At 54.5% G+C, this 57671-nt stretch carries 44 protein-coding genes (1 of these 44 running past the window's edge); 10 read left to right on the top strand and 34 right to left on the bottom strand.

Annotated features, from left to right (window positions below):
• The 9 genes from metG to speD all read right to left on the bottom strand — a co-directional run.
• Positions 1-1803 carry the 5' portion of a methionine--tRNA ligase gene (gene metG / locus X474_RS25175; protein WP_044352915.1) on the bottom strand. 156 nt of this gene lie to the left of the window's left edge, so 1803 of the gene's 1959 nt are visible here — the first part of the coding sequence; it begins with the start codon at positions 1801-1803; its stop codon lies beyond the left edge, outside the window.
• The gene (locus X474_RS25895) at positions 1800-3173 is read right to left on the bottom strand and encodes a PSP1 domain-containing protein (RefSeq protein WP_044352914.1); all 1374 of its coding nucleotides are present in this window, start codon (positions 3171-3173) and stop codon (positions 1800-1802) included. Before X474_RS25895 ends, metG begins: the two co-directional genes overlap by 4 nt.
• Positions 3174-3453: 280 nt before the next feature.
• A complete protein-coding gene (gene holB / locus X474_RS25165) occupies positions 3454-4446 on the bottom strand; it encodes a DNA polymerase III subunit delta' (protein ID WP_052515641.1) in 993 nt (330 codons plus the stop codon).
• Entirely contained in the window at positions 4436-5104 is a 669-nt protein-coding gene (gene tmk / locus X474_RS25160; protein WP_044352913.1) for a dTMP kinase, read from the bottom strand. The genes holB and tmk overlap by 11 nt, the downstream gene beginning before the upstream one ends.
• On the bottom strand, positions 5101-6144 hold the full coding sequence (locus tag X474_RS25155; RefSeq protein ID WP_052515640.1) for a 3'-5' exoribonuclease YhaM family protein: 1044 nt from the start codon (positions 6142-6144) through the stop codon (positions 5101-5103). The genes tmk and X474_RS25155 overlap by 4 nt, the downstream gene beginning before the upstream one ends.
• Complete coding sequence (locus X474_RS25150; protein ID WP_044352911.1) at positions 6141-6980, bottom strand: phosphoribosylformylglycinamidine synthase subunit PurQ; 840 nt, start codon at positions 6978-6980, stop codon at positions 6141-6143. The genes X474_RS25155 and X474_RS25150 overlap by 4 nt, the downstream gene beginning before the upstream one ends.
• Entirely contained in the window at positions 6977-9982 is a 3006-nt protein-coding gene (locus X474_RS25145) for a phosphoribosylformylglycinamidine synthase subunit PurS (RefSeq protein WP_044352910.1), read from the bottom strand. The genes X474_RS25150 and X474_RS25145 overlap by 4 nt, the downstream gene beginning before the upstream one ends.
• Before the next feature lie 452 nt (positions 9983-10434).
• Positions 10435-11358, bottom strand: a complete 924-nt coding sequence (gene speE / locus X474_RS25140) for a polyamine aminopropyltransferase (RefSeq protein ID WP_052515639.1) — start codon at positions 11356-11358, stop codon at positions 10435-10437.
• The gene (speD, locus tag X474_RS25135) at positions 11358-11777 is read right to left on the bottom strand and encodes an adenosylmethionine decarboxylase (protein ID WP_044352908.1); all 420 of its coding nucleotides are present in this window, start codon (positions 11775-11777) and stop codon (positions 11358-11360) included. The genes speE and speD overlap by 1 nt, the downstream gene beginning before the upstream one ends.
• Positions 11778-12459: 682 nt before the next feature.
• On the opposite strand from speD, the gene X474_RS25125 reads away from it, so the two are divergent.
• Positions 12460-12828, top strand: coding sequence for an integration host factor subunit alpha (locus X474_RS25125; RefSeq protein WP_156360936.1), 369 nt, complete (start codon positions 12460-12462; stop codon positions 12826-12828).
• A 285-nt stretch (positions 12829-13113) separates the two neighbouring features.
• Here the strand turns inward: X474_RS25125 and X474_RS25120 are convergent, their stop codons facing one another.
• Positions 13114-13662 carry a hypothetical protein gene (locus X474_RS25120; protein WP_044352906.1) on the bottom strand — a complete coding sequence of 183 codons (549 nt, stop codon included), beginning with the start codon at positions 13660-13662 and terminating at the stop codon, positions 13114-13116.
• On the bottom strand, positions 13662-14810 hold the full coding sequence (locus X474_RS25115; RefSeq protein ID WP_052515638.1) for a sugar phosphate isomerase/epimerase family protein: 1149 nt from the start codon (positions 14808-14810) through the stop codon (positions 13662-13664). Before X474_RS25115 ends, X474_RS25120 begins: the two co-directional genes overlap by 1 nt.
• 325 nt (positions 14811-15135) lie before the next feature.
• Here X474_RS25115 and X474_RS25110 point away from each other — a divergent pair, with 325 nt between their 5' ends.
• On the top strand, positions 15136-15651 hold the full coding sequence (locus tag X474_RS25110; protein WP_156360935.1) for a hypothetical protein: 516 nt from the start codon (positions 15136-15138) through the stop codon (positions 15649-15651).
• 69 nt (positions 15652-15720) lie between these two features.
• Here X474_RS25110 and glgP read toward each other — a convergent pair whose 3' ends face one another.
• Positions 15721-18273, bottom strand: a complete 2553-nt coding sequence (gene glgP / locus X474_RS25105; RefSeq protein WP_044352902.1) for an alpha-glucan family phosphorylase — start codon at positions 18271-18273, stop codon at positions 15721-15723.
• A 454-nt stretch (positions 18274-18727) separates the two neighbouring features.
• Between glgP and X474_RS25100 the strand changes: the two genes are divergently transcribed.
• Both X474_RS25100 and X474_RS25095 read left to right on the top strand, forming a co-directional pair.
• Positions 18728-19486 carry an NYN domain-containing protein gene (locus tag X474_RS25100; protein WP_044352969.1) on the top strand — a complete coding sequence of 253 codons (759 nt, stop codon included), beginning with the start codon at positions 18728-18730 and terminating at the stop codon, positions 19484-19486.
• Between the two features lie 778 nt (positions 19487-20264).
• Positions 20265-22208 (top strand): chemotaxis protein CheW, encoded by a 1944-nt coding sequence (locus X474_RS25095; protein WP_044352901.1) that lies wholly within the window; start codon positions 20265-20267, stop codon positions 22206-22208.
• Here X474_RS25095 and pgsW read toward each other — a convergent pair whose 3' ends face one another.
• The 11 genes from pgsW to X474_RS25040 form a co-directional block, all read right to left on the bottom strand.
• Complete coding sequence (gene pgsW / locus X474_RS25090; protein WP_052515637.1) at positions 22209-23309, bottom strand: poly-gamma-glutamate system protein; 1101 nt, start codon at positions 23307-23309, stop codon at positions 22209-22211.
• Entirely contained in the window at positions 23306-23746 is a 441-nt protein-coding gene (locus X474_RS25085; protein WP_044352900.1) for a poly-gamma-glutamate biosynthesis protein PgsC/CapC, read from the bottom strand. Before X474_RS25085 ends, pgsW begins: the two co-directional genes overlap by 4 nt.
• A 75-nt stretch (positions 23747-23821) precedes the next feature.
• Entirely contained in the window at positions 23822-25519 is a 1698-nt protein-coding gene (gene ggt, locus X474_RS25080; protein WP_052515636.1) for a gamma-glutamyltransferase, read from the bottom strand.
• 52 nt (positions 25520-25571) lie between these two features.
• Positions 25572-26588, bottom strand: coding sequence for a hypothetical protein (locus X474_RS25075; RefSeq protein ID WP_082464634.1), 1017 nt, complete (start codon positions 26586-26588; stop codon positions 25572-25574).
• Between the two features lie 3 nt (positions 26589-26591).
• Entirely contained in the window at positions 26592-27758 is a 1167-nt protein-coding gene (locus tag X474_RS25070) for a succinylglutamate desuccinylase/aspartoacylase family protein (RefSeq protein WP_044352898.1), read from the bottom strand.
• Entirely contained in the window at positions 27755-27898 is a 144-nt protein-coding gene (locus X474_RS26690; RefSeq protein WP_197282272.1) for a hypothetical protein, read from the bottom strand. The genes X474_RS25070 and X474_RS26690 overlap by 4 nt, the downstream gene beginning before the upstream one ends.
• Positions 27899-27957: 59 nt before the next feature.
• A complete protein-coding gene (locus X474_RS25060) occupies positions 27958-29259 on the bottom strand; it encodes an SLC13 family permease (protein WP_044352894.1) in 1302 nt (433 codons plus the stop codon).
• 82 nt (positions 29260-29341) lie between these two features.
• Positions 29342-30505 carry a M14 family metallopeptidase gene (locus X474_RS25055; protein WP_052515635.1) on the bottom strand — a complete coding sequence of 388 codons (1164 nt, stop codon included), beginning with the start codon at positions 30503-30505 and terminating at the stop codon, positions 29342-29344.
• Positions 30506-30613: 108 nt separating this feature from the next.
• On the bottom strand, positions 30614-32386 hold the full coding sequence (ggt, locus tag X474_RS25050) for a gamma-glutamyltransferase (RefSeq protein WP_044352893.1): 1773 nt from the start codon (positions 32384-32386) through the stop codon (positions 30614-30616).
• Positions 32387-32532: 146 nt separating this feature from the next.
• A complete protein-coding gene (locus X474_RS25045; RefSeq protein ID WP_052515634.1) occupies positions 32533-33087 on the bottom strand; it encodes a DUF6305 family protein in 555 nt (184 codons plus the stop codon).
• Positions 33088-33185: 98 nt separating this feature from the next.
• Positions 33186-34079 (bottom strand): MurR/RpiR family transcriptional regulator, encoded by an 894-nt coding sequence (locus tag X474_RS25040; RefSeq protein ID WP_044352892.1) that lies wholly within the window; start codon positions 34077-34079, stop codon positions 33186-33188.
• 886 nt (positions 34080-34965) lie between these two features.
• On the opposite strand from X474_RS25040, the gene X474_RS25030 reads away from it, so the two are divergent.
• The 3 genes from X474_RS25030 to typA all read left to right on the top strand — a co-directional run bounded on the left by X474_RS25030 (position 34966) and on the right by typA (position 41497).
• On the top strand, positions 34966-36039 hold the full coding sequence (locus X474_RS25030) for an efflux RND transporter periplasmic adaptor subunit (protein WP_044352888.1): 1074 nt from the start codon (positions 34966-34968) through the stop codon (positions 36037-36039).
• Entirely contained in the window at positions 36032-39322 is a 3291-nt protein-coding gene (locus tag X474_RS25025) for an efflux RND transporter permease subunit (protein ID WP_044352887.1), read from the top strand. Before X474_RS25030 ends, X474_RS25025 begins: the two co-directional genes overlap by 8 nt.
• A gap of 363 nt (positions 39323-39685) precedes the next feature.
• Complete coding sequence (gene typA, locus X474_RS25020) at positions 39686-41497, top strand: translational GTPase TypA (RefSeq protein WP_044352961.1); 1812 nt, start codon at positions 39686-39688, stop codon at positions 41495-41497.
• A 79-nt stretch (positions 41498-41576) separates the two neighbouring features.
• On the opposite strand, the gene X474_RS25015 is transcribed toward typA, so the two are convergent.
• From X474_RS25015 to X474_RS24970, 10 genes are all read right to left on the bottom strand, one after another.
• On the bottom strand, positions 41577-42242 hold the full coding sequence (locus tag X474_RS25015) for an AAA family ATPase (RefSeq protein ID WP_052515633.1): 666 nt from the start codon (positions 42240-42242) through the stop codon (positions 41577-41579).
• A gap of 281 nt (positions 42243-42523) precedes the next feature.
• Entirely contained in the window at positions 42524-42865 is a 342-nt protein-coding gene (locus X474_RS25010) for a polymer-forming cytoskeletal protein (protein ID WP_044352886.1), read from the bottom strand.
• A 530-nt stretch (positions 42866-43395) separates the two neighbouring features.
• A complete protein-coding gene (locus tag X474_RS25005) occupies positions 43396-43701 on the bottom strand; it encodes a hypothetical protein (RefSeq protein WP_044352885.1) in 306 nt (101 codons plus the stop codon).
• A 231-nt stretch (positions 43702-43932) separates the two neighbouring features.
• Positions 43933-44568 (bottom strand): cytidylate kinase-like family protein, encoded by a 636-nt coding sequence (locus tag X474_RS25000; RefSeq protein ID WP_156360934.1) that lies wholly within the window; start codon positions 44566-44568, stop codon positions 43933-43935.
• Between the two features lie 113 nt (positions 44569-44681).
• Entirely contained in the window at positions 44682-45656 is a 975-nt protein-coding gene (locus X474_RS24995; RefSeq protein ID WP_044352883.1) for an ABC transporter ATP-binding protein, read from the bottom strand.
• A 6-nt stretch (positions 45657-45662) separates the two neighbouring features.
• Positions 45663-46631 carry an ABC transporter ATP-binding protein gene (locus X474_RS24990; RefSeq protein ID WP_044352882.1) on the bottom strand — a complete coding sequence of 323 codons (969 nt, stop codon included), beginning with the start codon at positions 46629-46631 and terminating at the stop codon, positions 45663-45665.
• Complete coding sequence (locus X474_RS24985; RefSeq protein WP_044352880.1) at positions 46628-47467, bottom strand: ABC transporter permease; 840 nt, start codon at positions 47465-47467, stop codon at positions 46628-46630. The genes X474_RS24990 and X474_RS24985 overlap by 4 nt, the downstream gene beginning before the upstream one ends.
• On the bottom strand, positions 47460-48470 hold the full coding sequence (locus X474_RS24980; RefSeq protein ID WP_044352879.1) for an ABC transporter permease: 1011 nt from the start codon (positions 48468-48470) through the stop codon (positions 47460-47462). Before X474_RS24980 ends, X474_RS24985 begins: the two co-directional genes overlap by 8 nt.
• 16 nt (positions 48471-48486) lie before the next feature.
• Positions 48487-50043, bottom strand: coding sequence for an ABC transporter substrate-binding protein (locus X474_RS24975; RefSeq protein WP_044352877.1), 1557 nt, complete (start codon positions 50041-50043; stop codon positions 48487-48489).
• A 69-nt stretch (positions 50044-50112) separates the two neighbouring features.
• Positions 50113-53544, bottom strand: a complete 3432-nt coding sequence (locus tag X474_RS24970) for a M14 family metallopeptidase (protein ID WP_044352876.1) — start codon at positions 53542-53544, stop codon at positions 50113-50115.
• 916 nt (positions 53545-54460) lie between these two features.
• On the opposite strand from X474_RS24970, the gene X474_RS24960 reads away from it, so the two are divergent.
• The 3 genes from X474_RS24960 (at position 54461) to X474_RS27585 (ending at position 57480) form a co-directional block, all read left to right on the top strand.
• Positions 54461-55885, top strand: a complete 1425-nt coding sequence (locus X474_RS24960) for a DUF1254 domain-containing protein (RefSeq protein ID WP_052515632.1) — start codon at positions 54461-54463, stop codon at positions 55883-55885.
• A gap of 116 nt (positions 55886-56001) precedes the next feature.
• A complete protein-coding gene (locus X474_RS24955; protein ID WP_197282271.1) occupies positions 56002-57168 on the top strand; it encodes a DUF1254 domain-containing protein in 1167 nt (388 codons plus the stop codon).
• A gap of 12 nt (positions 57169-57180) precedes the next feature.
• Positions 57181-57480, top strand: a complete 300-nt coding sequence (locus X474_RS27585; RefSeq protein WP_197282277.1) for a DUF1214 domain-containing protein — start codon at positions 57181-57183, stop codon at positions 57478-57480.
• Between the two features lie 9 nt (positions 57481-57489).
• On the opposite strand, the gene X474_RS26990 is transcribed toward X474_RS27585, so the two are convergent.
• Positions 57490-57671 (bottom strand): hypothetical protein (locus X474_RS26990; protein ID WP_231688381.1); only part of this gene is annotated, 182 nt, incomplete at its 5' end.

Below are 57671 nucleotides of genomic sequence, written 5' to 3'. Positions count from 1 at the left end.
GTCTTCGGGCTTGTAATGCAGGGCGATTCCGGCCACCACCTGGCGGGGCGTCTCCTCGCCCAAGTCTATTTGAAGCTTCAGGATGCGGTCCGCGCCTTTGATATTCTCAGCCTCAAGCACCTTGCCCAACTTGAGGTCCAGGCGGGCGAACTCATCTATGGTGACCTCGGGAGCCGGGCCTTGCGGGGCTTTTTTCTTTTTGGGCTTGGCCGGTTTCTTTTCCTGGGTCTTAGCCGCCGCCTTGGCCGCCTTGGCCTTTACCTTGGCTGTATCCACCCTGGGGAAGAGGGCCTTGGGCTTGGTGGTCTGGGCTCCTTGGGGCACCAGGCCAAGCAGGTCTTCAGGCTTGGTCAAAAGGCCGGACCCCGGTGGATCCATACCCAGAATCTCGCTGAGCTTCTCCGAGGTGGAGGGCATAACAGGCCAGATCATCACCGTAACCGCACCCAAAATCTGCACCAGGTTGTAAAGCACCTCGTCCAGCCTGGCCTGGTTGGCCGGATCTTTGGCCAGCTCCCAGGGCTCACTCTGCACCACATAGCGGTTGGCCTCCTTGACCAGGGACCAAACCTCGGAAAGCGCCTTGTGGAAGCCCAGGGTTTTCATCTCCTCGGCATAGACCCTGGCGGTCTCAGTGATGAGCTTCTCAATGCGCCCGCCTTCCTGGCCGCCTCCGGCTGGAGCCTCGGGAACAACGCCCTTTTCATAACGGGACATCATGTTCAGCACCCGGCTGGTCAGGTTGCCCAGGTCATTAGCCAGATCCGCGTTGTAGCGGTCAACCATAAGCCCTTCGCTGAAGTTGGCGTCCAGTCCGTAGTTCATCTCCCTCATCAGGAAATAACGAAAGGCGTCCACACCGTACACCTGGGCCAGATCCAGGGGCTTGATAACGTTGCCCAAGGACTTGCTCATCTTGCTGGAATCCACGTTCCAGTAACCATGTACATTCAGGTTTTTATAAAGGGGAATGCCTGCGGCCATGAGCATGGTGGGCCAGTAAATGCCATGGGGCTTTAAAATGTCCTTGGCAATCAGATGCTGAGTGCCCCGCCACATGGTCTTGTAATTCTCACCGTCCGGCCAGTCCAGTCCGGTCAGGTAGTTGATCAGGGCGTCGAACCACACATAGGTCACAAAACGGTCATCAAAAGGCAGGGTGATGCCCCACTCAAGCCTGGTTTTGGGACGGCTGATGCAAAGATCCTCCAGGGGCTCCGAAAGGAAGCTCAAGACTTCGTTGCGGTAGCGGGCCGGGCGGATGAAATCGGGATTTTTTTCGATATGCTCCCGCAAGGCATCCTGGTATTTGGACATACGGAAGAAGTAGTTTTCTTCTTCGATATAGATCGGCACGGTCTGATGATCCGGGCACTTGCCGTCCACCAGCTCCCGGTCCGTATAAAAGCGCTCACACCCCACGCAGTAGTTGCCGCCGTATTTGGCAAAATAGATGTCACCCGCATCATAGACCTTTTGCAGGATGGTCTGCACTGTTTCAATGTGCTTCTGATCCGTGGTGCGGATAAAATTGTCAAACTCGATATCCAAAGGCGGCCAGGCGGCCTGGAACATGCCGCTGATGCGATCGGCGAATTGCTTTGGCTTTATGTTTTCCTTTTCCGCAGCCTCGGCTATCTTGTCGCCGTGTTCATCGGTTCCGGTCTGAAAACGAACCTGGTTGCCGACCAGCCGGTTAAACCTGGCCCAGGTGTCCGCCACTATGGTGGTGTAGGCGTGGCCCAGATGGGGCTCAGCATTTACGTAATATATTGGTGTAGTTATATAAATAGGGTCTTTCATTGGTTACTGGGTCCCTTCTTTGGTCTTCTGCGTCTACCCTTGGGTCTGGGCTTATTGGGCTGTGTCTTTTCCTGACCGACGTCCCTGGCCTTGTCCCTGCTTCTGTTGGCCGGTTCCGTCTGGGGCTTGGGTTTTCGGCCCGGGGAAGCCTTGCGGGAAGATCCCCCCCCTTGTCTGGCTTGTTTTTTGGAGCCTTGCCCCTTGCCGCCGGTATTTTGTCTGGCCTCGCCCTTGGGCCTGGATTCCCGCCGGGATTTTTTATCTTTCTCCGGCCTTGACCCTTCCCTCTTGGATCCGGCCTCGTCCTGCCTGCCCTTTTCCGGCTTGGCGGATTCAGACTTCTGAGACTTGGGCGGGCCCTGGCGCGGCGCCTCTCTGGGTCCGGCCTGTTCCACCGGTTGGGGGGTGAGTTTACCGGGCTGGTAAGGTTGGGGAGAAGAATCGGCCTCGGCCTTTACCAGATCCTCCGGGGTTCCGGTAAGCTCCCTGCCGTCAGGCAGGATGACCGTAACCTGACGCTTCAGCACGTTCTGCCGGATAACCTTGCCGGATATATTCTCCTCTTCATTGACCGTAAACCTCTTGCCCAGTTTAGGCATCCCCTTTTTCAGGGACTTGTATGCCTCAAACTCATAGGTCAGGCAGCACATCAAACGGCCGCAAAGCCCGCTTATCTTGGTGGGATTCAAGGAAAGATTCTGTTCCTTGGCCATCTTGACGCTGACCGGCTCAAAATCCCTTAAAAAGGTGGCGCAACACAGCTCCCGGCCACAGGACCCCAATCCCCCAAGCAGTTTGGCCTCATGCCGAACCCCTATCTGACGCATCTCGATGCGGGTTCTGAATCTTCCCACCAGGTCGCGGACCAGCTCGCGAAAATCCAGCCTGCCGTCGGCGGTGAAAAAAAAGATGATCTTGGAACGGTCAAAATAGCTCTCCACCTTGACCAGATTCATCTCCATCTTCCGCACCGCCACCCGCTCCAGGCAGAACTTGTAGGCGTCCTCCTCCAACTTGGAGTTGGATTCAAGCTGGGCCAGGTCGGCTTCGGTGGCCAGGCGGTATACTTTTTTCAGGATGAAGCCGGTGGCGGGGTCGGTCTCAGGGGCCTCCCCGTCCGTCTCGTCCTGAAAATCGGGCTCATTGGAATCACCCTGGGGAACTTGGTTCTCCCCGGTCGACTCCTGCTCCCGGACCTGTTCCTCTTCCACCGGGAGTTTTGCCTCGGCCAGGCGGACCACCGTACCCAGGGCCAGGCCCTGCTCCGTCTCCACAATGACCCTATCCCCCAGGGACAATACAAAGTGGCCGGCATCAAAGTCATAGACCTTGCCGCCACGTTGAAATTTTACTCCGACTATCTTGCCCATAATTGGCCAAGCTTCCTCTCTGCGGCTTATTTGAATTCCTATCTGGCTAATTGCCTGTCAGGCCTTGTTTACCCCAGCTCCTGCCGCCGAACCATAGCCGGCCTAAAAAATGCTGAGCTTAAGCGGGATATCCTTTGACAGATATTAATTCCTCCCGCACGTCCCCACTAAATATATGAAGATGAATTTTCTCTTTTATAACCAAAAGGCCCGGGCCAAAGCATGATCAAATAATGGGCCGTAAAGGCATTCTGCCCTTTTACTTGGCGCTGGTCAATCTTCACCTTGCCGCATCCCTTAGTTTGCCCAATAAAACCACCAGGGTGAGCTCCGGCGCGGCATTGGCTAAAATACTCTGTTGCGCTTCTCTGACCAGTGTAAAACCTCGCACCGCCCGGCTCGGGTCCAGTCCCCCCAAAAACTCGGGCGGTAAAACCGTCATTTCCGGTTTACCTGTTGATATCACAGCCTGATCCCGAAAATACTGGCCCCACAAATCCAGGACCGCGGCCAATCCTTGACGATCAATATGTCCACTGCCCTTATAGGACCCGACAGTCTCTTCGGCATAGGACCAGTCCTTAAGGGGATCGCTCTGTTCCTTTAAATGAAAGACAAAACGCCTAAGATCGGAGAAAAGTTTTTCCTGATCCAGGGTCAGGGCCTGGCCCAAAGAGCCGCTGCTCATGGCGGCCCTTAAACCGGCTTCCACCGGATCCTGGCCCCGCCTGATCAGTTCCTCAATTATAATTCCCTGGTCAAGGGGCTTGAAGTTAACCCGGCGGCAACGGCTTACCAAAGTAGGCAAAATAGCGGCAGGGTCCTGTACGGTCAGGACGAGGATATTACCCTTGGGCGGTTCTTCCAAGGTCTTGAGCAGGGCCCCCGATCCGGCCGGGTTCAAATTCTCGGCCCGCCTTATGAGAACTACACGCCAACCCTTGCCAAAAGGGGCAAAGGAAAGGGTGCGTATGATCTCCCTTACCTGCTCCACTTTTATTTGAGCCGAAACAGAATCCGAGGCGGGGGCAACCTCTAAAAAATCTTCATGATTCCCCGCCAAAAAGCGAAGGCAGGAGGGGCAGCGGCCGCAAGGGTGTTCCCCTTCCTTTTCCCGGCAGTTGATCGCCTGGAAAAGGGCCTTGGCCGCCACGCCGCGGCCGGTTCCCATGGGGCCGACAAAAAGATAGGCATGGGCCAGTCGGTTCGCCGCCATTTCAGCCTCAAGCTGGGCGGTCACCCGTTTTTGGCCCAAAAGGCCTTTAAGCCTCACTGTTTTTCCATTTTTGCAAGACCGGCTTGACCAAAGTCCAGATGCGCTCGGCCACTTCCTCGGCCTTGCCTTGAGCCGGCACTATTTTTATGCGGCTTGCATCAGCGGCGGCCTGTTCCACAAATCCCTTACGCACGGCCTGGTGAAAGGTCACGCCTTCCTGTTCCAGACGGTCCAGCCCCAGCCAACCCTGTCTCTGGCTGGCCCTGGTCAGGCCTTCACCCGGGTCCATATCTAAAAACAGGGTGAGGTCAGGCCATACATCGCCGCAGACCCACTTGTTCAGCTCCCGCACCTTTTCCGCGCCCAGGCCCCTGGCCCTGCCCTGGTAAACCTCGCTGGAATCGGCAAAACGGTCGCAAAGCACCAGCTTGCCCTTTTTAAGGGCCGGACGTATGACTTTGCGCACATGCTCGGCCCGATCGGCCAGGTAAAGCAGCAGTTCCGCCTCCGGGCAGGGGGATTCATCCTTTACTTCACTGACCATGCGCCTTATCTCGGTGCCCAAAAGGGTGTCACCTGGCTCGCGGGTGATAAAGACCTCAAACCCCGCAGCCTTGATACGGCGCTCCAGCATGCGCATCTGGGTGGTCTTTCCCACCCCTTCGCCGCCTTCCATAGTTATGAAAAGCGGTCTTTTGCAATCTTTGGCGCTCATGACCCCACTCCCTCGCCCTTGGCTGAAACGGTGTTGAAAAGCCCCAGGGAAAGGGTTGAATCTTCACTAAAATCCGGCTCGGAGGGTGATTGCAACGGAGAAGGTCCGGTATAAAGGAAACGCTCCAGAAGGCGGTTATAACCACTCCAATGGTTGCCGGGGTCCGTATTTTCCGAGATGACATTGCGGTACATGGCCATTTTGGCGTCCATATCATCCAGAAAGCTAAGCATCATGGCTTCTGCGGTGAGAGGTTTCACCGGGCTGCCGAACTCCAGGCAGCCGTGGTGGCTCAGGATCAAATGGCGCAGGTGTTGAGCCAGCTCGCAGGGAAAATCCTTTAGCATGTTTATGCGCTGGTCAAGCATAGCCGCGCCAATGGCGATATGCCCCTCCAGCCTGCCCTGGTCAGTATAATCTATGGGCGGTCCCAAAGTCAGCTCTTTGGTCTTGCCAACATCATGTAAAAGCGCGGCCGTGACCAAAAGATCCCTTTCCAGCTCCGGATACTGATCCCCCATTTTACGGGCCATCTCAGCCACTGAGACTGAATGCTCCAACAGGCCGTGTAAATAGGCGTGATGGGCTCCCTTGGCCGCAGGCGCCTGTTCATAGGTCTTTTTGAATTCCGGTTCACTGAAAAAAGCGCTGAGCAGGTTTTTCAATTTCCGGTCCTTGACCGAATTCCTGACCCTGTTGAACCTATTTTGCAGCTTGGGGAAAGGCACCGGGCTTTTGGCCATGAAAAGCGCCGGGTCCGCATTGGGCTCTTCCGCAAGCTCATTCACTATTACCTGGAGCTTGCCTGCATAAAGTTGCGCCTTTCCCTGCACCTTGACAGCCATGCCCTTTTTAAGGGGGGTCAGCAGCTCTTCGGCCCTGTCCCACAACCTGGCTTCCACCTGGGCTGAGGGGTCCTGCAGTTTCAAGGAACCGTAGGGCTTGCCGGTTTTGGTCGTGAGCAGCTGCTTATGACTCAACAGGTAAACACCGCTCACCAAGTCGGCGTCATTCAGGGCCGCAAGCTCGGGCTGGCTCATTTTGCCTTCTCCTGCTTCACAGCCTCCACCGCGTTTTGGAAGAACTTCAACCCGGCGGCCGGAGCCATGGAGTCAAAAGGCTCTCCCTTTCTGGTCTTTTCCTCACGCAACCTGGTCCAGAGAGGATGCTGGCTCTGACGGTAAAAGCCCTCCGGATGGGGCATGAGCCCGAAGATTCGGCCTGTCTGGTCACAGATTCCGGCTATGTCGTTTTTACTGCCGTTGGGGTTTTGGGGAAACTCCCCGTTTGCCCTGTCTCCACGGCCGTCACCATAGCGCAAGGCCACCAGGCCGTTCTCCTCCAGGCGCGCCAGGGTTTCGTCTGTGGCCACAAACTTGCCTTCGCCGTGACGGATCGGCAGATCAAAACGGCTGAGCCCCCTGGTGAAAACACAAGGGCTTTTGGGCTCTGCCAGCATCTCCACCCATCTGTCCTGGAAATTACCGCAATTATTTGCGATCAAGGCCACAGAACGCTCGGTCTGGCCCTTTAATCCAGGTAAAAGCCCCAGGTTGACCAGCACCTGGAAGCCGTTGCAGATGCCTATGGCCAGGCCGCCCTGGTCCACGAACTCCCGCACCTGATCACCCAAGTGATTGGCCAGCCTGGCGGCCAGAACCACCCCGCCGCCATGGTCGTCACCCCAACTGAAGCCGCCCACAAAGGCCAGGATATCGTATTGATCAAGGGTCTTGACCGGTTTATGCCCTTTGTATCCGGTGAGGTCGTTTACATGAACCACCTCTGCCTCTGCTCCGGCCAGCAAAAGGGCGTGATTTGTCTCCACATCACAGTTCAGGCCGTATCCGGCCAGAACCAGGGCGCGCACAGTCATACCAGGCCCCCGAAACGCTTGTTAAAGGATTGACGCATACCGGCGGCATCAAGCTCCACCAGATTCCTGCCCAGGCCCTTTATCAGAAGTCGGTCGTGGCCAGCCACCCTGCCGACCTCGGCCCAGGCTACGTCTTTTAATAATGCTTCAAATTCCGCCTTTTTGGCCGGATCCACGGTCACAATCATGCGGCCGGTGGATTCGGAGAAAAGCCTGCCTAAGCCGCTTAAATTTTCCTCTGCGTCAAGCAGGTCCAGATCCAGATCCAGGCCCATCCCGGCCGCCATGACCATGCGGGCAAAGCCATAGGCCAGCCCGCCTTTGGATACAACGCAGGTCGAAGCCGCCAGGTTGGCCTCCAGGGCCCGGGAAAGAGCCCGGCATAAGGCCTTGGAAGCGTCAAAATCCGTTTCAGGCACCTTCAGCCCGGTCAAGTTCATGAGCCCGTAAAGCGCCGAGCCGCCAAGTTCATCCTTGGTCCGGCCCAGTACATAGACCAGGTCTCCGGCAGCCTTGGGCTCCAGGGTCTGGGCCCTGTGCAGGCCGGGCACCGGCGCTGTGGCGGTGAACATCATGGTCGGCGGGCCGCTGACCCTTTGGGTCAGGCCCTTTTCGCTTTTAAGGGTTCCGTCCACATACATGGAATCCTTGCCCGACAAAAGCGGTATGCCCAGGGCGAGGCAGGCGTCCTTCAAGCCCCAGCAGGCCCGCACCAACTGGGCGGCCTTGTATTGGCCGTCCGGATTGGTCTTGGGATCGTAGATGATCGAGGGCCAACAGAAGTTATCCACGCCACCGACCTGTTCCGGGTCTCCGCCCACGGCGGTCATGCGCCTTAAGCCTTCTTCCACGCTGGCGGTGATCATGTGATAGGTGTCTATATCCCCGTACTCGGTCAGAAGCACGCTGGCCATGGCCAGGCCGGTGTCACTCTCCAAAACCGGCAGGATCACCCCGGCCTCACTGGGAATGTCGGCCTTGACGCCCACAAAAGGTTTAATGACGCTGGTGCCCTGGACCTCGTGGTCGAACTGGCGGTTGATCCACTCCCTGGAACACAAATTGGGGCTCTCCAAGAGATCCAGAACCAGTGAGTTCATCTCCTCGGGATCGCCCAAAACCGGCTCGACAAGCCCCCTGGCCGCGGGAGGAAGCCAGGCCGCCTCGAACTGCCACTGGGGAAAACCCTTTTCCAGGAAGGCCACATCCACATAACAGCAGACCTTGTCGCCATAGGTCAGCTTCAGCATTCCGTCGCCGGTGAAACGACCGATCACCGTGCTCAAGACATCATGCTTGTCGGAAAGGGCCATGAAGGCGTCGTGATCCTCGGGAGCCACAGCCACGGTCATGCGCTCCTGGCTCTCGCTGACCCATATCTGCCAGGGGTCCAGGCCTTCATACTTCAAAGGCACCTTTTTGAGGTCTACTTCGGCTCCGGGGCTTAAACGGGCGCTTTCACCCACACTGGAGCTGAGCCCGCCGCCGCCGTTGTCGGTGATATAGGGGATCAGCCCCTTATCCCTGGCCTCGAGCAGGAAATCGTGCATTTTTTTCTGGGTGTAGGGGTCGCCTATCTGCACGTGCCCGGCCGGGGTGTTTTCCGAATAACCCGCGCTGGAGGCGGTGACTCCGTGGATGCCGTCGGCTCCCACCCGGCCGCCGCACATAACCACCAGATCTCCCGGCCTGGTGGTCTTCTCGTGGCTGGGCTCACCGCCCAATTGAGCGGGCATCACACCCAGGGCCGAGACAAAGACCAGGCACTTGCCTATGTACCGAGGGTCAAAATGCAAAAGACCCGAGGCGGTGGGTATGCCGGATTTATTGCCTCCGTCCCGCACGCCTTCGATTATGCCGTCAAGAAGCCTTTTGGGGTGCAGGGCCGGTTTAAGCTCGCCGTCGTAATCCCTGGGGCCCACGCAGAAGCCCCACATGCCCGCCGAAAGCTTGGCCCCCTTGCCGGTGCCCATGGGGTCTCTGTAAACCCCCACAATACCGGTAATGGCCCCGCCATAGGCTTCCATGTTGCTGGGAGAGTTGTGGGTCTCGCCCGTGATCACATAGTTGTTATTGTCGTCCAAGCGGGCCACGCCCGCATTGTCCCAAAGAACACTGACCACCCAGTCCCGCTCGGCCGCCAGTTTTTCCGTGGGATGCTTGATGCACTCCTTGAACAGGTTATCCACCACCTGCTCTTCACCGGTGAGCATATCCCGGTACTCAAAGCGGCCGTTGAACGTGTTGTGGTTGCAATGGTCGCTTCTGGCCTGGCTCACATACTCAAGCTCCACATCCGTGGGCGCCTTGAGCCCCTTTTCCGCGCGCAAAGACCTGACCTCGGGATCGTCAAAATAGGCCCTGATCACCGGGATGTCGGCTTCGTTCAAAAACAGATTGCGCTCAAGGGAAAGCTCCATGAGGTCCCGGTCGCTTTTGATCTCAAGATTCAAAACGCTGGGTTCATGGGCCAGCTTGACCTTGGGGATAAAGATGCCGATGCCGTTTTCCGGGTCCCACTGGTCTTTGGCTATCACCTGCCAGGACTGGATAATGGGGTTGGCCAGAAGTTCGGCACAGAGGCTTTCGGCCTCATCCCGGCTAATTCCCGGGGCCTTGAGCAGATAAAGGCGGGAGAAATAAACCGCCTCATCCTCGGCCATTTCCCGGCCAAGCACATCGGCCATGGCTTCCAAGGCCGTGGACCCCTCATTGTCCCGCACGCCGGGTTTCAAGCCCACCCAAAGCGCCCAGTCAAAATCAGAAAGCACCCTAGGCGCAAGCGGCGCAAAGGAGCTGATATCTGTAACCGGGTTGGTGAAGATGCGTTTACGAACGGTTTCCAGTTCTTCACTGGTAAGGGCGGTGTCAAAGGTAAGAACGCGAAGCACACGGGCGTTATTAATTTCAATGCCCATGTAGTCGTGCGCTTTATTAATTAAACTTTGTCCCCCCGGATCACTCAGTTCGGGCTTGAGCCCTATCTCCAGGCGATGAGCCATGATTCCTCGTGGGTTAAAGGGTCATTTATAAGAAAAGATCCATAATAGCAGCCCTTTTTGGGGCTGACAAGGGAAGCGCGCCATCAAGGGCCAAAGGCGCTTTCCCGGCTGACGATGTGAAAGGGGCGAAGAAACACCAGGTTGGCAGCTTCGCCGCAACAAGAAGATCACCCGGTTAACCTCTCCCCAAACGGGGATTAAAGGCCAGATACACCTATTTACGATTTTTTTAAAAAAATCGTAAAAGGCTTAAGCGGCTTCGCAACAACCGGCGCGGGCCGGGTCATTTTTCAACTCTGCCCCTAAAAACACCGTTTACTGGCTAACATACTAAAAAGGAACCGGTTTTCAAGTACAAACCAAAGAGGTTCCCCCAGATACCGATTAATTGGCCGTTTTTTAGCAAAAAGGCGGTTTTATATCGCCCTCACCGCCGAAAAGGCGGTGAGGGGCTAAGCCTGTCTCCGGGCCGTTTCAGGGGGCAGCAGTTTAAGCCAGCGGCAAGGCAGGGCAAAGGCGGCCCTGTGCAGAGTGGGGTTGTAATAGTCGAGTTCGCCCAGGGCCTGCAGGCGTTTTTGGTCAACCGGGGCCAGGGGATCGGGCCCCAGGGAGTTAAAGGCAAAACCGATCACCCCGCTCAAATAGGTGGCCACCATGGTGGTGTAATAATAGGATGTCTCAAACATTCCCTCTATCTGTTCAAATATGCGGCTGATCAAGGGAGCGTACAGGTGGCAGGACTCCATCTGGCTCACGGCAATGCCCCCCGGTCTCAGGGCCTGTTTCAGATTCCGGTAGAAGTCCGGCCCAAAAAGCCCCTCGGCCGGACCCTCGGGGTCTGAGCTGTCAACTATGATAAGGTCGAACGCCTCTTTATGACCGGCCAAAAAGGCAAATCCATCACCTATGTGCAGCCTGGTTTTGGGGTGGTCAAAACCCGAAGCCAGCTCGGCAAGGTGACGGCGGCTAAGCTCCACCACCCTTTTGTCGATCTCACAGATATGGGCCTCCTGGACCGATTCATGCTTTAAGACCTCGCGCAGAGCTCCGCCGTCTCCTCCACCTATGATAAGCACCCGTTTGGGGTCCGGGTGGCTTAACATGGGCACATGCACCATCATTTCATGATAGGCCGGCTCGTCGAACTGGCTTACCTGAATGTTGCCGTCGAGCAATAAAATCCTGCCCAGGGGACCGGCCTCGATGATGGCAAGATCCTGATATTCCGTGCGCTCCTGGCACAACACCCGGTCCACTTTAATGGCCAGGCCCAGGCTCCCCTCAAGGCAGGGCGGTTCCAAAAAGGTTTCGCCGGCGCTAAGGTGAAACCTTTCCGGCAAGTCGGGCTTTGCCCGGTCTGCTCTTGATGCGGGCATTATCCGCCGCTCCGGGCAAGCTTGGCTTCTTCCAGGGCATAGGGTTTATGCTGGATCATCTCATCAGGCAGATCCAGGGCCCCACGGCTGAGAATCATTTTTTGAATGGAAAGAGCCTGAAAGTCCTGTTTCAGACTCGTCACTGCCGCGTCCATGTCTATTACATCGCCGCAGGTGAAGACATCCAGGGCGGCATAACCATATTCGGGCCAGGTGTGAATGGAAAAATGCGATTCACTTATAATGGCCACCCCGCTTACGCCCTGGGGTGCGAATTGATGAAAAAAAGGTTTGATCAAGGTGGCGCCGGAGCGCTCTACTGCCTTAATAATGCTTTGGGAGACATGCTCCGGATCATCCAGCAGGGCAGAAGGGCAATCAAACAGTTCCAGGATGAGGTGGCGTCCCAACGACTTCATGGTATCCGCCCCTTTCCCGCGCCCACCCATGACCATGCGGTCGGCGGGGGGTGCTTTTTATTGTTACCGAAAAGGCAGCCAAGATCCAGAAACCCCCTGGCTGCGGCCAAAATACAGCGGCTCTTTTGCAAGGCCCCTGAAAATAGCGTTCACACACCTAAACCTTTACCAGCCCGAGAGCGGCAAAGTCCAACCCAACCCGGCATCAAAATCATATCAGGTGTTTTTAAGGGTTATACAGAGCAACGGGGCAAGCCCGGGCTCTGATTTTTCCTTTTAATGAAAAACCAGCTTTTATTGGCAGTATAATGCCCTGGCGAATGGTTGGTTATAACTTTTCCTGCTTAAGCCCGCCCTGGAAACGATTTTTTTAAAAACCAAAGGTCGGGCCCCAACTGAAGCGTTCACCTATCTACACTGCCTGCCCCTCTCCGTCAAGCGGTAAAGTAACAGATTCCTCCCGCTTTCCGCTCCAGGGGGCCCTCCCCGTTCTTTGACTGAAAGGGCTCTTGTCATCAGCGCCCGCCAGGTCGAAAAAATATTTTTTCCCGCCTTAAGCGGCCTTTAAGCAGACAAAAAGAGTATTTCTTTTTTCGTAAGTAGCTGGCTAAGGTTGACTCAACCCTCTTATTTCGCTTACTATTGGATTCGCAGGCTAGAAAAACGCCGGGAGGAGTATGAAATGACCTTGACCAAGGCAGATATAATCGCTCAAGTGTATGCCAAAGGCCAATTATCCAAAAACGAAGCGGTGGACGCAGTGGAAAGGGCTTTGGAGCTGATAAAGCACGCCCTGGCCTCTGGGGATGAGGTTTTGATCAGCGGCTTCGGTAAATGGTCGGTGCGGGCCAAGTCCCAAAGAAGGGGGCGCAACCCCCAGACCGGCGACCCCCTGATTCTTCCCTCCCGCAAGGTGGTGACCTTCAGGCCCTCCAGGGTGCTGAAAGCCAATATCCAAGGCAGTGACGGAGAACCGGGACCAGCCGGCGAAAAAGACGATGAATCCAAGGAAAATGCAAACGGTCAGGCACTTAGGCCGGGTTATTTCTAATTCCGACGATTACAAGCCCCCCGTCCGGGGCCGGGGGGCTTTAAGGCTTTTTTTTACAGCCTCAGCACGGGTCGGGCATTCATTCCGTGTTTTAAAGTACCGTCATTCAAGGTCCGCCAAATGGGCTGTTTCCCGCTGCCCCCGGGGTCTGAAAAGGCCTCTTTTCACCCCAGCCAAGCAAACGGAGCGGACCGTCCTTTTCCGGCAAAACAAATGTTAAAACCACACGCCTTTTTCCTCCTTGCCGCCGGCTCCGGCGGTCTATGAGGAACCGGTCTGGAGAATTCAGGACTTATCATCGGGGCGGGGCGGGATAACCACTGATATGCGGGCGCTGGAGGCATGGATGGCCTTCACCACCAGATGCACCTGCCTTTTCCCCACCTCAAAGGAAAGGCTGGCCCCGGCCTTAAGCTCACGCACGGACTGCGGCCGGCCCAAGACCCCGAACCGAATCCGGGCCCGTTCCGGAGACTTAAGCACCTCATCCAATACAACCGTGGCTTTTTGATCTGCAATCAATACAGAGCGCCCCCTGGATAAAACCAGGTTGCGCACCACTGCTTTTGGTTCGGGGCGTCTCTCCTTATACTGCCTGGACTTTTCACCCAATTGGCAACGAAAAAGCCGGGAGCTAAGGCTTTTATTTTCCGAATGCAGCCTGCGGTTCTTTTGTTCCAAAAGCCGCACCTTGCTGCCGAGTAACTTAAGCTCCTTTTGGCTCTCCTTACGCCCGGTGTCCCAGCCCAGGAATAACAAGCCCAAGGCAGCCAGCACAGTGACAAGCTTGATCAAAATCGGCTTAAGGCGTATTTTCCCTTTTTCCAGCGCCATTAATCGCTTCCAAACGGGTCTCCCCACAGTTTCAGAAGCCCGCGTAAGGAGGCCCAAAGATAGGGTTCCTGGTGTGGCTCCAGGGTCAAGACCGGCAATTTCTCCTGGGCGTCAAGCCGGGATCTCAGGCCGGGCCAGTCCGCCTTGCCCCAGCCCGGGGGCAGGTGCCGGTCATCATCGCCCAAGTTGTCGTGCAGGTGCATCTCCAGAAGATGCCCCTTAAGCCCCTGCCACCACTCGGCCAGCGAGGCCCTGCCAAAAGACATGGCATGCCCCACATCCAGACAAAACCCCAAACCGGGGCCCTTGCCCAGGCGCTCGAGCACTGCTTCAAGCACCTGCGGCCCGGGTTCAAAGGTGTTTTCCAAAGCCAGGCTCAAGCCGCGATCCAGGGCCTTATCCGCCAGAGGCCCTAAGTTATCCCTAAAATTATCGGCAAACTCGTCCAGATCCCGGTGTATGCGCCAATCATAACCCAGGTGCATCACCATCTGGAAGGCCCCCAGTTCATAAGCCCAGTCCATTGCCTTGGCCAGCCTTTCACGGGCTGCCCGGCTTATAAGGGGGTCATTGCTTGCGGGGACCAGGTCCTTGAAAGGAAGATGGGCGGTCAATTTTCTGCCTGCCAAAAGCTCCTTGGCCAGATCCAATTCCGCCCGGCCCAGGCCGTCCAGGGCGCCCGCGTCTATGCCTATCTCCAAATTAAGCGGATAATTTTTAACCAACTCCCCATATCCGTTCAAAAGGTAGGTCAGGGGAAGATTAACCTGCACCTTTTCAAGCCAGGGCGGAGTAAACACCTGGTGAGAAAGTTCAAGCAGCAATAAAGCCGCCTGGCCGGGATCAGGGGGCAAGCCGCCTTCCAGGAAAGCGGATTCATTGTTGCCGAGCACCGGGCAAGGCAGGCAATCAAGGCCTTTGGGCGGTTTTTGGGCCATAAGCGCGCAGGCGCGGGGGCGCAATTCAAGGGGGCAGCCCGTAAGCGCCAGCAGCAGGTCAGGCGCAGGCCCCAGGTTAAGGTCTGCGCCCGCAACCCCTTGGGGGGCCAGGATCAGGCTGTTCGCCTTTTGGCCAAGACGGTCTCTAAGTTCTTTTGCCTGGTTCAAGGCTGCGGCATCGGTCATTATCCAGATTACAGGTTCGGGCATGGTCTCCAACCAGATTCTGTTGCGCCGGTTTTTTAAACCGGTCAGGAAAAAAGCCCCCTGTGCTGAGCCGGGGTTTAAGAGCGGTTTGTGGTATCCAAAAGAGCATAATGGTAATAATATCATTCTAGGCAAAAGCATACGAGACATGGGAAATCAAGACCGCCCTTCAAGGTTTTTTGGGGAGAACCCGACAAAACTCCCAGGTCGATACCGACCGGCAAAGGCAAAGGGTTTACTTGGAAAACACCCGTGTCTGAAATTGGAAGGCGGGCCGGAAAAGACCTGTCTTAAGGATCAAACTCAATCGCCGGAAAGGTTTTTTGTTATGCCCACCATTGAACTTAAAGTCAGCGAGGGTGTTTACAATCTCTGGCAGGCCTTTCTCAAAACTCCACCGGCCAGAAAGCTGATAGAGGAGAGGCTTTTGGGTGACTGGGCCGCCCAGGCCTTCATGGCCCAGGCCGGTCGTTTTCTAAAAGAAGGCCTGCCTGACCTGGAACAGGATGCAGACCCGGCCAAGGAGCGGGAAAAAGAAGCGGCCGCGGCCCGCAAGAACTTGACCAAGATGCAAAAACGGGTCCTGCCCATGTTCAATGAAAATGAAAACCAGACCCTTGCCGAGATTAGCAGGTTGCTGGGCCTGGATCGGAACCAAGCGGAAAATCTCTTGCAGGAGTGGCTTGAGATTGAATTTTTGGGCCGGGGGCCAATGAGGGATGGCGAGCAGACCTATGTACTGACCCGCAAATGGATGGAACGCAATCTTTCAGCCAACCGCCCCTCTTTAAACGCGCCGAGAAACGCCTCGCTTCTGGATTCTTACCGTCCCCCCACCCGCTGAGGTTAGAAACCAGACTAAGAAGGCTCTTTCCCTGTGTGGAAAAGAGCCTTTTCATTCTTTTTTTCAGGGTCATCCCCAGACCGCCAGGCCCAGGGAATGTTTGGAGCTCAGCTGGGGAGCAAAAGGCACCAGCCGCACGGTAAGGCCCATACGTCCGGTCCAGGGGCTTTTCAACCTTCCATGGAACAGGTATTCCCCGTTCTCCTGCCCGGCGGCCTCCATGGATTTGGTTTCCCTTTTCTTAAATTCACCGTCTGCATCCAGGGGGCCGAAATAAAGGTCGCAGGCCACGTCACTCGGGAAAAGCTCTCCCAAACGCACCCTGGCCCTTATCTCTATTTCATCACCCCAATACAAGGTGTCCGGCGCGTTGCTGGTGACCTCTATCACCTTGACCTGTCCCCAATTTTCCATGATCTTGCGCACCCAGGCGCCGAGTTCCCTGGCCCTTTCAAAGTCATCTGATACAAGGGCGTTATACCGCACTGCGGCCGGCAGATAGCCCTCTTCGGTATAGTCGGCCAACATGCGATGAGTATTGAATTCCGGGCAGAGATGGGAAAGGGATTTTTTCATGTATTCAATCCAGCCCCTGGGCAGGTCGTCTTCGCCCCGGTTATAGAAAAGGGGCACCACCTCGTCTTCCAGAATCCGGTAAAGGGCGTTTGCCTCTATGCGATTCTGTTCCTGGGCATCCTGGTATTCCTCGCCCGCGCCTATGGCCCAGCCCACTCCCGGTTCAAAGGCCTCGTCCCACCAACCGTCCAGGATGCTCAGGTTAAGCGCTCCATTGGCCGCGGCCTTCATTCCGCTGGTTCCGCAGGCCTCCAAGGGGCGCTGGGGCGTGTTCAACCATACATCCGCGCCCTGCACCAGGTAGCGGGCCACATTAATGTCATAATCCTCTATGAACACAAGTTTCTGCCTGAAACGCGGGTCCTTGCCCAGGGCCACCACCTTGCGGATATACTCCTTGCCCTCGTTGTCCCTGGGGTGAGCCTTGCCCGCAAAAACCACCTGCACCGGCCTTTTGGGATTATTCAATATGGCGGAAAGCCTGTCCGGGTCTGACAGCAAAAGCACCGCCCTTTTATAAGTCGCAAAACGCCTGGCAAAAACCAGGGTCAAGGTCTCCGGATTCAAGGCCTCGGCCGCCTGGGCGAGCTGTTCGGCGCTTCCTCCCTGACGCTTCACCTGTTCACTAAGCCTCTTACGCAGAAAAGCCACCGAACGGGTGCGCCTTCTTTCATGGGCCCGCCAAAGCTCTGCATCCGGGATCTGACGCACAGAAGACCAGACTCCCCGGTAGTCGGAGTTCTCCATCCAGGCCGGGCCCAGATAACGGTCATACAGATAAGCCATGTCCGAGGATATCCAGCTGGGAATGTGGACCCCGTTGGTGATATGGCTTATGGGCACATCTTCCAGGGGAAAGTGGGGCCAAACCTCGCGCCACATATGGCGGCTCACCTCGCCGTGAAGTTTACTGACTCCGTTGCTGAAGGAGCTTAGCCGCAAGGCCAGCACGGTCATGCAAAAAAGCTCCTGCTGATCCCTGGGGTGTATCCTGCCAAACCCCAACAGCACCGGCATGCTGATTCCCAGCTCCTCCACATAACCGGCAAAGTGCCTTCTCACCAGCTCGGGGTCAAAATAGTCGTTTCCCGCCGGAACCGGGGTATGGGTGGTGAAGCAGGTGCTGGCCTTGACTGCTTCACAGGCTTCGTCAAAGGAAAGCCCGAACTTAAGGCGCAATTGACGAATGCGTTCCAGGGCGGCAAAGGCGCTGTGCCCCTCGTTCATATGCAACACATTGGGTTGTATTCCGAGCCGCTCCAAGAGCCGCACCCCGCCGATGCCCAGAAGAATTTCCTGCCGGATGCGCATCTGGCGGTCACCGCCGTAAAGCTGATAGGTGATTGCCCGGAAATCAGGCGGGTTCTCCTCCAGATTGGCATCCATAAGGTAAAGCGTGATACGCCCCACCATGACCTTCCAGACCTGGGCAGTCAGCGCGCGGCCTTGAATATCAACCGATATCTTAACCAGCTCGCCTGAATCTTCCTTTAGCAGTTCGGTTGGCAAATTCCAGAAATCATTGGGTTTATAGCCTTCCTGCTGCCATCCGTCCGGATTTAGGTATTGGTTGAAATATCCCTGGCCATAAGCCAGTCCCACCCCGATAAGCGGCAGGTTCAAGTCGCTTGCGCTTTTCAGGTGGTCACCGCTCAGCATGCCCAGGCCGCCTGAATAGATCGGCAGGCAATCGGCCAATCCATATTCAGCGGAAAAATAGGCCACCTTGAAAAAATCGGGAACCTCGTTTCCCAAGAACGGACAGTTTTGCACGTCCTGATAGGCGGCAAGCTGGCCTGCCACCCGCTCCACCTCAGCCACAAAACCATTGTCCCTGGCCAGTTCTTCCAAACGGGCCTGACTGAGCTGGTTTAAAAGTGCGGTGGGGTTATGATTCAATTCAGCCCACAGGGCTCCTCCCAGGCGCTGAAACAGCTCCACAGCCTCTGAATGCCAACTGAACCATAAATTGCCGCTGATGGAGCGAAGCGGTTCCAAAAGAGGCGGCAGATTGGGCTTTATTTTAAACATAAGGGTGGGTTTCACTGGCCGATACCTCCTGTACGGCAAGTTGATTTGCCGCTGTGGGGGGGGCTTACATGGGGCTTTTTTTTATTTTCTCCGTCTATTGCCTAATTTGCAAGCAATAGGCGATGAGTTGACGATATGGTCATAGTTATTTCGGTGTGGTACTGTGTAATTACAGAAAGCCACAAGTTGTTCAAAAAGATGCGAACAAAGACTTTCCGGACGCCAGCTTTTGGATGGCACCAAAGAAAAAATGTGGCAAGCTCTTGAATTTATTTATTTTTTAGCTATTATATTAACCGGGCTGTCTGGGAATCCGGTCGAAGTCTTTTTCCCTTCCGGTGCTCCACTTTGGCAAAAAGGCTTAACCTGCATCATGAAAAATCCAGGCGGTCCACAACTGTCACGGCAAATTGCCAAGCCGGGGGATAAAAAAATCCCGGCCGTTGCAAAATATAATTTGGTAAGACCTATGGAATCGACTGAAATCAGAGACACCACACTTGCAGTTTTTATTGATTTTGAAAACCTGGCCCAAGGTTTTCCCCGAAACAAAAACTTTGACATGAACATCGTCTTGGAAAGGCTGGTGGAGAAGGGCAAGGTTGTGGTCAAGAAGGCCTATGCCGACTGGTCACGATTTAACAAATACAAGCATGAACTGCACGAACTGGCCATAGAACTCATCGAGATCCCCAAACGCAGCCAGACCGGTAAAAACTCCGCCGACATCCGCCTTTGCGTAGATGCCATGGACCTGTGCTACCAGAAAATACATGTAAGCACTTTTGTTATAGTCAGTGGAGACAGCGACTTCTCCCCCCTGGTCTCAAAGCTGAAGGAAAACGGCAAAATGGTGATCGGGCTGGGTATGAAGGCCTCCACCAGCGACCTTTTGAGGGACAACTGCGACGAGTTCGTTTATTACGAAGACCTTGAAAGGTCGATCGGCACTCCGCCGAATCTTCCCAAGGGAATATCCAAGGAAAAACGCCAGGCCTTTGACCTGCTTTTGCAGTCCGTCTCGGCCCTTATGAGGGAAAACAAGGAGATCATCTACTCCTCCATGGTGAAAGACACCATGAAAAGGAAAAAACCCTCTTTTGACGAATCCTACTGCGGCTACAGAAGCTTCAGCGACCTCTTGCTGGATGCCGAAAAAAAAGGCCTGCTTTCCCTGCGCACCGACGCCCGCTCAGGCACTTACACTGTGGCTGGATTCGGCTCCTGACAAGGGAGATATTCCTCAAGCACCCATCTAGCAGGCAAGTTGCTGAAATTAAATTTCAGCAACTTGCTCACTTGTTTTCCAAAGCTGCGCGGAATGGCGGGGCATCATTCGGGGTCCCCGAAAATGCTCTGGCATTTTTGGGGTGTATCATTCGGGGTCCCCGAAAATGCTCTGGCATTTTTGGGGTGTGTTTATGGCCCGCATAGCCATACGTTTTTCAACACCCATCTAATGTGGCCGTCGGATTGAGCGTGATATATTATCAAGAATAAGGGCTATGAATGGACGGACAAGGGCGGCAGGTCAGCCGCCTCGCGAATAAAGGATAACAAAGTCCGCCGTCAATCCCGCCATCAAGCGGCGGGTGGGCTATCTTGCCTCATGCTCCGGGGCCGGAGGGGCTCCATGTACAGGCAATTCGGCATAATGGTCCGAAATCCTTTCTTATTCCGCCCTTCGCACCCAAGAACCAATTTTCAGGCTCTAACCCTTTTGCAAAGCTGCGCAAGGATAATTGCCCAGGAAAGGGCAAAGACTCGGGATTAACACTTGTTTTTAACTGAAATCCCCGGAATAACGTTTACAATTGTATAAAGAGGCATGCGCTCATGCCAAAAGCCAGGTAAAGGTGATTCGTCAGGTGCTGTTTCTGCGGTCCCCTTTTCTCAGATAAAAGCCAAAGGGGACGTTCAGGACCAAAAAGCAACCTGAGGAATCATTTTTTTGTGAAGCTAGATCGAAACCCTATCCGAACCAAAATCATTCAGGAGGTGACTCCATGTCGCTAGACCCCAATATGATTATCCTTTTGGTCGAAGACTCTGAAATCATGCGCAAAATGGAAATCAAGATCATAAATGACCTTGGTTTTTCCAATGTGCTTGAGGCCAAGGACGGTCAGGATGCAATTGACCAGCTCAAGACGGATCAAAAGGTCGATCTGATCATAAGCGACTGGAACATGCCGATAAAAGACGGCTATGAGCTGCTTTTATGGGTCAGGGCCGATGCCAAACGCAAGGAAACCCCCTTTATCATGGCCACGGCCCAGGGCGAAAGAACCCAGGTCACCAAGGCCAAAGAGGCGGGCATCAGCGGAATGGTCTCCAAGCCCTTCACCTCTGAAGAGCTGCAAAATGTCATGGGAGCCGCTATCTCCGGCGAGGCCGCTGAAAACGGTAAAACCTACACCAGAACCCCGCAGACCACGGCGGACGGACGCCTTAAAATCAAGATGGGCCATATCCAGATCACAGACCACCTGGTTCTGGGCGTATTAAAACACCTGGCTGACACCGGTCATTTCAAGCCCGAACTCTTCACCCTGGAGACAGAATGCATGGCTACCTGGAACCAGGTGGCCGGCTCCCTGGAAAAAGGGGAAGTGGACGGCTCCCTGGTGCTGGCCCCCATTGCCATGGACCTGTTCAGCGCGGGCGTCCCCATCAAACTTCTGCTCCTGGCCCATAAAAACGGCAGCATCTTTGTGCGCAACAAAAAAGGCGGCTTTCAACAGGAAAAGGCCGCCGATTTTTTCAGGGACAAGGATTTCTACATCCCCCACCGCCTGTCCATGCACCACATGCTGGCCCACATGTATCTAAAAGAACTGGGGCTTAAACCCGGGGTGCCCGGGGAAGACGGCATAAACGTATGCTTTGAGGTGGTGCCGCCGGTTAAGATGCCGGAATTCCTGGGCCAAAACCAGGATGCCTGCGGTTTCATGGTGGCCGAACCCATAGGGACCAAATCCATTGCCGGGGGAATCGCCGACCTGCAGTTCCTTTCAGGCCAGGTATGGCCCGGCCATCCCTGTTGCGTGGTCACCTTGCGCGAAGAAGTGATAAAAGATCATGAACCGGCCATTCAGGAATTCATCAGCCTTTTGGTGGAAGCGGGCAAGTTCATCAAGGAAAAGCCTGCTGTGGCAGCGGAAATCGCGGTTTCCTTCCTGGACCCGGACGGCAATCTGGGCCTGCGCCAGTCGGTTTTGAAAAACGTGCTCACAGAGCCCCACGGCATCACCACCCATGATCTTTTCCCGGTCAAAGAAGACTTAAAACGCATGCTCGATTACATGCACCATGATATGGGCGTGGGACAGTTGATAGACCTGGACAAGTTTGTTGACACCAGCTTTGCCGGCAAGGCCTGCGGATACACCGCCCCGGAACTGGCCGATACTAAAGAGCCCCAGAAAGGGCCTCATACGCCGAGCCCGGCGGCCCTGGCCAAGGACGCGGCAGCCAAGGCCATGCTGGAGAAGGAAGGTAAATACCTGACCTTCTCCCTGGATGGAGAAGAATTCGGACTGAGCATATTGCGCATCGTGGAAATCATGGGTGTGTTGCCGATCACCCCGGTCCCCAGGGTGCCGGAATTCTTTAAGGGAGTAATCAACTTGAGAGGCAAGGTCATACCGGTTATCGACCTGCGACTGCGCCTGGGAATTGAGGAAACTGAATACACGGACCGCACCTGCATCATTGTGGTCGAGACCCAGGCCCCCGATGGGCTGGTCAAATCCGGAATTGTAGTGGATTCAGTGAATGAAGTGGTGAACCTTACTGCCGAAAATATCGAACCCGCACCGGCCTTCGGCACTTCACTCGATACTTCCTACATCATGGGCATGGCCAAAGTGGACGAAAAAGTCAAAGTTCTTCTGGAGATAGACCAGGTGCTCTCCGAAGAGGAGATGGCCCAGGCCATGGGCTTTTAATCAAAAGAAAGTATCTTTATCAGTAGCCCCGGCCTTGGTCGGGGCTACTGCCCGCCAACGTCTTAAGCCAAGCACAAACGCAAGATAAAGCAAAATCCCCAACCAGGCGAGCCATGAACCAATCCGGGCAGGGCCTTGTTGGCGGGGCCGGGAGTCAAAGGGAATGCCTTCTTTTTGCGAAAGCCTTTTAAGGTTCAAAAGATGAATCACCGGGAGCCCCTTTTTCAGAACACGCCCCAGCACCCCGTTGCCCCCGTTTTTCTTTGAGCCTGCCGGTATAAATCCCGGCGGCAGGTGTAAAAAAACCTCATCAGTGCCCAGATTGGCCTGAGACCCGCCTATATTGATAAACAGCTTGGGATTAAATGCGGTCAGCAGTTTCACCTTGGCCTGGATCATCTGGCTGAGATCAGGCTTAACCAAAAGCTCAACCCCTTGATTTACAGCTGTTTTTTCTAATTTTACCCGCATGTTGAGGCTCAGGCCGCCGCCGGTTTCAGATCCCCCGCCCAAGGTGTAATAATCGGATTTTTTGGTGATAAAACCAGCGTTTCGCAACTCCTCTTCCCATCTTGGCCAGGGAGACTCGGCCAGATTGGCCCCCCAGGTTGACGAACCCAGGGAGACAACAAGCAATAGCTTAAGCTCACAGGCCTCGGCCGCCGCCAGGGTGTTTAAGATCAAACCGGGAAAGGAAGAAGAAGTAAAGACCGCCAGGCGGTCCCCGGGCAGAAGCCCCATCTCCTTGAAACGCCTTACAAGCCAAACAGACCAGGAAGGATTAAGAGCTGTCCTCTTGGCGCTGATATCACCCAAGGTGGTGGTTAAGGAAGACCATTCCACCCCCACAAGGCCCTGGTTCCAGGGATCCGCATCCGGTGTTGAAGCCAGGCCGCGCTCAGCTCGCCACTGGCTCATATGGATTTGGGCCGCCCTGACCTTCTGCCACAAACGGGCCTCTTCCGGGTTCAGGCCCAGGGGAGCGGCCCAAAGCCAGATTGCGGCCAAAATCAGGGTCAAGAGGATGAGTCTGAGCTTGGAACCCAATATAAAACGGGCTTGCCTTTTCAATGGATCCGACCAGGTATGGAGCTTTTTCATGCCCAAAACCCCATGACAATCTGACTGGCCAGGGCAGCGGCGATTGCCGTGGAATAAGCGCCGCCAAAGGTGGGGGCAAAGCCGAATTTCTCCAGGTCGGCGGCCATGAGCCCGGGCACCACCCAGCCCAGCCAAAGGGAAGTTGGGCCTATCCAGGCCTGGGCCGCCATGCGTAAAACCAGGGCGAAAACCATGGCCCAGGCCAGGCGCTGCCTGCCGTATGTCCCGGTGAACCTCACCAAAAGCACCAGAAACAACCAGGTGAGCAGGGATGCGGCCAGGGCCAGGCCCAGGTTAAAAGGCTCGGCCAAGTGCATGGCCAGGATTCCGGGAGTAACCATACCGCCGGTTCCCCAACCGGTCTGCCGGTAAAAAAGCATGCCCAGGAGGATGCCAAACCCCAGGCAAAGGCTCCCATAATCCGGCGCAAAGGTCATCTAGTCTCCACAGGTTTAGAAACGGTTCAATAACACAGGGGCCACTTTTACGGCTCCGGGTCCCTGCGGTTTTGCTCAGAAACCCAGGGCGCGGCCGTCCCGGCGCGGATCCGCCGCGCCATGCAGTCCGGCGGCCTTACGATCGAAACTCACTCCTTGAGCCCCGCCGAAATAAAGGTCATAGGCCCCTTTCTCTTCCAGCTCATGCCCCATTTGCCTGAGCTTTTCCTGCACATCTTTGGGCAGGCGTTTTTCAAACTTAAGGGGCCCCTGATGATACTGGCAAATGCGGGGAGCGTTTATGGCCGCCTGCAGATCCATGCCATGGTCCAGAAGATTGCTTATGATCAAGGCCACAGTGGTTATGATCCTCTTACCGCCGGGAGAGCCCAGGCAGGCCACGGATTTTCCATCCTTAAGGATCAGAGTGGGGCTCATGCTGCTCAAGGGTCTTTTACCCGGAGCAATGGAGTTGGCCTGACCCGGCTTGAAGTCAAAATCCGCCATTTCATCGTTGAGCAATATACCCGTACCAGGCACGGTAAGGCCAGAACCAAAAAAGAAATTCAAGGTCTTGGTCACAGCCACCATATTGCCCTGGCTGTCCATCACCGAATAATGGGTGGTGCTTGCGCTCTCGTATTTCCAGGGATCGCCCGGTTCTGGTTTTTCCGCGGTTTTCTTCCGGTCAATGCGTTTAAATAGCTCCCCGGCATAAGCCTTGGACAAAAGGCCGTTTAAAGGCACCTTGGCAAAATCAGCATCACCTGAGTAACGGGCCCGGTCGGCATAGACCAGCTTCATGGCCTCTGCCCACAAATGCCAGGTCAACGGGTTATCCGGACCCATTTTCTTGAGGTCTGAATTTTCCATGATATTCAACAGCTCAATTACATGGGTTCCGCCCGAACTCGGAGGAGCGGCAGACAGGATTTCATAGCCGCGATAGGTCCCCTTGACCGGCTGCCTTTGCCTTACCCGATAATCGGCCAAGTCCTCCAAGCTGATGATCCCCCCTTGTTTTTTCATAAATTCCACAATTTTTTGAGCCAAAGGCCCTTTGTAAAAAGCGTCTCTGCCCTTTTGGGAAATCAACTCCAGGGTTTTTGCCAGATCCGGATTTTTTATGGTGTCCCCCGGCATTTTAGGCAATTCCTCATCCAGGTATATGGAGGCCGTGGAAGGACAGGAGAGCAACGTGTCATAATATTTGGTCATCAACCCGGCCATTACAGGGGTTACCTTCACCCCCTGTTTGGCCCTTTTAATGGCCGGGGCCATAACCTCCTGCCTGGACATGACGCCGTACTGCCCAAGGGCGGTGAGCAGGCCCGCCACCTCTCCGGGCACAGCCACGCTCAAGGCCCCAAGTTTGTTTGCGTTATTCAAAGGAAGATCATTGCCGCCCAATTCGTACATATCCGCCTTGGCTTTTTGCGGAGCCTTTTCCCTGAAATCCAGAAAAACGGTTTTATTGGTTTTGGCCAGATGGATCATCATAAAACCGCCCCCGCCCAGTCCCGATGCATTGGGCTCCAGAACTCCCAGGGCAAAACCCACCGCCACAGCGGCGTCCACTGCATTGCCGCCTTTTTTCAGTATCTCCACCCCAATCTCAGAGGCCTGGGGCGTGGCTGCGGCCACCATTCCCTTTTCGCCGAGGGCATCCCTTTTCAGATCAACCTCGGCCTCGCAGGGAGATGGGTTCAAAAGGGGGAGGCAGGTTGCCATGCAGATCGCGCAAACAGAAAAGGCAATTTTAAAAAGGGACATAGACGCTGCTCCTTGGCTCTTGTGTACAGGCTCGGGCAAAGGCTTTTTGAGATTAATCAAAGGAATTTTCAGTCAACAAAAAGGCCAAAGGCCGGCCGGCCAGATTTCCACAACCAAAATAATTATTCCCTGGACTGAAAAGCGCACTGAAATCCGCGTTTGACTTAAGGCGGCGATATACCGAACCAGGGGGCAGAGGCCAGGGGCGATCACCGATCACAATCACCTTTTGCCACGGTTTTTTTATGAAAGGGTTGAATTCCCTTAAGCGTAAAGGCCTGTCCCTGCGGTGATTGAATAACAGGGATGTTTCCTCAAACCTCCAGCCAAGGGAGTCAAAGGCAGTCCGGGTGCTTTTAAGGTCGTTTACGGCAAAACCCAGGCCCAGGCTGCTCCCTTGACCCATGTCTTTGATCTGAAAGTCCGCCAGGTCCGGTTTGAGGGCCTTCATGGACTTTTCAGAACGACTCCGATCCAGGCCCAGCTTCTGACAGACAGCCAAGGCCAGGGCCAGGTTAAGGTCCCTGTGATCACCGGCAACCCGCTCCAAAGGCTCGGGAGCAACAGTAAAATCAACCTTTTTTTTATTTAAGGCCGCGGCAACCCCCGGCTGGGAGGCCGCCTCGGAAGACAACACCACCCGGCTTTTTTCAGGTATCCCGGCCAGGAGCGCCTTGGCCGCCTGTTCGCGACCCGGGCCCCACACCTCCTGGTGGTCCGCCCGGGTGTTGGTAAGCACAATCAGATCCGGCTTGAGCCAGTCGGCAGCCAGGTGCTGCAGAAACGGATCCACTGCGTTGTTTTCCAAAACCACGGCCTGAGCCGAGGCAGGCAGCTCCTTCAGCCACCATCTGGTCTCTTCCACATGCCCGCCGTTCAAGCGCAGCAAGACCCTTGCGTTCTGCCCATACAGGTGTCTCGGCAAGACACCGGTTATGCGGGCATGGGAGTCAAGACCACAGGCCTGAAAGGCCGTAAAGATGAGGCGCACCAGGCTGCTTTTCCCCCGGCTGCCGGTAACCAGGACCCGCACAGCGGCGCTCAAATGTCCGGCCGGGGTGCGCACCATGGATCAACCCTCTACCCCAGCTAAAAAGGCCCCTGTTTTCCGGTCAAGCATTTCCTGAAAATCAGGCAGGCCCTGAACAATCACGCCTTTATCCGGTTTTACAAATTCCAGCATCTCCATAAAGGTCTTTACCGCAAAAACATGTCTGGCCACCCTCAAATCAATAGTCTGGCTGCCTTTATAGGGGATGTACAAGTGTCCCAGGGCGGCGGCCTTTTTATAGGCCTTGTCCTCCCCGGTCAGGACCAAGCGTTCGTCGGTCTTGCCCCGGAAGCGGCCCTGGCTGGGGTTGGCGGTCTCCATGAGGATGGCCAGCGTTTCAGTGGAGTCGCCCCACTCCCTGTGGCTCAACCCCCTGAGCCGTGCGGGCGAAGGCTCAAGCCGCATCGGCACCCCACTGGCCTCCAGCTCCATCATGACCATGGCAGCCAGCTCCATGGCCCTTTCATGGGCCACAATGGCGTTTACCACAGGGTATTCGGGCGAAGCCTCGTGTAGATCAAAGGCCAGGTCCACCTTTTCTTTCTTTATGAGCTGAATAATGGCATAGGCCAGTTTTTCGGTTATATGGCCGTCCGGCCTGCCGGGATAGCAGCGGTTCAAGTTGCTGCGTTCGCTGCCTGCCAGTTTCTGACCCGAGGCGGGATGAACATAGATATCCGGATTGGGCCATTCATGGATGGGGTTGCTGCCCCTGGAGCCATAGCGGAAAACCCGGCCCTTGCCTTTTTTCTGGGCAATGGTGAAGGTCTTGGGGTGACCTTCCTGGGCCGTGGTGTGTTCCCTGCCCATGGGGTTGTTAAAGGGGATCACAATCAGACGCCCCTTTTCCACCCGGGCGTTTTCCAGAACCACCACACCGGCCACCATGGCGGCGGGCTCATTGGCATGGGTGCCGCCCAAAAGCAGAACCGTTCCGCCCTTTTCCTTTCCCTCTTGCACATAGACAGGGGTGTCGGCCGGGGTGTCCTTAATGCCTTCGAAATAATCTGAAAGCATCTTTTGCTTAAAACCCGCCTGAGGTTTCACCATATCCACCCCGGCGGGCGGATTCAGCATGGAACGGTAACTTCTACCACTCAGGTAAACCACCAGCAGGGCTGCAAAAAGCACGATAATGGCGGTAAGGACCGTACCTTTTCCTTGGCTTATATCTTGGTTTGATTTCATTTGATTAAAAGCATCCTTAAGATCAAGGGAATGCTCACCAACCCGGCCACAACCTGGCCCCAGAAGGTCTTTTCCCTGAACAGGCACCTAAGGACCAAAAACAGGACCAGGGCCACTATCAGTCTGTATATCCACTGCATGTACACAAAAAGTCTCCCCAGGGGTCTTTTCCCAATAAAAACAAACCTGCGAAACAGGATCAATAGGTCATTACACCGGCCACATAGTTAGCCAGAAGAATCACTGAAATTCCCCAGGCAGCGGTGACCAGGCCGGGCACAATGCAGACCTTCAGGACCTTCATGTATTTTTCTTCCTTGACCACCTGGGCCGCGAAAAGCCCGGCCAGTGCGGTGGGAGGCATGAGGTCTCCCAACCCGGCGATAAGGCTCAGCGCACTGCCGACCACGATCTCGTTCTTACCCAGAAGGGCCAGCAGAAAAGGCACGCCCAGAACCGTTGCCGAACCATAGGCGCTCACCGCGCCGAAAATCGGCATGGAGGTGGCGATCCCCACATAAAGCAGCCAGGCGGGCAGGGCCAGGGCCGAGACCACGAAAAATCCCCGCATGCCGTTTAAGGTCATTATCTGGATAAACATGCCCACCCCCACCAGGATGGCCATAACCGGCAGGGCGTCTCTCACCGCCTCGGTGGCCGCTTCCAGGGGATTCCACTTCACCCCGGTCAGCAACCCGCTTAAAGCGGCGAGTAAAAAGGAAAGGGGCATGCCCAGATCGGGCCAGTACTCGGGGAAAAGGCTTTCTCCGCCCAGCAGCACGAGCAGCAGGAAAAAAGGCAAAAACAAACGGGGAGTCAGGGGGGTGGCCTCCATGCGATCAAGCTCGCCGGCCAGTGCACCCATGCTGTCTTCGTCGGCCTTGTTCTTGCGTAAATAGGGCAGAATCAAAAGCAGCCCGGTAAAAACCGCCAAAGGCACCGTGCAGATCAAAAGTGGAATGGTGAAGCCCACATAGGGCATATCTATGCCCCCGCCGATGATCATGGCCGGTATGTTGATCGGCGGCGCGGCCATGCCGTAGATGGCGGCCATGGCAATAGCCGCCGCGGTATGCACCTTCGGCACGCCCAGGCGCATCAAAATCGGGGCCACCAAAGCGCCCGCGGTGAGCACCGCGGCCGTGGAGGAGCCGGTGATCATGCCGGGGAACATGATTATGGCCATTATGCTCATGGTGAGCAAAAACGGCCGTTTGAAAAACCGCCTGATCACCCAGGCGGCGACCGCCTCCAAAAGGCCTATATGCTGCACGGTCTTCATGAAAATCATGGCCGTGGCTATGATCAGTATGGTGTCCAGATAGCCAAAGGTCCCCTCCACCAGATGGCGCAGGGGGATGCCTTGGCCGGAGACAAGGCCGCCTGTCATGGCGGCGATCACCATGGCTACAGAGATGGGAAGCTTAAGAGTAAAAGACCCCACCGCAAACACCCCCACCATGACAAGGGCGTAGAATCCTTCGGGCCAAAACCAGTCCATCTATTTCTCCCGGGGCGTGGACACCCGGCCGCCTTTGGCAACAGGCAGCCGGGTAAAAACTGTAGATGCTATAAAAAACCGATCAGTTCAAAAATGCGCCCACGCCTTTTGCCATCAAATCACCATAGCTGGGCAAACCTTTTATAATCAGCCCTTTGTCTTTTAAAAGCTCGTAATTTTCCGCCAGTTTTAAAAAGAGCCTGACATGCAGGCCCACCCGGTGGGCAAAGGGATATTTGGGGTTATTTATCACTTCGGCGTCTGAGGCATCCCAGTCCTGGCCTGGATTGGGGCTTTCACTCAAAAAGGACACGCAGTCAGTGGCGTCGCCGATCTCCAGATGGCTGAGGCCCCTGAAGCCCTTGCGGGATTCCTCCAGCTTCATGGTTATGCCCGCATCCTCTTCCAGGTCCAGAATGGCGCTGGCCGCTATCTCCAGACCCGAGGGATGGGAGACCAGGGTGTAGGCCAGGCGGCCGCTTTTCTTTCTGTTCGGGGCCTGTTTGCCGCTGGGGGTGCTGGCCTCATGGCAATCCAGGCAAAAATCCGCCTTTTCGGCCTTTACAAGCTGAATAATGCCATAGGCCAACTGCTCGGTGGGGGTTCCGTCCTTGAGCCCCGGATAGCAGCGATTCAAATTGCGGGCTTCGTTGCCTTTTTTATTAACATACCCTGAGGGGTGCACATACTGCTCAGGATCAGGGACCTTTTGATCCTTGGGATCGGTTCGCCGGTTTCCATAGCAGATGTAGCGGGGGCCGCTTCTGCTTTTGATACCGTGCCAGCGAGGAATATTGTTTATGGTGTCTCTTGTGGAAAGGCCGCTCCGGTTGGCATAGGGAATGACAATAAGTCTTCCCTTTTCCACCCGGGCATTTTCCAGCACGCAAAGGGCTGCGGTGTGGGCCGCCACTTCACTGCAATGGGTGCCGCCGATCAAAAGGGCGGTTGCTCCTGGTTTTCCGCTCTCAAAAAAGAAAACCGGGGTGTCTAGGTTGGTGCCTTTCAGGCTTGGCATATAGTGGGACAGCCAGAGTTTTTTGGTAACCCCCTGGCTGGGTCTTATATCGGGATAAACAAAGGCCGCGTTGGCCCCGGTCACCGGGCCCAGTCCCACCAGGGCTAAAGATGCGCCCAAGGTAAGGGAACCTTTTAAAAAATTTCTGCGGCTGACCGATGAATCTCCTGCTGAATCAGGGCAGGAGCCCTGCTCTGCGGCGGCCCTTGTAACAGGTTTATTTTTCATGACTGGCTCCGTCAGTTAAAACCGGATCAACTACCGAGATCTGCTTTTAAGCTGTCATAATAATTTTTGGGCCGGGGCCGCCAACGCAGCCCCGGCTCTTTTAATTGATCAGTTCAGTTCAGGCGCGGCTGCCGCACCCAAACGACGAAGGGTGCCCACACCCAGGAGCTCGCCGCCGGGATACACGGCAATGGTGTTGGGGCCGCCAAAGTAAAGATGGGGATACTCATAGGTCTTGACCTTGTGACCAAAGACCTTTTCCAAGAACTTCATGGTCTTGGCAGGATAGTTGTCCTCCATGCGCAGGTCCTTGTAGGAATCGTAGCCCGTGAATTTGGGGGCTTCCACCGCGTTTCTGAGATCCATATTGAAATCGATTAAGTTGACCAGGATCTCGATAACCGTGGAACCGATCCTGCCGCCGCCCGGAGAACCGATGATCCAGCGGATCTTGCCGTCTTTTTCCACAAAGCAGGGTACGATGGTGGTGCGGGGGCGACGGCCGCCGACCAGGTTTTCAGGGCTGCCGGGTTTCGGCTTGCTGGTGAAGTTGTAAAGTTCGTTGTTAAGGAAGTAGCCGTCCACCCAATTGCCGGTGCCAAAGAAGTAGGAGATGGTCTGGGTCCAGGCCACGGCGTTGCCGTCTTTATCCATCACCGAGAAATGGGTGGTGGAGGAATGCTCAACCGGGGACTGTCCCTTGAGGGAGGCCACCTTTTTCAGCTTGGCTTCGGCGGCTTTGAGCATGACATCCTGGTAAGACTCGCCATTATTGTACTTGGCAGGATCACCCACCCGGGCGGTCCGCCAGGTGGCCGGGTCAGAGGCCTTGGCCAGGTCAATGCGCATCATGCGCTGACGGGCATATTCCTTGCTCATGTAACCGGCTTCGGGGATATCGGGGGTGGTGTTGGGATCGCCCAGGAATTTGCGCTGGTCCAGGGCGGTCAGGATCATGGCTTCCTGCATGAGGTGAATCGCCAAAGGATCGTCCCAGCTCATGGCGCCCATATTGAAGTGTTCCAGTATATTCAAGGTGGCCGCCACCCTGGGGCCGCCGACCGGAGAACCGGGCAGATACAGGTCATAACCCCGGTAGGTGCTCTTAACCGGCTTCCTTACCAGGGCCTTATAGGCCTCAAGGTCGGACTTTCTGGCCCAACCACCGTTTTTCTGCATAAAGGAGTCGAGATTGTCGGCCAACTTGCCCTTGTAAAACTCATCCACGCCCTTTTCGGCGATCAGCTTCAAGGTCTTGGCCAGAGCGGGGTTCTTAAAATAATCCCCTTCGGCCCAGGGCATGCTGTCATTAAGAAAATCAGGGGCGTTTTTGGTGACCTTCTCAAAGGTCATCTTGCTGACCTTGGCAAAGGTCTTGTTGACCTTGAAACCCTCTTCAGCCAATTTCACGGCCGGAGCGATCAGATCGGCCAAAGGCAGGCTCGCACCAATCTCATGGGCCTTGGCCACACCGGCCAGAACGCCGGGGATGCAGAAGGCCTTGGGGGTGTACCTGGCCTGCTTCAAGGTGAGTCCGGACTTTTTCAGGGCCTCGTAACTGGCCCCCATCGGCGCCGCGCTTCTGAAATCAATCGCCACCTTGCGACCGTCCTTGAGGGCGATAACCATGTAGCCTTCGCCGCCGATGCCGGAGGCATAGGGCTCCACCACGCCCAGAGCGAAACTCACCGCAATGGCTGCGTCAACCGCGTTGCCGCCCTTTTCCAGAATCTCGGCGCCAACCTTGGCTGCCAGGGGATTGGCCGCAACCACCATGCCGCTTTTTGATTTGAGCATCTGACCCTGTTTTACGGCCAGGGCGCCTGTGGCAGTAACCAAAAGGAACAAAAGAACAACAGAAATACAACTTAACTTTTTCATCAACCCACCTCTCCTTTGTTACTTGTGGGGTCATTGCTCACAAAAGATGATTTCACCTCCTGCCGGAGCTCAAAGCCCCCCACAATGGACATGACCGGAGAACGCAGAAATCCCGCAAAAGGAGCCCGGCAGTCTCCGGCATGGGATTACTTGATCACGCCCCAATCGGTCAGAACCTTTTTCAGGGGAACGGAGGTTTTGCGGATATTCTCGGCGGATAGGATCTCTATATCCTTGCTCGCCAGGTTCTTGTCGAAGATGCCGTCATGGTTGCTGCCCTTGACCACAATCACCTTGTCCGCACTCGGCACGGCGCAGGTGATAAAGCTGTCTGACAGCTTGCCCCTGCGGCTCTTGCCGCCCACATGCATCACCAGGACCTTGATCCCCTTTTCCTTGGCCGCCTTGAGCAGGTCTTCCAGCCTGCTCTTTTCCTGGTCCTTGTCAATGCCTGCCGCGCCCAGGCCCTTGGAGCTGCCGCCGACCACGGCGATAAGAACCTTTTCGCCGCTTAAATCAGAGGCTTTCAGCATCTTGTTAAGATCGGCGCTTACCTTCATTTTCTTCAAGATCACCTTGACCATCATGGCGTCCGGGCTCTGGCCCGCCGGAGTAAGGGCAATATCAGCGGCAAAGGAACTTTGCGCGCCGAGCAAAAACAATCCAGCCACAACCAGTGCCGCCATCCATTTTACCCTCATGGTTTTCCCTTTCGTCTTTTTTGGCTTTCCCAAAGGGAAGCCCTTTTTGTTTAAATTTCCCCTAATAGGGTTTTACCAATATAAACTGCCAAAATAATTTATTTTTCATCAAAACCGTCACCCTTGAACGAGCTAAAGGAATGCCCCAGGGTGTCGGCCAGAAGCTGATTTTTTCTTAATTGCTCTAGTGAACCCTCCTGGTTCTGCAGAGCAACCCCCACACTGAGCATATTGGCCAGCATAAAGGGGGCCACCATGGAGTTGGTGAAGGCCAGGCTGTCGCTGACCGCCAAAAGCACCAGATCGGCGAACCGCTGGGTCTCTCCCACCCGCGAATCGCTAATAAGCATGGTTTTCCCTCCCAATTCCTCTTTCATATGACGGAACACCTTGGGCATGTCCTTGGAATAAGAAGGAAAGGAAAAAGCAATCAAAAGGTCTTCGCCTGTGGCCATGGCCATTTTTTCCACCAGCACATGCCCAGTGGCGTTTATCTCTATCACATCTTTTTTAATACGCCTCAACCTGCCTGAGAGAAACCTGACAACACCGGTGGAAAGTCCAAGCCCGGCTATTATCAGCTTTCCGGCCCGGCACATCATGGTCACAGCCTGCTCGATATCCTGAGTGCTGTTCAGATAAAAAGTCTGGCTGAGATTCTGCTGATCAAGCTCGTAAATTTCGTTTAAATATCCGGCCTGGCCTATATTCCGGATTGTGGAGTCCAATTGATCGCTGGTGGAAAGGCTTTTACGCACCAGCTTTTGCATAGCTTTTTTCAGCTCGGAATACCCGGAATAACCCAGGGTGCCAGCTAGACGAATGACCGTTGTCTCACTCACCCCGCTGGCTTTACCCAGCTCTGAGCAGGTCATGAAAGCCGCTACCTGCAAATTGGCTGATAAATACTCAGCTACCAGCTTTTCACCCGGGGTAAGTCTTGAGTATGAGGCTTGCAGTGAGCCGAAGAATTTTTTATCCAACAGCGTCATGCAGTTTTTCCTTCATATTTTCAATTAATAAAGTATATCATTCATACTTTCAACTTAAAGGTCAAGCTAAATTTTATTCCTTTTAATTATTTATAAAATTATAATATTTTCAACATGTTATACAAAATTATAACCTACTGAATACACAGATTTTAGCCCATTAATGAATCTTGTTCACAATGTTTAAACATTAAACTAAGGATATTCTTAGTTTTCGTATACTATTTTCCACATTTTTTATAGAAATTAATAAAGACAAAACCCTACATGATATGTCTTTTTATATATTTTTCTTTTCAGCGGGCGAAATTTTTTCAGCAATGAAGTAAGCCATAAAAATATTTATGACTAATGTATTTAATGCCTAATTTTTCAGGTTAAACTTAATCTTAAACAGTAATTTCCAAGACTTCTTTAATGCAAATTAATCTAAAGGGGCCTTTTGCCTGATAATTGTCTCCCTAAATGCCTCCGAATTAAAAGCGGCAATGAATTTTTCACCGCCCAAAACAGCGCGTTACATACTCGCCTTCAAAGCCTCTTTAAGGTCTTTTTTTGACTGTTTGACCAAAACCGAACCCTTCCCCCGGTATAAACGCGCCTGGTTGAAGTATGTAAAGCCTCTTGCATTGACCTTTTATTTGTCTATCATGAAATATAATCTTTAAAATCATAGGCATGGCCACACCCCTTCTCTGGACAGGCTCACAAGTGTCATGCCTTATATCTGTTATATCAGATAGTTAAGCCATCAATGCGGTATACTGAGCTTATTTAACTTAACCAATGCAAAGGTTTATCCCCTTGTGGTAAACCGGTGTACTGAATCGGGGAGAGATCACTTTCCCTAAAATGTTACGGTTAAAAAGCGGTAGGGAGCGTTTGAATGAATAAAAAAGCCATAAAGGCGCTTACCATATTGGGTGGGGCCTTGTGCCTTATCCTGTTGATACTGTACACAGGCGGTTTTTTCACCACCGGTAAAATCGCACCGGGCAAAACCGCAGCAGAACTCCCTCACCCTAAGTCGGTCTATCAGGATTTAAAGGCTGAAATTCAATCCTGGCCTGATATTTACGAAGCAGTCGGTACGGTCAGGCCCACCACCGAGGCCCAGGTGGAGGCACAGGTCAGGGGCAGAATTCTTAAAGTGCAGGTAAGGACCGGAGACAGGGTTAAGGAAGGCCAGTTGCTGGCTTCTTTGGCCGACCAGGAATACCGGGCCAGGGTGGGCCAGGCCCGGCACCAGTTGGATTCCGCCCGGGCGGCCCAAAGTCTGTCCGCCACTGAATACGGCAGGCTGCAAAGGTTGGCCAAGGTGGGAGCCGCGCCCAAAAGTGAGCTGGACCGGGCCAAGGAGGCGGACCAAAGGGCCAGGGCAGCCACCTTGCGGGCTGAAGAAAGCCTGGAAGAGGCTAAAATCGCCCTGGGTTACACCATGATTAAGGCCCCGGACGCAGGGCAAATCGTCAAAAGGCTGGTAGACCCCGGAGACCTGGCCCTGCCCGGAAGGCCCCTTTTTATCCTGCAGACAGGCGCGGCCATGCAGCTCGAGGCGCTGGTGCGTGAAGGCCTGATCAACATGGTGAAGCTTGGTCAGGAGCTTTTGGTTTCCATACCGGCCATGCAAAAAACCATGCCCGGCAAGATCGTTGAAATCGCACCGGCCGCAGACCCGCAGACCAGGGCCTTTTTGGTCAAGGTGCATATTCCCGGAGACCAGGGAGTCTATTCCGGCATGTTCGGCAGGCTGCTTATTCCGGTGGGAAAAAGCCGGGTTATAGTAGTTCCCGGGAGCGCCGTCTTCAGGGTCGGCCAGCTGGAGATGGTCCTGGTCAAGACCAAGGAGGGATATGAGCGCACTCATGTAACCACCGGCAGGCAGCGCAAAGGCATGGTCGAAATACTCTCCGGACTGAGCGGCAAAGAAACCCTTGGCCAGGGGCCGGACCATGAGTAATCGAATAGAGAACCCCCAAGACATGCCCCGCCTGGGGCCTGTAGCCAGAATAGTTCAACCTTTTCTGAACTCACAGGTTGCGATCATCCTGATACTCCTGGCCGTATCTCTTGGTGCGGCGGCTCTTTGGCTCACCCCCAGGGAGGAAGAGCCACAGATAGTAGTTCCCCTGGCCGATGTTTTTGTGCAGGCTCCGGGGGCCAGCGCCCGGGAAGTGGAAAAACTGGTTGCCACCCCCTTGGAGCGGCTTTTATGGCAGATAGACGGAGTGGAACATGTCTATTCCCAGAGCCGCCCGGGGGGCGCCGTGGTTACGGTGCGGTTTTTTGTGGGCCAGGACCGGGAAGAATCCCTGGTCAAGCTGCACAATAAAATAATGATGAACCAGGACCAGGCCCCGCCCCTGGTGAGGTCCTGGGTGGTTAAGCCGGTGGAAATAGACGATGTGCCGATCGTCACCCTCACCCTTCACTCCACTGAGTACAACGATCATCAGTTAAGGCGCATGGGCGAAGAGGCAATGGCCCGCCTGGCCCGGGTCATGGACACCAGCCGCATCACCTTGGTCGGCGGCAGGCCCAGGGAAGTTCGGGTGGAGCTTATCCCTCGGCTCTTAAGCGGCTTTCAGGTCACCGCCCGCGAGGTTCACCAGGCCCTGGCCGGGGCCGACGCCTCCTTAAAGGCAGGCCGCTTGAGCCAGGGCAACCGCTCCTTTCAAGTGACCAGCGACTCGTTTTTAAGCCACCCGGAAGAAGTGGGGGACCTGGTGGTGGGAGTGCATCAGAACAGGCCGGTCTATTTAAGGGATGTGGCCCGCATCATAGACGGACCTGAAGAGCCTGCAAGCTACACCAGAATCGGCTTTAGCCAGCGTTATCTCAAAGAAAAAGGACAAGACCCCAACCAGGGCTCCCACCCGGCAGTCACCTTGGCCGTGGCTAAGAAACCCGGCACCAACGCAGTGATGGTGGCCGAAGACGTTCTAAAAAAAATGCATGATCTGCAAAAAGAAATTCTGCCCCAAGGGGTGGAGGTCCGGGTAACCCGAAACTACGGAGAAACGGCCCAGGTCAAATCCAATGAACTTTTAAATTCCCTTTTCTTTGCCGTGATCACCGTGGTGGCTCTTTTGGCCTTCACCCTGGGCTGGCGCGAGGCCCTGGTGGTGGCCCTGGCGGTTCCCTTGAGCTTTGCCCTGGCCCTTTTTGTCAACTACCTGTTCGGCTACACCATAAACCGGGTGACCATGTTCGCCCTGATCCTTTCCCTGGGCCTGGTGGTCGACGACCCCATAACCAATGTGGACAATATCCAGCGTCACATCATCATGGGGCGCAGAAGGCCCCGCTGGGCCACCCTGGAGGCGGTGCAGGAGGTGCTGCCGCCGGTGATCATGTCCACCCTGGCCATTATCATCAGCTTTTTGCCGATGTTCTTTATAACCGGTATGATGGGGCCCTATATGGCCCCCATGGCCGCCAATGTGCCGCTCACCGTAACCTTTTCCACCCTTTGGGCCCTGACCGTGGTTCCCTGGCTCAGCTATCATCTGCTGAAGAAAAAAGCCCCCGCCACCCCGGCAGGCCTGGATTCCAGCCTCACCAAGGCGGATCTTGCCTCCGGATTCATTTCCAGGACATACAAGGCGGTGGTGGAGCCCTTTTTGGATTCCAGGGCAAAACGTTGGCTTCTCCTGACTATAATCCTGGTGCTTCTGGCTGCTTCGTGCTCACTGGCCGTTTTACGCAAAGTGCCGCTCAAGATGCTGCCCTTTGACAATAAAAACGAATTCCAGCTGGTGCTGGATCTTCCCGAAGGCCAGACCCTGGAGGAAACTGACCGGGTGGTGCGCCATTTTGAACGCTACCTGGCCCGGGTGGCCGAGGTGACTGATTTCACCAGTTATGTGGGCATCTCCTCACCCATGGATTTCAACGGCATGGTGAGGCACTATTACCTGCGCCAGGGAGGGAATGTGGCTGATATCAGAATCAATCTGGCAGCCAAGGAAAAAAGGAAGCAGCAAAGCCACGCCATTGTACTGAGACTGAGAAGGGACCTGGCCCGTATAGCCGAGCAATACGGGGTGAACCTCAAACTGGTGGAGACCCCGCCGGGGCCGCCGGTAATGTCCACCCTGGTGGCGGAGTTGGAAGGCAGTCCCGACACCCCCTATAACAAGCTGATCAAGGCAGCCGGGCATCTTAAAAAAGCCATGGCCGAAGAACCCAACGTAGTGGATATAGATGATTCCGCGGAAACCCCGCGTACCAGAATAGATTTTAAGATAGATAAAGAAAAAGCGGGCCTGCACGGGGTTACCACCAGCCGGATCGTTGAGGCCCTGAGGCTTGCCTTAAGCGGCACGCCTGCGGCCACCATTCATCTGCCCCATGAACGCCAGACCCTTTCAGTCTGTCTCACCCTGCCCAGGGCCCACCGCTCCAACCTGGTCAGCCTGGGCGAGATGCCGGTGCGCTCAAAAAGCGGTCACGTCTTGCCCTTGGCCGAGCTGGGAAATTTTGTCAGGTCTCCCTCTGAGCAGCCCATTTACCACAAGGACCTCAAACCGGTGGTCTTTGTCTATGGTGAAGTTGCCGGGCGCTCTCCCGCCACCGCCATTTTGGATATCCAGTCCCGCCTGGAAAAAGATCCCCTTCCCCAAGGGATGCGGGCGAATTGGCAGGGAGAAGGCGAGTGGCACATAACCTTAAGGGTTTTCAGGGACTTAGGCCTGGCCTTTGGGGCCGCCCTTATGGGGATTTATATTCTTTTGGTGCTGCAGACCGGATCTTTTTTCATTCCGCTTCTGCTGATGGTTGCCATTCCGCTGACCATGCTGGGGATTATGCCGGGTTTCTGGCTCTTGAACCTGGTGGCGGCCCATCCGGTGGATATATTCCCCAACCCCATTTTTTTCACCGCCACTTCCATGATCGGGATGATCGCCCTGGGCGGAATTGTAATCAGAAACTCGCTGGTGCTTATTGAATTTGTGCAAAACGCCATGGCCGAACACGGATTCAGCTTGAAACAGGCCATCTTGCGTTGTGGGGCGGTGCGCTTCAGGCCCATTGTGCTCACCGCCCTTACCACTGCCCTGGGAGCCTGGCCCATAACCCTGGACCCCATCTTTTCCGGTCTGGCCTGGGCCCTGATTTTTGGGCTGTTTGCCTCAACGGCCTTCACCCTCTTGGTGGTGCCGGTGGCCTATTATGCGGTCTATCACAGAAAAGAAACCATCTCCACAAACGGAAAAACAGGGGATAACCCCGTGGGATAATAGTCCAAACCAGCCATTTGAGGCTTTAATACTCATTTGGGGCGTCCTAAATCGCCTCGAATGGATATTTCTGGGGTGCCAAATCCCCCTTAAGCAGTATAATTGGGATCACTCATGGGGCGGGACACCGCCCCAAGTTTATTGGCAAAGCCCTCCCGGGCCTTGCCAAATGATTTGAATTGCCAGGTGCGGGAAGTTCCGGCGGTTCGGCGCCCCCTTTGTTGGGTTTTCCCAAATAACAAAAAGGTTTTGGGGCCCACGGCCCGCACAAAAGGCTGTTTGCTTTGCAGCCCGGGGGCGGATTCCCGCCCTTTTTTTGTTTATTTTGAGCTTGCGGGCAAAAAGCCCCCAAGGAGGATACCAATGCCGGTGCGGGAAAAATTACGCAACCTGGCCATTATCGCCCACGTTGACCATGGCAAAACCACCCTGGTGGACGCCATGCTCTGGCAGAGCGGAGTCTTCCGCCAGAACGAGCAGGTGGCCGAAAGGGTCATGGACAGCATGGACCTGGAACGTGAAAAAGGCATCACCATCATGGCCAAAAACACGGCCGTTATTTATGGTGATTACAAGATCAATATAGTGGACACACCTGGTCACGCCGACTTTGGCGGAGAGGTGGAGCGCACCCTGAACATGGTGGACGGGGTTTTGCTTTTGGTGGACGCCTCTGAAGGCCCTCTGCCCCAGACCCGCTTTGTGCTCGGAAAATCCCTGGCCGCGGGCCTGCCGGTCCTGGTGGTGGTCAATAAAATCGACCGTCCCGACCGCCGCATCGCCCAGGTGCTGGATGAGATCTACGACCTTTTCATAGACCTTGACGCCACAGAAGAACAGCTCGAGTTCCCGATCCTTTACACCAATGCCAAGGACGGAGTGGCGCTTTTCGACCCGGATGATGACGGCTCGGACCTGAAGCCACTTTTCAAGACCATCATAGACCATGTGCCTCCGCCGAGTTTTGATCCCCAAACCCCGGTGCAGTTTTTGGTCACCAGCCTGGACTATTCCGATTACATGGGGCGCATCGCCGTGGGCAAACTGGCCAATGGCGAACTAAAACCGGGCGTAAAACTGGCTTTGACCAAACAGGGGGAATTCCACCAGGAAATAGCCCTGACCCAGGTCTACACCTATCAGGGCCTTAAGCGTATTGAAGCGGAATCCATAGAAGCCGGCGATATCGCCGCGGTGGCCGGTGTGGAAGAAGCCTTTATCGGCGACACCATAACCGACCTGGAAGACATGAGGCCCCTTCCCTCCATCAGCGTGGAAGAGCCGACCATGTCCATGGAGATCGGTGTCAACACCTCTCCCATGGCAGGCAAAGAGGGAAAACTCCTCACCTCCCGCCAGATCAAGTCCCGTTTGGAAAAAGAGACCCTTTACAATGTCTCCATCAGGGTGGAGCCCGGTCAGACCACGGATTCATTCAAGGTAAGCGCCAGAGGTGAACTCCAGTTGGCCGTATTGGTGGAAACCATGCGTAGGGAGGGTTTTGAACTTTCCCTGGCCAGGCCGCGCATCATAACCAAAAATGTGGACGGGGTTCGCATGGAGCCCTTGGAGCTGGCGGTTATAGACATCCCCGAGGAATACGTGGGGGTGGTCACGGAAAAGCTCTCCGCCAGAAAAGGCAAGCTGGTCAAGATGGTCAACCACGGCTCCGGCAGGGTGAGGCTTGAGTTTGAGGTGCCGACCAGGGGGTTGATCGGCTACCGCTCCCAGTTCCTCACCGACACCAGGGGAACCGGCATACTCACCGCTCTGGTCATTGGTCACGCCCCCTATGCCGGAGACATTCCCAGCCGCCCCAACGGGGCCCTGGTCTCCGACCGTATGGGTCAGGCCGTGACGTTTGCCATCCACCACCTTCAGCCCAGAGGCGTGATATTTGTGAAGCCCAATCAGCCTTCCTATCCCGGCCTGATTGTTGGTGAAAACTCCCGCGTTCAGGATATCTGGGTGAATATCACCAAGGAAAAGAAGCTCACCAACCTGCGCGCATCAGGTGCGGACGAGGCCCTGCGCCTGGTTCCGCCGCGCCAGTTCACCCTGGAACAGGCCATGGAATACATCAACGATGATGAGTTGGTCGAGGTTACTCCCAAATCCATCCGCCTGCGCAAAAAGTCTGTCAAGAAACTGGGCGGAGCACGCAAAAACGTTTAACAGCCTTTCAGATAAGCTGATATAAAAAGCCGGCCCGGGAATAATCCCGGGCCGGCTTTTTTAAAGTATCCGTCAAAAATCAGTTTGAGGACTGATCTCGCAAAATTTTAAGCACAAAAACCGCCAGTTCCTTGTATTCCTTGATCGCGGCCTCGGCCGAATTGAGCTGATTAATGGTCTTGCCCGCGCCCATGGCATCGACCACAGCCACCCGTTCAGCCACGGAAGGAGCCACCTTTTCCCCCATCAGGGCCAACTTTTTGGGGAATTCCCGGGCCAGTTTAGTCCCGGGTCTAATCTTGGAAGGAACCAAAAGCGCTCCGGGCAGACCGTTTTCCCGCCTTGTTCTGACCTCGGCCAGCATACCCAGGGTTTCCTTTGCCCCCCAATAGTCAAAAATGGAGGTGGGAACCGGTATCAAAAGTAAATCAGCCAAAAGAGAAGATAATAAAGTCGCCTGGGCCAACTTGGGAGGCGTATCGATAATAAGCACCTCAACATCCTTGGCCAGGGCCTTCAGCTTGTCCCGGAAGCGGGCCGTTCCCAGGCGCGCGTCCAGAAAATGCACGGGAAAAGCCAGATCTCCTTTGCGGCTCAGCCCCCAGTTAAAGGCGCTTCTTTGGGGATCGGCATCCACAAGGGCAACCCTGCGCCGCGGTCCAGCCAAAATACCGGCCAGATTAAGCGCCAAGGTGGTTTTACCCGCTCCCCCTTTTTGATTGACCACGGCCAGAACAGCACCCATGGTTTTAATGCACCTTGCTCTAAATTTTTGCTCTCAAAAGGTTTACTCACCGGCAGGTCTTTGAAACCGGTCTGCCGGACTCGGCCAAATGCCTGTATCTTAAGGATCATGGCCTTGCCCAAGCCCTCGCCTAAGCCACAAAAACCGTCTTCATCTTCCCTTAAGGGCTTTTCAGCCGGTCCCTAATATAATGCCACTTGCAGCCCGGCTCTGCTACGGGGAAAAAATAAGAATCAGGCCGGTCAGGCAAATTATCTTAGGCTTTTAAGGTTTTATAGCGTTTAAGCTCCCTGACTTGCTTCATTGAAAGGCAGGGCTTCCGGCCCGGTTTTCTTTTCCACAGATGTCCTGGGCTGATCGGTTTTATCGTCAATCACCTTGATATCACCATCCACCACACCGCCCCGCTCAATCACAAGTTCCCGGCAGGTAAGTGTGCCCTGAATCCAGCCTTGGGGCTTCACAGTGACTCGATTGCCAAATACATCTCCCTTTATCCCTCCCTGGACCACCAATCCGGACTCTGAGTAAACATTACCCAGGACCAGGGTCCCGCTGACAAAGACAGACGACTTATCTCCCGTAGGTTCTGCGGTTGGGGCAGGCTTTTTCTTTCCAAACATGACTCTCGCTTTTCAGACCAGGCTAGAAAAAAATCCGGCGTACGCACACTATCAGTCTATTGAAAAACGACCATTCTGCCGATTTCAACCGGATTTGGCTGGCGGTTTGCCAAAAACCGCCTATTGCCAATCACTCGGACAGGGCTGACGCACCGGTTCCATTATCGATGAGGCATTTCAATGCATGTTTGTAAGGGATCCGGCTTAAGAGGGTTTTCGAGGTTTTCCCGAAATTCCTTTGGTGTTGGTTTTAAAGGCCGAACACCTGCCGCCGGAAGGACTACAGTCACCAAGGCCTTCAAGGCCAGTCTATTTACATTGACCGCCGATTGAATGCATCGCTTTCGCCAGGCCTGATATTGCAGGCAAGGAGATCTGCGGTTTATTAAAGCCCGTTTTTCGTAACCAGTGGGTTAAAGCACCTGCGCCTTCACCTGTTTAGGTTTAAGGCAGCCTCTTGATTTCCCAAAAGATATACCAGATTGATCTGGCCCTTGCCTCCGGCAGAGCCCTCGCTGGGGCAGCAATTCTCAAATTAAAGATCCGCACCGAAACGGCGCGCCATTGCCAGCATCAGGGTCCTTGGTTTCAGTCAAAACAGCCAAAGTCCTGGCCCAGCCCAAAAAGGCCACACCCATAATCAGACCCAGACAGGATACACCGAAAACCCCTATAAAAAAAAGGACAACAAAGGCGTGACCATGGGATTCGAGGTTCATCCCGATCTGATCCTTCAACAAGAACATGCCGCAGGCCAGTCCCAGCGCGGAAATCATCATAAGCCAGCCTATCAACCTGAGCAAGACCTCAAGAAAAGACTTTTTGGCTTTTTTCATTCGGTGTTTCCCCTTAAAAAACCAGCAACGTTTAGATTAGTTAAATTTTCTTCGGCAAAGGCAAGGCTATGATAACAAGCGGACACGCCTTTAGGCAAAGGGCTTTGTACAGATTTAACACCCTGAGAGCAAAAAAGACATAATAGAAGGCCCGGGCCGGAAAGAAAGGATGCGTAAGGGTCCCCCCGGACAATAAACTTGATTGCGAAAATTACTTTCGGGTCAGGCCCTTTATCCCGCTTCTCCCTGGGAGGAAATTCTTTTCACCAAATCCAGTATCAGGCCCTTGGCCATATCCAAAGAAAGCCAGGTGGTGTTCAGCACCATATGATAAAGGCTGGTTTCATTGGGTTCAGTAGGGAAAAACAGTTTCAAAAACCGGGAGCGCTTTTTATCAGCCCGTTTTAAAAGCGCTTGAGCCTTGCTTGGAGTGACGCTGTACCGGCGGATTAAAAAATCCACCCTGCTCTCCTGGTCGGCCACCAAGAGGATCCTCAGCGCACCGGGGTGACCCTTTAAAATAAACTGACTGCCACGGCCCAGAAGCACTATATTGTCCATCTCGGCCAATTCCTTTATGACCTGATTCAAGGCCCCCAGATGCTGTTCCTGGCTTAAAAGCCGGTCATCCTGCTTGATGTAATAATCCAGGTAATCAGCCGGGCCCAGGGAGGAAAGAACATTGGTAAGATGAGCCTGGGCGTAGAATTCCGCGCCTGCGGCCAAGGGACGACTCTCGGCCATTTCACAGGCCAGCTTGTCCAACATGCCCTCATGCACAAACCGATACCCCAGATCCAGGGCCACCGCCTCGCCCAGGGTCTTGCCGCCGGCTCCGAATTGACGGGAGATACTGATAACAGCCATGATCAACCTCACTGCCAAACAAGACGAAATATTTTCCCAACAAGTCCGCTCTTGTTTACATTTTACGATACCCGGCTATTAAAACCCAATGAACTTATGATGTTACCCAAAAGCTAACTGTTTGAATGCAAATGGCAGCTAACCCGGCGCCCCTTTTGAATCTCTTTTAATTCCGGGCGCTTTTCACGGCAGATATCCATGGCCCTGGGGCAGCGGGGATGAAAGGCACATCCCGGAGGCGGGTTTATAGGGCTCGGTACATCACCGGTCAGGATGATGCGGCTTCTCTCCTTGGTGGGGTCCGGCACTGGTGCGGCAGACAAAAGAGCCTGGGAATAAGGGTGCAAGGCTTCGGCGTAAAAATCCTTTTTGTCAGCCAGCTCGACCATGCGACCCAGATACATCACCCCCACCCGGTCGGCCATGTGTTCCACCACGCTCAAGTCATGGGAGATGAAAAGATAGGTCAGGCCGAAATCCGCCTTGAGCTTCTCCAAAAGGTTTATGACCTGGGCCTGGATCGATACGTCCAAGGCGCTCACCGGTTCATCCGCCAGTATAAGCCTGGGGTTTAAGGCCAGGGCCCGGGCGATCACTATTCTCTGGCGCTGGCCGCCACTGAACTCATGGGGATAGCGTTTGGCATGTTCGGGCCTCAAGCCCACGGTGGAAAGGAGTTCCGTCACCCTTTGGGCCCGTTCTGCCGGGGTGCCGATTTTATGAATCTCCAGCGCCTCTTCAATGGTCTTGCCCACCCTTTTGCGAGGATTCAGGGCTGAATATGGGTCCTGGTATATGATCTGGGCCTGCCGCCTGAATTTCTTAAGGCGCTCGGGCCCGAAACCCGCCAGGTCTTCTCCTTCAAAAATACTTTTCCCGCTGGTGGGCTCTTCCAGGCGTAAAAGCACCCGCCCCAGGGTTGATTTGCCGCAGCCACTTTCACCCACCAGGCCAAAGACCTCTCCCGGCATTATGGCCAGGGAGACCTTCTCCAGGGCATGGACCACACCTGTGCGGCTGCTGAAGCCCGCGCTTGTGAGCATGTAGTGTTTGGTAAGATTTTCAGCGGCTATAATCGGATCAGTCACTTCACATCACTCCACAGGGCGAATACAACGGACCATATGTCCGGGGGAGACTTCTCGCCAGGGCACGGTTTTTTTACAATCCTCGCCGGCCTGAAAACAGCGGTCCTGAAAAGCGCAGCCGGGAGGGAGATTCAAAAGCCCCGGCACCACACCGGGTATGGTCTTCAACTCGCCTTTTCCGCCGCCGATCTTGGGCAGAGAACTGAACAAACCCACGGTATAGGGGTGGCGCGGATTGGCAAAAAGCTCCCTGGTTTCGGCGCTCTCCACCACCTTGCCCGCATACATCACGGAAACCCACTGGCAGGTCTCTGCCACCACGCCCAGATCATGGGTTATCAGAAGAACCGACATGCCGATTTCATCTTTAAGCCGGTTGATCAGCTCCAGGATCTGGGCCTGAATAGTAACATCCAGGGCCGTGGTGGGCTCGTCGGCGATCATCACCTGGGGATGGCAGCTAAGCGCCATGGCGATCATCACCCTTTGACGCATGCCGCCGGACATCTGGTGGGGGTAGTCGTCCAGCCGGTTTTCAGGGTCCGGAATCCCCACCAAGTTCAGCACCTCCGCCGCCTCTTTCCTGGCTTCGGCCTTTTTCATGTTGCGGTGTTTTTTAAGCACCTCCTCAATCTGAAAGCCCACAGTATAAACCGGGTTAAGCGAGGTCATGGGCTCCTGAAAAATCATGGAGATGTCATTGCCCCTGATGCGGCTCATACGTGATTTGGCGGCCTTGGTAAGGTCCTCACCGTTGAAAAGTATCTCTCCGCCGGCTATATGGCCGTGGGGTTTGGGCACCAGCCCCAAAACCGAAAGAGCGGTGACGCTTTTCCCGCATCCGCTTTCGCCCACCAGACCATGGGTCTCGCCTTTGAAGAGTTTTATATCCACCCCGTCCACTGCGGGCAGCAGGCCCTTTTTAGTGGAAAAACGGGTTTTCAGATCTTTTATTTCCAGAATCAAACGGCTCATTGCGACCTCAAGGACGGATCAAGCACATCGCGGAGCCCGTCGCCGAACAGATTGAACCCAAGCACCAGAATCAGAATCGCCGCCCCGGGGAAAGCCGCCACATGGGGAGCGAGCTGGATAAACTTCCTGCCCTCACTTAGCATGGCCCCCCATTCGGGCTGGGGCGGTTGGGCTCCGAGCCCCAAAAACCCCAGGGCCGCGGCCTGCAGAACCGCGGTTCCCATACCCAAGGTGGCGTAAACAATAATCGGCGGAAAGGAATTGGGCAGAAGGTGGCCCAAAAGAATGCGGGTGTGGCTTCCGCCAAGGTGCCCGATTGCCTGTACGTACAGCTGTTCCTTTAAAGACAGCACACTTGAGCGCACAATGCGGGCGTAGTGGGGGATATAGACTATGCCGACCGCGATCATGGTGTTGATCAGGCTGGGCCCTAAAATCGCGGTGATAAAGATAGCCAGGAGAATGGCCGGAAAAGCCAATAGCACATCCATCAGCCGCATGATCACCCCGTCGGCCTTGCCCCCGAAATAACCGGCCACCAGCCCCAAAAGGGTGCCGGGGACCAGGGAGATGGCAACGGATATCACCCCGATCATAATGGAGATCCTGGCTCCGTATATCACCCTGCTCAAGATATCCCGGCCCAGACTGTCTGTTCCGAAGAGGTGCGCCATACTGGGGCCCTGCAACCTGTCCAAGGGGGCCACGGCAATGGGGCTGGCAGGAGCCAGCCACGGCCCGAAGACCGCCACCAGGCAGATCAGGAGAATCAAAACCATTCCCAGGGCGGCGTTTCTGTTCTCCAATAATTCCTTGAACAACTCAGCCTTATTCATTGACGCGAATCCTCGGATCAAGCATTACGTAAACTAAATCCACCATAAGGTTTATGACCACCATCAAGGCGGCAAAAATCAGTATGCAGGCCTGCACAGCCGCATAATCCCTGCCCATGAGGGAGTCAACCACATAGCGCCCCAGGCCGGGCCAGGAGAATATCGTCTCGGTAAGCACAGCCCCGCCGAGCAGGATGCCCAGGTTAAGCCCCAGCACGGTGACCACCGGCAAAAAGGCGTTTCGCAAGGCATGGCGCAATATCACCACCGCCTCCACCATGCCCTTGGCCCGGGCGGTTCTCACATAATCCTTGTTCAAAACCTCCAGCATGGAGGAGCGGGTTATGCGGGCCACAATGGCCATTGGTATGGTGGCCAGGGTGAAGGCGGGCAAGATTAGATGCCAGGCGGCATCCCAAAAGGCCCCCCATTGCCCGGCCAAAACAGCGTCCACCAAAAGCAGGTTGGTTACCTGGGGCAGCTCCATCTCCATGCCGAGCCTGCCCATCATCGGCAAAACCGGGAACTTCACGGCCAGAAGATAAATCAGCATCAATCCCAGCCAGAATATGGGCATGGAGACACCAACCAGGGCCATGAACATGGAGGCGTAGTCCACAAAGGATTTCTGACGCACCGCGCTTATCACGCCCGCGGCTATGCCGAAAACCGATGCGATCAGCATGCCCACCAGGGAGAGTTCCAAGGTGGCCATGAGCCTGGGCAAAATCTCGTCTATCACCGGTGCGCCGGTGCGCACGGAGGTTCCGAAATCTCCTTGCAGAAAATTGGTGAGATAGATCCAGTACTGCTCGGGCCAGGACTGGTCCAGGCCCAGTTGGGCGCGCAGACTGGCCAGTTCCTTGGGGCTTGCCATCTCGCCCAATAGTAACTGGGCGGGGTCTCCGGGGATGAGACGAAGCATTAAAAACACCACCACAGAGACCCCAAATAGGATCAAGGCGAGCTGTGCCAGTCGTCTTGCTATATAACCCAGCGGCATTTAAATAAAAACCTTCCTATTTCTTGCCGACCATCTGGAAGGAGTTGAGTCCGTTCGGCCTCAAGGGCACATCGGTCAAGCGTTTGTTATAGCAGCGCACAATGGTGGAATGGGCTAAAGGCACCCAGGGAGCTTCGGCGTGGAAGATCTCTTGGGCCTTCATGTAGTACTTGGTGCGCTCGGCCTTGTCAAAAATCTTTTGCGCCTTGACCACCAGATCGGTGAACTCTTTGTTTTTCCACAAAGACACGTTGGCAGCGCCGGGAGTCTTGGCGGTGTCAGCCGAAAGCAGGCCATAAAGGAAGTTATCCGGGTCTGCGTTTCCGCCCAACCAGCCCAGCATGCACATGTCATGCTCGCCGTTGGCTGTTTTCTTGAGATAGGTTCCCCAGTCATAGCGCACGATCTTGACTTTCAGGCCCACGCTGGTCAGGTAGGACTGAATCAGCTCGGCGGTCTTCACCGGGTCGGGCATATAGGCCCTGGAAACGGGCATGGCCCAGAGTTCCAGTTCCTTGTTCATATCAAAACCGGCTTCCTTTAAAAGCTTCTGTGCTTTCTCGGGGTTGTAATCATAGGGCTTGATGCTGTCGTTATAGCTCCAGATGCTGGGAGCAAAGGGGTTTTTGGCCGGAATGGCAAGCCCCTGGAAGATGGCCTTGACCAGGGTGTCCTTGTCAATGGCGTGACTCAAGGCCTGACGGACCCTGGGGTCCTTGAGATAGGGTTTTTCCGTGTTAAGGGCCAGGTAGCCCACGTTAACGCTGGGGCGCTCAATGATATTGACTTTTTTATTGGACTTAAGCTGGTTGATGGAGTCCGGGTCCAGGTCGTCGGCAATATCAACCGCGCCGGACTGCAGGGCCATGAGCCTGGCCGAGGGCTCGGGGATGGACTTCAGGATGATCTTGGCAACCTTCGCCTTTTTGCCCCAGTAATTATCATTGCGCTTCATTATGATCTGGTCGTCTTTCACCCACTTGGAAAAGACAAAGGGACCGGTTCCCACCGGATGCAGGCCGATCTTGTCTTTGTATTTTTCCATGGCCGCAGGCGAGACAATGGGGCAAAGCCACAGGGCCAGGTTGTTCAAAAGAGGGGCATAGGGTTTTTTGGTGATCAGCTGGATGGTGTAGTCGTCCACCACCTTGATCTCCTTGACCGTACCCAAGGACAGGCTGAGGTAGCGCCATTTTCCGAAACCGTGGAAGGGATGCTTCTTGTCGATAACCCTGGCAAAGGAGTCGTAAACCGCCTTGGCGTTGAAGTCCGTGCCGTCATGGAACTTAACACCCTTCCTGAGCTTGAAGGTCCAGGTCAGGCCGTCATCGTAAACAGTCCAGGACTCGGCCAGCTGAGGCTCCACATCCATGGAGTCATCGCCGAACTTAACCAGGTTTTCATAGATCTGGATACCGGCTTTGATGGATTCACCGTCTGTGGCCTGGGCCAGGTCCAGGTTGACGGAATCGCCGCCGCGCCCCCAGATGAGGGTGCCGCCCTCGCCTCCGGCCAGCGCCAGGGCCGGCAGAAGCATAAGGGCCAGGATCGCCAGCAATAGACCTTTGCGCATATAAGCCTCCTTACATAACAGAAATAATGGAATTAAACGGATCAGGCCTTTCACCACGGCCTGGGAATCTCAGTGCGACTGATCCCCGGGCCGCCAGGCAAAATAAACCCCGTTCCATTCTGAATAGGGGTATTTCATAGCCTTTTCCGCATTATGAAGCAAGTCCTTTATCATGACTTCGGCTGCCAGCCCGTGTGCTCGCACGCAGAGTTCAAGCAATTTCCCGGAGGCCAGCTCATCTGTAACCTCGGTTATCACTTCATAGGGAGTGATCTGTGGCTTTCGCATGGCCAGATTGGTGGCGGAAATGCGTCCTATAACCGGCAGAAGAGTCAGAGATTCACCCTGGGAAGGCGGAAAAACCTCATTATGTTGATTTCTGGCATAGCGATGATACCGGTCGGCCAGGCGTCCATTCAAGTTTTTTATTTCATTTTCCTGGTCAAAGGCCTTTACCAGGGAACTGCCCAGAGCCTTGGCCCCGGGATTTCCAGGATGCTTTTCATCTTCAATATAAGGGATATAGGCAAAGACCATGGTTCTCGGCAACCAAAACTCCTGAAAACCGGCCGGAGCCAGGCCGCCAAAGGGCTGATCCCATTCATGGCTCGGCACCCCATGGGCATCCAGGCAAAGACGAGGCAGCCACCTTGCCCATAACCCGGCCTTGGCCAGGGCATCCGGAAAACGGGGTGGATCTTCATAGTAATCGGCATAGTATTCGGTGCCCAGGGCATTGTAGCGGGCCGCATGGAGTTTATGGTCTTCGGCTCCGGGCAGGAGTTCCTCCAGGGTGGCCACTCCGTCCGCATTCTCCAGCGGTATAAAGACCACATTCACCTTTTTTAACATATCCCCGCCTTTTGGGGTGCTGCCCAGAAAATGAGCCAGTCTCAAGGCCGCGTTGGTGCTCGAGACCTCATTGGCGTGATGCCTGGCGTTAAATAAAAGGGTGGGCTTTGCCAGCCTTGACCTGGCCTGGGATACAAAGCGGCCGCCCGATTGCAAAACCGCCTCCAGGGCCCAGACCTTGCGCCCTTGCCAGGTGTGCCCCGCCTGCCACACCGAAAGGTTTGGCAAGCCGCCGAGGCGATGGATCCAGTCTTCAACTTCCTTGCTCAACAGAAGCCTGTCGTCAGGCGGTTGCGGGCATGTTATCTGTCTGGCCTGGTTTTTAGGGCTCCTCTTGGGGGCGCTTAACCTTAAGCCAACACCCTTTTCCCAGAGAAGGGCATCATAGCCCCAGGCCCAGGCCACCACGCTCAGCCGGGCTATTAAATCGGAATCATAATTAAATTCATGTAAAAGTAGCCATTGGCCCCGCCTTAAGAGCAACTTCTCGCGTTTTAAAACCACCGGTGTTTCTTGAACCGGGGCCTGGGGCCAGGCCAAGGGCCGGGCCTTTAAAACGGCAAAGGGCCTTTTCCCCTTGATTTGAGAGTAAACCACCGGAGCCACCCGGCCAAGCTGGGTGGCGGGGTCCAAATTGTGTTTGGCGGAAAACCCGCGGAAAAAGGTCAACAGGCCGAAATAGATATCTTCGTGCACCGCCTCCATGGGGCAGATGCGTTCATCATCCAAGTCAAGGCGGGCGTCGGTCTCGTTTATACCCACTTCCAGACGGATCTCATGCCAAAAGGCCGGATGCCCCTTATGGTCTTCAGACTCAAGTCGCATCTCCATGCGCTTTTCCAATTCGGGCAGCCAACGCTCTTTGAAAACACGCCAGAAATGCTCCCGGTCACTGGCCAGGGTCTTCTCCAAGATGACCCGGCCGTTTTGCCAAAGCCTGAATCCGCTGGCCGAGGGATAGGCTGTCCTACCCTCAAAATAAGGGATGCCGGTCAAAAGGGGCGTGAAATCCTTTTTCCACAGGCAAGCGCCTGTTTCATCAAGCGCCATAAATCGTAAAGAGCAACCCGGCTCGGGCTCTTCACAAAACTCCACCCAGTCTTTCGGCTTGCCCAGAGACCGGGCCATAAGATCAGGCGCGGGAAAACATTCCTCAAGCCAGCGGGAGCTTAGTTCCAGGCAATTTTCTTTACTGAAGCGGGCAAAGACCAGTCTGGCTCCTTCCACTTTGGACAGGCCCTTTATCTCGGGAAGCACTTCTTCCATGAGCCAGGAAAAGCCGGGCTTATAAGAGTTTAAGACCTTTACCTTTGGCTCATAGCCCTTTTTCCGTAATACACCCACAAGCTCCCTGGCCAGATCTTCCCGCTCTTGCCGGGGCTTGCTTATAAAGGCCTCCAGCTCAAGCAGCCCCTCACCCGGCCTGATCTTCGCGGCCAAGGCCAAAAGCCTTTGGGTTTCATCTGTCCAGGATGATCTCCTTGTCACAACCGGCAAGGGGGCCGTGGTTTGGGGAATGGGTAAATGCAGATTACGGCAAGGCTCTTTAAAGCGGCTCAAAAACCTTTTCGGAACAGGGGGCAGAGCCTTTTCTCCACCACGGCACAGACCATGGGCCCAGGCCCCCCAATAGCCCTGTCCCAAGATCAATTGTTCGAATTCATTGATCCTGTCACGAAAATTTATCGCGGCTTGGTCATCCGGCCCTTTTTGGGCAAAGGCAAGCTCAGCCCATTTAACAAGCAGCTTTGCCAATCCGGACGGATTGCCGCATGCCTTGACAACCTGGGGCTCACCCTTTGCTTTTGACCTGAATTCAAGCTCCGGCTCTTTATCCTTTTGCGGGCAGATCTGAAGCTCCCGGCCAAATCCGCCTTGGTTTTCACCCACCCGGACCAGGGGCAGTTTGAGGTCAGTGCACTCCAATACGGCCCGGCTCAGCCATTGGCATAACCCCAGCCCCAGTTGGCAGGTCATTCCCTCTTCGGGCAGGCTTATGCCCAAATCCAGAAAGCAGGCCCTGGGATCATCGGCAGGCCTGCCATAAATACCCTTATCCCCGGTTAAATCGAAACAATCCAATTCCTCTGTCAAGGCAGGCTCAATATTCATATCCCCGCCCTTGACAGGAGGGGTGATCAAAGCAACTTCCCGGTGTTCCCTGCCTGCCGGGTCCCACAGACGCGCTGTTTTGTTTTTGTCCAGTTGCAGACAAGACCAGGAAAACGGCTCTTGCTTTGAGTTCGCCCGGCAAGCGGCCAGAAGATCGAGCAGGGAGGCCAGGCCCTGGGGCTCCTTGCAATAAGCCTCCCACTTGCCCGGTCCGCTGTGCCTCAGCTCCGCCCAAGAGGGCTCCAGTTTTTCCAGGACAGGGGGTTGAAGGCCTGGTTTATGAATCAATAATAGAGGTGTGTGCTCTTTTACCCTGGTATGCACAAAAGGCAGATCAACCGCCAGGACTTCAAAGCAGAGCCTGGCGCTTAAATTGAGCAGCGCGGCCCAGACATGGGAATCGGAGAGGCCTCCGGGCGCTACAATCTGAAGATTAAGGGCATCGGCCAAGCCGTCTTTGTTTTGATCGCAAAAAACCTCTGTATCACCGAACAGTGCATCAAGGCTTATATCCAAATTTTGGAATAACTCTTTCATAAAGACTCCCTCTGGCAGGAAGGCCCTTAAAGTCGGGTCCAAGATGAAATGCGCAACGCCTGATTCTATAGAGCAAAAGTTAAAGGCACAAGCAAGGCAATGGGAAAGCTGCCCACCAGCCGAACGGGAAGCAAAAAGCTCCTGGTTCCCCGGGCCAGGCCAAATGCTTTTAACCCCACGTAATAAGCCCTATTTTACAAAAATAGCTTCCAAAACCAATTTATTCATTGATACAACACCTAAAACATAGATTTATTTATAAATTTTAAGGTGTATCCAAGTGGCAAAGGTCTTCACTGACCGGGCCAATATATATAGCCGAATCAAAAGGCCAAGAACACATTGCGATGGGCAACACCAGTTGCCATCGTTTTGAAACCAATAAGGCCCGTTGGAAACGGGGTAGTGTCCTGCAATCTGCTGTACATGGTCAGGTAGTTCCATCTGAAGGACGAAATTATCAGGCCCTCCATGGAATGGCTGATCCGCAGGATCAGGGCTGCCTCACAAACGACGTATAGCGGCCGCCTTTTTTGGGGGGCATACAGCCCCATAACATCCACTGGCCCGTCATTATAGGGCGGTGCCGGGGGCAGTCTAACCGGGGTGGCCGATCGACCGGGAAAAATGAAGTTTTTTTACTTAGACCAAAACCAGGCTAACTGCGATTTCCGCTGAAGATCCCGTGAAAACCGCCTTACAAATTGGGGATGCTGCCTTTGGGCACTTCTCAACGAAATTACCAAGTGCCTCAGTAGCTTCTAAAGGTAAAAACAAGGTTACACGCAGCAATTACCGCGTAACCTGTAATGATTTAAGAGCGATAAGGGACCGAACAAACTCAAATCCGGAGGGGGGCAAGAAGTTGTAATTTATAAACAAAACGCTAAAGATAATCGCGATATTATGCTTAGCTTTGGTTCTCACCATCCCCGCATGGGCCGAATCCATCAATTCCAGATTAGGCAACCTCACCTTTACCAGCGGTTACCCCACAAATCAGACGATTAAAAAACTATACGATGAATTGGATTTCCAACGCGCGGTCCAAGCCTATCTCTGGGCCCTCCCCATGGCCTCTTATGGCGCCATGGCTGATGCCCATATCAAATTGGGGTGCGGGCCCAATGCGGTTTTGGTGGCAGAAAAATCCGCTGAGCAGCAGCAGTTGGTACTGACGGCGAATCAGGACACCGTATACATGTCTGGCGTGCTGGACTTGCGGAACGGCCCTATGGTCATGGAACTCCCAGCCGGTCTTTTAGGCACTCTGAACAACATCTGGCAACAACCATTGGTGAACCTTGGCGGCCCATTTTCTCCGGAGCAGAACCGCGGCGGCCGTTTTCTGATTCTGCCTCCCGAATACAAGGGCCCCATGCCCAAGCTTGCCCATCATGTGGTGAAATCCGACACAAACATCGCCATTTTCTATGTGCGGGCCATTCCCCAGACCAGGGATGATTTTCCCAAACTTGTTAAAATAATGCATCAATACAGGCAATACAAACTGTCTGACGCCCAGAATCCTCCCAAAATGCGATTCATTAGTTTATCCGGTGAGAAAGCCAATTTACTAACCAATGAGGGTTTGACTTATTTTGAAACCCTGGCCCGTTATATAAATGAAAATCCACCCCGCGCCCAAGATATGGCCATGTTGGGCATCCTGGAAACCCTGGGCATTTCCCATGGCCGCGAATTCAAACCTGACGACCGGATGGAAAAAACCTTAAGCCAGGCCGCTTTGGTGGGGCGGGCCATGGCCAAGGTCATTGCCTGGCAACCCAGGACACCGGGAAAGGTCCTGTATGCTTATCCCGGCAAGCGCCAGTGGAAAAACATCTTCTTTGGTGATCCGACTTTCCACACCCCGAACTATATGGCAATTGATCAGCGCACTCGATACACATGGGAGGCCATAGGCACTTCGCTTTCCATGGCCGTTTCCGTACCCGGCCAGGGCTCACAATATATCGGGACCTACCGGGATGCCGAGGGCAAATGGCTGAGTGGCGAAGATACTTACAAAATAAAGCTCCCCAAGAATGTACCGGCCAAAATGTTCTGGTCGCTCACCTGCTATGACAACGAAACCCGTTCTCTGATTCAAAATGATTTGGGGCGTCCCCTGGTGGGTTCGGTGCACGGGGTCAAATCCAATCCAGACGGCTCCTTTGACCTATATTTCAGCCCTGAATTGCCTCAGGGGGTTGTCAGGGGAAATTGGGTGCAGACCAATCCGGGCAAGGGTTGGTTTGCCTATATCAGGCTCTACGGCCCGGAAAAGCCTTTCTTTGACAAAAAATGGATTCCTGGAGATTTCGAACGGATCAAATAGACATCCCAAATATGCCGGTCCTTGATTGGCCCAGCTTGGGGCTTGCCTGCATTGGCAATATCCCCTTGAGAGTATGATCAATTTACTATTGGCACTAAGGCGACGGAGACGAAGATATGAGGTATCGAAATATCTGCTTTGTAGCTTTAAGCCTGCTAATCCTCACTGCTATTCTAATGACTGCCGCACCGACTTCCGCCACATCCCCCAAAATGAAAATGACCACCGAAGCCCCCAGGCAAGTGGTTATCCCCGACAAGTTGCAAACACGTATTGGTGAGTTGGAATTCTTCGATGGAATGCCAAATGAAAAGACAGTGCAAAAGGCATACGATTTCCTGGATTTTCAGCGCGCGGTAAACGTATTTCTGGAAGAGATGCGAGCTGCCTCAATGGTCGCCTTGCGCCAAGGGCGCCATGACCTGGGCGTCAACAGTTCCAACAAGGTGGTAATCTTCAAAGACCTCATGGACTCCAAGTCCCTCTGGCTTACCGCCAATTCTGAAACGGTCTACGCCTCGACTTTTCTGGACCTGAAGAAGGACGTCCCCACGGTCATCGAATCGCCCCCCAATGTGCTCGGCATCTTGGATGACATGTGGATGCGATATGTCGGTGACGTGGGCAATGCGGGGCCGGATAAGGGCAAGGGCGGAAAATTTTTAATTTTACCTCCGAGCTACCAAGGCAATCTCCCCAAAGGCTTTCATGTGTTCCACCCCAAAACCAATGGAGTCTGGTTTTTGGTGCGGGGATTTTTAGTTGATGGAGACACCGGGCCCGCCGTAGCAAACAGCAAAAAACACCTTAAAATATATCCTTCGACTCAAGCCGCAAAACCGCCTGTCATGGTGTTTAAAGACGCTACGGGCCTCTATCACAACACCATTCATGCCAACGACTTTCACTTCTTCGAACAAATCAATGCCCTGATTCAAGAGGAACCTTCCGGGGCCATTAGCCCAGAAGCTAGAGGAAGGTTGGCTCTTTTAGGGATTGAGAAGGGCAAGCCTTTTAAACCTGACCAGCGAAAGCGCGCTCTGCTAAATGAAGCCGCCTTGGTCGGTGCAACCATCGCAAGCTCCTTGGTGTTTCGAGCGCGGGATAAGGAAGTATACATTTATCCTGACTCTAAAACCTGGTTCAATCCTTTTTCAATCGGCAACCATGAGTTTATGAAAAACAAGTGGCTTCACCACGATGCAATAATCCAATTCATGCATGCGGCTATAGGTATTACTCCGGCCATGGCGATCGCCATGGCCGGAGTTGGCTCGCAATAAGCTGCCGCAGCCATTGATTCCAAGGGCAATTACCTTGACGGTTCCAAAACTTATAAATTAACCCTTCCGGCCAATGTTCCTGCCAAGGATTTTTGGTCCATCGTGCTATACGACCCCCAGACCAGGTCAATGTTGCAAACCGATCAGAGATTCCCAAGCGCCAACAGCCAGTCTGGAATGGTGAAGAAAAACCCGGATGAATCATTTTCCATCTACTTCGGATCCAAGGCGCCCAAGGGCATGAAAGGGAATTGGATTCAGACCGTGCCCGGCAAAGATTTTTTTTACTCCTTCGCCTCTATGGCCCTCTAGAACCCTGGTTCAGAAAACCTGGCGACCAAGTGAGATAGAGTTACTCAATTGATCAGGGATAAACAAAGAAAGGTACAAATGCAGCGTTTCAATTTTTTTACTTGGTATGGCCATCTGCCTTGCTTCACTCCTGGCCTTTGCTCTGCCTGGCCAAAGCATAGCGGCAAAAGATGATCTTCCCCCTATTTTGT

It is taken from the genome of Dethiosulfatarculus sandiegensis, assembly GCF_000931935.2.
Classification (GTDB): domain Bacteria; phylum Desulfobacterota; class Desulfarculia; order Desulfarculales; family Desulfarculaceae; genus Dethiosulfatarculus; species Dethiosulfatarculus sandiegensis.
The sequence above is the reverse complement of the archived record's forward strand: the minus strand, read 5'-3'. Positions and strand labels throughout refer to the sequence as shown.

What these genes read in the sequence shown, in the direction of transcription:
- X474_RS25895 (WP_044352914.1), bottom strand. Translation starts at nt 3,173, where the DNA reads ATGGGCAAGATAGTCGGAGTAAAATTTCAACGTGGCGGCAAGGTCTAT.
- tmk (WP_044352913.1), bottom strand. Translation starts at nt 5,104, where the DNA reads ATGAGCGCCAAAGATTGCAAAAGACCGCTTTTCATAACTATGGAAGGC.
- X474_RS25155 (WP_052515640.1), bottom strand. Translation starts at nt 6,144, where the DNA reads ATGAGCCAGCCCGAGCTTGCGGCCCTGAATGACGCCGACTTGGTGAGC.
- X474_RS25150 (WP_044352911.1), bottom strand. Translation starts at nt 6,980, where the DNA reads ATGACTGTGCGCGCCCTGGTTCTGGCCGGATACGGCCTGAACTGTGAT.
- X474_RS25145 (WP_044352910.1), bottom strand. Translation starts at nt 9,982, where the DNA reads ATGGCTCATCGCCTGGAGATAGGGCTCAAGCCCGAACTGAGTGATCCG.
- speE (WP_052515639.1), bottom strand. Translation starts at nt 11,358, where the DNA reads ATGCCCGCATCAAGAGCAGACCGGGCAAAGCCCGACTTGCCGGAAAGG.
- speD (WP_044352908.1), bottom strand. Translation starts at nt 11,777, where the DNA reads ATGAAGTCGTTGGGACGCCACCTCATCCTGGAACTGTTTGATTGCCCT.
- X474_RS25125 (WP_156360936.1), top strand. Translation starts at nt 12,460, where the DNA reads ATGACCTTGACCAAGGCAGATATAATCGCTCAAGTGTATGCCAAAGGC.
- X474_RS25120 (WP_044352906.1), bottom strand. Translation starts at nt 13,662, where the DNA reads ATGGCGCTGGAAAAAGGGAAAATACGCCTTAAGCCGATTTTGATCAAG.
- X474_RS25115 (WP_052515638.1), bottom strand. Translation starts at nt 14,810, where the DNA reads ATGCCCGAACCTGTAATCTGGATAATGACCGATGCCGCAGCCTTGAAC.
- X474_RS25110 (WP_156360935.1), top strand. Translation starts at nt 15,136, where the DNA reads ATGCCCACCATTGAACTTAAAGTCAGCGAGGGTGTTTACAATCTCTGG.
- X474_RS25100 (WP_044352969.1), top strand. Translation starts at nt 18,728, where the DNA reads ATGGAATCGACTGAAATCAGAGACACCACACTTGCAGTTTTTATTGAT.
- X474_RS25095 (WP_044352901.1), top strand. Translation starts at nt 20,265, where the DNA reads ATGTCGCTAGACCCCAATATGATTATCCTTTTGGTCGAAGACTCTGAA.
- pgsW (WP_052515637.1), bottom strand. Translation starts at nt 23,309, where the DNA reads ATGAAAAAGCTCCATACCTGGTCGGATCCATTGAAAAGGCAAGCCCGT.
- X474_RS25085 (WP_044352900.1), bottom strand. Translation starts at nt 23,746, where the DNA reads ATGACCTTTGCGCCGGATTATGGGAGCCTTTGCCTGGGGTTTGGCATC.
- ggt (WP_052515636.1), bottom strand. Translation starts at nt 25,519, where the DNA reads ATGTCCCTTTTTAAAATTGCCTTTTCTGTTTGCGCGATCTGCATGGCA.
- X474_RS25075 (WP_082464634.1), bottom strand. Translation starts at nt 26,588, where the DNA reads ATGGTGCGCACCCCGGCCGGACATTTGAGCGCCGCTGTGCGGGTCCTG.
- X474_RS25070 (WP_044352898.1), bottom strand. Translation starts at nt 27,758, where the DNA reads ATGAAATCAAACCAAGATATAAGCCAAGGAAAAGGTACGGTCCTTACC.
- X474_RS26690 (WP_197282272.1), bottom strand. Translation starts at nt 27,898, where the DNA reads ATGCAGTGGATATACAGACTGATAGTGGCCCTGGTCCTGTTTTTGGTC.
- X474_RS25060 (WP_044352894.1), bottom strand. Translation starts at nt 29,259, where the DNA reads ATGGACTGGTTTTGGCCCGAAGGATTCTACGCCCTTGTCATGGTGGGG.
- X474_RS25055 (WP_052515635.1), bottom strand. Translation starts at nt 30,505, where the DNA reads ATGAAAAATAAACCTGTTACAAGGGCCGCCGCAGAGCAGGGCTCCTGC.
- ggt (WP_044352893.1), bottom strand. Translation starts at nt 32,386, where the DNA reads ATGAAAAAGTTAAGTTGTATTTCTGTTGTTCTTTTGTTCCTTTTGGTT.
- X474_RS25045 (WP_052515634.1), bottom strand. Translation starts at nt 33,087, where the DNA reads ATGAGGGTAAAATGGATGGCGGCACTGGTTGTGGCTGGATTGTTTTTG.
- X474_RS25040 (WP_044352892.1), bottom strand. Translation starts at nt 34,079, where the DNA reads ATGACGCTGTTGGATAAAAAATTCTTCGGCTCACTGCAAGCCTCATAC.
- X474_RS25030 (WP_044352888.1), top strand. Translation starts at nt 34,966, where the DNA reads ATGAATAAAAAAGCCATAAAGGCGCTTACCATATTGGGTGGGGCCTTG.
- X474_RS25025 (WP_044352887.1), top strand. Translation starts at nt 36,032, where the DNA reads ATGAGTAATCGAATAGAGAACCCCCAAGACATGCCCCGCCTGGGGCCT.
- typA (WP_044352961.1), top strand. Translation starts at nt 39,686, where the DNA reads ATGCCGGTGCGGGAAAAATTACGCAACCTGGCCATTATCGCCCACGTT.
- X474_RS25015 (WP_052515633.1), bottom strand. Translation starts at nt 42,242, where the DNA reads ATGGGTGCTGTTCTGGCCGTGGTCAATCAAAAAGGGGGAGCGGGTAAA.
- X474_RS25010 (WP_044352886.1), bottom strand. Translation starts at nt 42,865, where the DNA reads ATGTTTGGAAAGAAAAAGCCTGCCCCAACCGCAGAACCTACGGGAGAT.
- X474_RS25005 (WP_044352885.1), bottom strand. Translation starts at nt 43,701, where the DNA reads ATGAAAAAAGCCAAAAAGTCTTTTCTTGAGGTCTTGCTCAGGTTGATA.
- X474_RS25000 (WP_156360934.1), bottom strand. Translation starts at nt 44,568, where the DNA reads ATGGCTGTTATCAGTATCTCCCGTCAATTCGGAGCCGGCGGCAAGACC.
- X474_RS24990 (WP_044352882.1), bottom strand. Translation starts at nt 46,631, where the DNA reads ATGAGCCGTTTGATTCTGGAAATAAAAGATCTGAAAACCCGTTTTTCC.
- X474_RS24985 (WP_044352880.1), bottom strand. Translation starts at nt 47,467, where the DNA reads ATGAATAAGGCTGAGTTGTTCAAGGAATTATTGGAGAACAGAAACGCC.
- X474_RS24980 (WP_044352879.1), bottom strand. Translation starts at nt 48,470, where the DNA reads ATGCCGCTGGGTTATATAGCAAGACGACTGGCACAGCTCGCCTTGATC.
- X474_RS24975 (WP_044352877.1), bottom strand. Translation starts at nt 50,043, where the DNA reads ATGCGCAAAGGTCTATTGCTGGCGATCCTGGCCCTTATGCTTCTGCCG.
- X474_RS24970 (WP_044352876.1), bottom strand. Translation starts at nt 53,544, where the DNA reads ATGAAAGAGTTATTCCAAAATTTGGATATAAGCCTTGATGCACTGTTC.
- X474_RS24955 (WP_197282271.1), top strand. Translation starts at nt 56,002, where the DNA reads ATGAGGTATCGAAATATCTGCTTTGTAGCTTTAAGCCTGCTAATCCTC.